Here is a 57,315-nt window from a genome sequence, read left to right on the forward strand (position 1 = left end):
CTGCACGGCGGTCCTGGTGTCCGGGTCGATCTCGGCGAGGTGCGCGGCGACCTGCTCACGGGCGTGGCCTACGACGACGACAAGGTTCTGCGGGTCCAACTCACGAGCAGCGGCCAGCACATGGCCCACGAGGGAACGGCCGCAGATCTGGTGCAGGACCTTCGGTGTGGCCGACTTCATACGGGTGCCCTCACCCGCTGCGAGAACGACGACGGCGGCCGGGCGGATGGCGCTCACGGGGGTTGCCCTTCGGCTGGGGGTGAGTGGGATACAGCCGCAGGATACCGGGGGGACTTCTGGCGGACATGAGAGCGGGCCCTGACGGGGAGGTCAGGGCCCGAACCTAGGTTTTGTGTGCTGTGGCTCCCCCGCAAGGATTCGAACCTTGTCCTACTAGATCCAAAATCTAGTGTGCTGCCAGTTACACCACGGGGGACAGCGCTTCAGACCTTACCCGAGACGTGCCTCGGCTTGGGCCACGATTCCGGCCCACCAGCCTTCGATGCGGTTGTACAAGTGGGCGCTCCTGGCTACACCGATGACCAGGCACCCGTGGTAGTCGTCTCCGGCGTTCTTGCGGACTGTCTTCGGGTTGTGCTTCTTCAGCGTCGGCTTGGCGAAGACCGACGTGTCGATGTCGGCGACGGCGGCCCAGAAGCGATGCGCCGCCTCGACGTCTGCCGACTCGTGGATGAGCAACCGGAAAGTCAGGCGTTCGCGGTCTACCTCGAGCAGGTCCAGCCAAGCCAGGTAGGTCTTGATCACACCAGGGTCGCTGTTGACGAAGATCGCGCGCTCGCGGCGGTCGTAGGGCTTGCTCTTCGATCCTTCTGCCCAGTAGAGCGCGACGCCCACCATGAAGAGATCGCGATCGGTGAGTTCGCTGTTCTCTCGCTGCGCAGCGACCTTGGTCTGCTCGCGTTTCTCCCGCTCTGTGGCGCGGCGCTTTGCCAGGCCCTCCTGCATGAGCGTGCGTTGCTCCTCCGGTGTGTATCGAGGCTCGGGCCGCGGCAGATCTCGTACCCACAGCGACACCGAACTCCGCGAGCACCCCAGCTCCGCCTCGATCTGGTCGTACGTCCACCCCTGGAGCCGTAGCTCCCGGGCCTTCGCGCGGAGGTCGTCCTTCGCGTTCGGGCGCTTGGTCCACTCCGGCGGCGGCTCCCCCTTCACCAGCTGGTTGAGGATGTCGTTGTTGAAGATCTTCAGCTCGTCGCGGATCTGCCGGAGGCTGAGCCCCGCCCGCCGTAAGGCCACCGCCCGATCCCGCAGCCCCTCGAAGTCGGCGTATTTGCCAGGTGCATGTGTCATACGCATACCGTCCGGGCGGAATGGTGTGTTCCGGGGCCGAAGGGGAGCGGTTCACCAGCTCGAGGGATACCGGGTGGTTTCGAGGTCGTTCGATCACGGAGTGTGGTGTGTCGTGGGTGGGGAAAGTCGCCGGAAATGGCGGACCGGTCGCCCGTAGGCTGGATGCATGACCGTGACGGGGGAAGAGGCCACCAGGGGCATGACCGGCCCGTGGTGGTGGGCCAGGTGGCGTAGTGCGGTGCTGGACGGGGGGCTCGCGCTGGTGTCGGCCCTGGAGTGCGGTGCGGAGGGGATTCCGTTCGCGCGGGACGCGGGGATACCGGTGTCCCTGGGGATCGTGTTCGGGCTGATCGCCGGTTCGGTGCTGCTGGTGCGGCGCAAGTGGCCGATCGCCGTCGTGCTGGTCGCGATCGCGATCACGCCGGCCGAGATGGGTTTCCTGATGGGGATCGTCGGCCTGTACACGCTGGCGTCGTGCGAGCTGCCCCGGCGGATCATCGGCGCGCTGTCGGGGATGTCGTTACTGGCCACGATGATCGTGACGTTCGTGCGGGTGCGGCAGAGCATGGCGCGTGGCGATCTGACGATGGGTGACTGGTTCGTGCCGTTCGCGGCGGTGACGACGTCGTTGGGGCTGACGGCTCCGCCGTTGCTGTTCGGGCTGTATGTGGGTGCGCGGCGGCGGTTGATGGAGAGCTTGCGGGAGCGGGCGGACAGTCTGGAGCGGGAGCTTCAGTTGCTGGCGGAGCGGGCCGAGGAGCGGGCGGAGTGGGCGCGTAACGAGGAGCGGACGCGGATCGCGCGGGAGATGCATGACGTGGTGGCGCACCGGGTGTCGTTGATGGTGGTGCATGCGGCGGCGTTGCAGGCGGTGGCGCGGAAGGATCCGGAGAAGGCGGTGCGGAACGCCGCGCTGGTGGGGGATATGGGGCGGCAGGCGCTGACCGAGTTGCGGGAGATGCTCGGGGTGTTGCGGGCCGGTGAGGATGTGGGTGGCCGGCGGGGTGCGGGGGTGCCGTTGGCGGCGGTGGGGGAGGCGGCCGCGGCGGCTGCGTCGCGGGCGGTGGACGAGGCGGTGTCCGGGGAGGGGCCGTGTCTGTCGGAGTTGGACGAGTTGGTGGGGCAGTCGGCGGCGGCGGGGATGGTCGTGGAGCTGTCGGTGATGGGGGAGGTGCGGTCGTATGCGGCGGAGGTCGAGCAGACGGCGTACCGGGTGGTGCAGGAGGCGTTGACGAACGTGCACAAGCATGCGGCGGGTGCGAAGACGCATGTGCGGCTGGCGCATCGGGTGTCGGAGATCGCGATGCAGGTGGAGAACGAGGCGCCGCCGGAGCCGGGTTCGGTGGGGGCGGTGCGGTTGCCGTCGGGGGGTAACGGTCTGGTGGGGATGCGGGAGCGGGTCGCGGCGCTGGGTGGGGTGTTTGTGTCGGGGCCGACGGATGCGGGGGGTTTTCGGGTGTCGGCGGTGATTCCGGCGGCTTGATCCGGTGTCTCAGCCGGCGGTGAGGCGTACGGGTTCGATGCCGGTGATGAGGGTGGCGAGGGCGTGGTCGATGTCGGGGCCGACGTACCAGTCGCCGGTGTGGTCGAGGGTGTAGACGCGGCCTTCGGCGTCGATGGCGAGGGCGGCGGCGGTGTCGGTCTCCTCGCCGAGGGGGCACAGTTCGGTGCCGAGGGCGCGGCCGAGGTCGCCGAGGGTGCGGGCGAGGTGGCGGCCGTGCAGGGGGTCGAGGTGGAGGGTGGCGGGGGCGATCTGGCGGCCGGGTCCGCCGGGGGTGATGTGGAGGCCGCCGAATTCGGCCCAGGCTTCGACGGCGGCGGGGAAGACGGTGTGCCGGTGTCCGGCGGGTGAGGTGTGTTCGCGCAGGGCGTCGGCCCAGATCTCGGCCTGTTTTATGTCCCAGCGTCCGGGTTGCCAGCCGGCGGCGCGCAGGGCGGCGTCGACGGGGACGGGGAAGCGGGTGGTGGTGGCGCGGTCGGGGTGCATCTGCCCTTCGATCGTCGTGCTGGCGTGGTCGTACTGGGGTTGACGGTGGTGGTCAGCCGTCGGTTGCCGTGGGGTCGACGATGTGGACGCCGAAGTGGGCGCTGAGGGCGGTGCAGGCGCGGCAGGGGGTGGCGAAGCTGCCGTGGAGGGGGTCGCCGTCCTCGCGTATGCGGCGGGCGGTGAGTTTGGCGTTCTTGAGGGTTTTGCGGGCTTCGCCGTTGGTCATGGGTTTGCGGGCGGCGCGTTTGCTGCGGGTGGCGTCGGCGGCGGTGATGTGCCGGGAGATGAGGATGGTTTCGGCGCAGCGGCCGGTGAAGCGGTCGCGTTGGGCGCTGGTGAGGGTGTCGAGGAAGTCCTGGACGAGGGGGTGCAGGGCGGGGGGTTGGTCGCTGCGGGCGGCGGTGCCGGTGAGGGTGGCGCCGCGGACGGAGAGGGCGGCGGCGACGGTGGGCAGGATGCCGTCGCGGCGGTGGCGGAGGGTCGGGGTGGGGGGTGTGTCGGTGCCGCTCCAGCCGATGCGGGGGTCGCCGGAGCGCACGTCGGTACCTCCGTGGTGCAAGGTATTCATGATCGTTCTCCCCTCCCCGGGCGTCCCCCGAAGGACACAGGGTGCCAAATGCCGTGGCTGGTGCGGAAGCTGGGGCGGTGCGACACGCCAGGGCCGGGGTCGGTCGTCACGGTGGGGTGACGGCTGGTCACGGAGGTGGAGGTGTGGTCGCGGAGGGGGTTTTTCCGGGGATGCGGTGGAAGCGGAGGGGTGGTTTCCCCGGGGATGAGGTGGGCCGGTGACCGGGGTGCGTGTACCGCATAGGCTGTCGCCATCCGCGATCGACACCGCCGATTGAGGCCAGAGAGAACGCCGCAGGGGGCTACCGCCATGACGACAGGTCGGCTCGGGCAGCAAGCCGCGCCACCGAACGCGGCCTACGCCGGGCAGGTCGTGCACTTCCCGGATCCGGTCCGGGCGGCACGTCACCCGAGAGGGGTACGGGTCGACGAGCGCGGTTACCCGGATTTCTCGCCGTACGCGCGCGTGGCGGTGGAGATCGCCGAGCCGCCGGACGGGTTCGGGGTCGACGAGTTGCGGCTGACGGACTTCGTGTCGGCGAACGCGGCGCTGGCTGCGGCGGAGCACGAGTTGTGGGACACGGTGCCGGATGTGGCGACGCCGCACGGCTGGACGTGGCATCACGTGGCGGGTACGCGGCGGCTGGAGCTGGTTCCGGTCGAGGTGAAGGCGTTGCTGCGGCATCACGGCGGGATCGCGACGGCGCCGGTGGACCACGGCAAGCGTGGGACGCGGCCGTTGCAGGAGACGCGGCCGGCGCATTTCGGGTTGCCGAAGTCGGGTGTGGCGGTGACGGAGTCGCAGGTGCAGGGGGTCGAGGAGGATCTCGGTTACCGGCTTCCGGGTGCGTACCGCTCGTTCCTGAAGGCTGCGGGTGGGTGTGCGCCGGTGGGTACGGCGCTGGATGCCGACCTGGGTCTGCTGGTGGACCAGCCGTTCTTCACGGTGCGGGACGAGGCGGCGGTCAATGACCTGGTGTACGTGAACAAGTGTCTGCGTGACCATCTGACTAAGGATTACCTGGGTGTCGTGTTCGTCCAGGGCGGTCTGCTCGCGGTGAAGGTGAGGGGTGAGCGGCCGGGTTCGGTGTGGTTCTGCGCGTACGACGATGTGCGGGACGTGGATCCGTCGTGGTCGCCGGCTGAGCGGGTGGAGCGGTTGCTGCTGCCTGCGGGTGACGATTTCGACGCGTTCCTGTCCCGGCTGGCGGGTAGTCCGCCGGAGTTGGAGACGGTGGCGAATCTGATGGTCGACGGTGGTTTCGCCCGTGTCGTCCCGGTGTCTTCCGGTTCGGCGTCGTCCGGTCCGGTGGGGGAGTGAGCTTCAGGCGATGGTGACCTACGCGCAGGCGCAGGAGCGCGCCGAGGAGTGGATCAACGGTGACGTGCCCGCGTACCAGCATCGTGAGGTGCGGGTGCGGGAGTTCGAGCTGGGTTTCGTGGTGTGGGGCGAGGACCGTGCGGAGGGTCCGCGTTCGGACGCGGGTGCGCAGCGGCTCGTCATCGCGCGGGACAGCGGGGAGGCGACGCTGTGGCCGGCGTTGCCGGTGGGTGAGGTGATCCGCCGGTTCGAGGAGGAGTACGGCGGTCCCGACGGCCCGCAGGACGCGGCTCCGGCTCCGGCGCCGGCCCGGGTCGACCTGAATCAGACGTCGTTCCTGCTGACTCCTCCGGAGTGGTTGCAGGAGGCGGCGGACAAGCTGGGCATCGGGGAGCGGCGTCCGGAGGGGGCGTCCGCCGCGGTGGCTTCTTCCGGGACGGGTGCCGGGGTTTCGGGGGCCGGTGGCGGAGGGCTCGCGGAGACGCAGGCCGGGGTGCCGGCGGGGGCGCCCGGCGCGTCCGGTGTGCCCGCTTCCGGGGATGTGCGTCCGGGGGGTGTTCCGGCCGCGGATGTGCCGGTGGGTGCCACGCCGTGGGCCGGTACCGACACGAACGCGGGCTCCGGTGACGACGACCGTTCCGTGCCGTTGCCGGCGACGGTGTTCGCGCCGCCGCTGAGCGAGCCCGACGAGGGTCCCCGGCCGCCGGTGTCCACGCCGGAGGCGAAGACGGCGCTGATGTCGGGGGGCAGCCAGCTGCCGCCGACGGCGGTCGCGCCGGCGCTCGATGCGTCCCAGCTGCCGGGCGCGCAGGGCGGTCCGTCCGTCCCGGGTGGTGCGCCGGGCGTGCCTGGGGCGCCTGCCGCGCCGGGTGTGCCGCAGGGCAGCACGCCCCCGCCTCCGCCGCCCGGCACGCCGCCGTACGGCTACCCGCAGGCGCCGGGTGTGCCTGGTGCGCCCGGGGCGCCTGCCGCTCCTGCCGCGCCGGGCATGCCGGGTGTGCCGCAGGGCAGCATGTCTCCGCCTCCGCCGCCCGGCTACCCGCAGGCGCCGGGCGCGACGGGCACGCCTCCGCCGGGCGTACCCGTCCAGCCGCCGACGCCCGGGGCCCCGTTCCCGCCTCCCGCCGCGCCGGGTGTGCCGCAGGGCAGCACGCCCCCGCCTCCGCGGGGCGCCCCTTCGTACGGCTATCCGCAGGGGGCTCCGGGCTACGGCTATCCGCAGGCGCCGGGTGACGCACCGCAGGCTCCGGCGGATCCGGGTACGTCCGGGCGGCGGCTCGCGCCGAACGCCGGGGACATCGCGGACGCCGCGACCAGCAAGGCGGCGCCGCCGCCGAGGAAGGCGCGTGGTGGAGCGGGTGCGCCACCTCCGCCGCCGGGGGCCCCCGGCGCGCCGGGCGCGCGCCCGGGTGCGGTGACTCCGCCCGCGCCGGGTGCGTCTGCGGGCGCGTACGTGCCGACGCAGCTTGCGCCGGCGCTCGGGCCGGAGGGGCTCGAGGCGCCGGGCATGCCGGGCGCTCCGGGCGCCCCCAACCCGCCTGCCGCGCCTCCGGGCAACGTGCACCACGCGGCCACGATGCTGGCCGACCCCAGCCAGCTGGGCGGGGGCGCACCGCAGCCCCCGGGCGCCCCGGGCATGCCTCCGGTACCCGGCGCCCCTGCGGCTCCGGGCGCCCCGGGCATGCCTCCCGCGCCCGGCGCTCCGCAGCCGCCGGGCGTTCCCGCGGGGCCTGGTGCGCCGGGTGGTGGCCGGGGTGCCGTGCACCAGGCGGAGACCATGCTGGCCGCGCCGCCGGTGGCGGGCCCGGGTGTGCCTCCGCCACCTTCCGCCCCGGGCGTTCCCGGCATGCCGCCGCCCGCCCCGGGGGCTCCCGGCATGCCGCCGGGCCCTGCGGGGGCTCCGCAGCCGATGCCGCCGGGCGCGCCTGCGCCGGGGCAGCCGGCGTACGGGTATCCGCAGCAGGGGCAGCCCACGGTCGGCCCCGGCTATCAGGCCGTGCTGCGCTACCGCGCGCAGGACGGTTCGGAGCAGCAGCTGATCCGGCGGTCGGCGCCGGGTACGCCGCACCCGGAGTGGCAGATCTTCCATGAGCTGCGGGCGATGAACGTGCCGTCGGACCAGGTGCTGGAGCTGCACACGGAGCTGGAGTCGTGTGCGCTGCCGGGCGCCTACTGCGCGCGGATGATCCGGGAGCAGTGGCCGCAGGCGCGGATCGCGAGCATCGCGCCGTACGGCACGGATCACGCGAGCCGGCAGCAGGGGATGCAGCAGTTGCTGGCGCACCAGGGCGAGTTGCACCAGGTGGCGGACGGGCCCGCGCGGCCCGCGCCGGTGCGGGCGCCGCTGCCGCCGGTGCAGGCGGTGCCGCCGGTCCCGCCGGAGGGGATCGCGCAGGAGCTGGCGGCGGCGTTCGGGCCGGGGGTCTTCCGGTTCGAGCAGCAGGCGGTGTCGCGGCAGGGCGTGCCGCCGGTCGTGGCGCACACGCTGGTCGTGGCCGGCCTGCCGCTGGACATCGGCCCGTTCTTCTGGGCGCAGGCCCAGCCGGGCCGTCCGGTGCCGACGCTGGCGGAGCTGGCGGCCGAGCGCGGGGTGCAGCCGGCGGCGGACGCGGGCTCGTACCTGGTGATGGGCACCGACTTCGGCAAGGCGATCTGTGTGCAGTACGGCACGGCGAACATCGTGGCCGTCCCTGTGGAGGCGGGGCCGGGCGGTGCTCCGGTGGCGCCGCAGTTCGTGAACAGCGGGCTGCCCGAGTTCGCGCGCTGCCTGGCGTTGCTGGGCCGGATGTGGCGGCTGAGGTACGGGCTGAACCAGGAGCAGGCGGGCCGTTGGACCGTCGACTTCCAGGCGCAGCTGGCCGCGCTGGACCCGGCGGCGCTCGGTTCGCCGGAGAGCTGGTGGGCGGTGCTGCTGGAGCAGATGTGGGACGGGTTGCTGTAGCGCACGCCGTCCGGGTGTGAGAGCGCGTCATGCCCTTCACGCACGCGTGTGAAGGGCATGACTGCCTGGCGTACCGCATCGCGGCCAACGCCTGTCTGAACGCCCTGGAGAGCCGCGCGCGGTGGTGCGGCGTTACCTGCGCGCCTTCGAGGCGGCCCGATGTGCCGGCGCGTGGAGCGTACGGCCGTGAACGGACAACCGGCGCTCGCGGCGTACGCGCCGAGCGGCGGGACGTGGTCCTCACCGGCAGCCTCGCCGTCGTGGACGCGTTGCGGCAGGAGGACCTGGTCGACGAGTACCGGCTCATGACCTTCCTGGTGGTGCTGGGGCAGGGCCGGCGGCTGTTCCCGGACGGGACTTCGCCGGCCGGGCTGGAGTGTCTGTCGGCGGCGCACGTCCCGCTCGGCCGCCGGCTGCCCGGGCTGCGCCGGTTCGCAGCGTGATCATCACCCTTGAGGAGGAGGTGCTGTAGCCGGCCGTACGCACCACGCCGGTCGTGAAGTGCGGGAATTGATGCGTGACGTGACTGCGGAGTGTCGCGTTATGAACACTTGCGCCCGATCCATCAAGATGTGCGCGAAATCATCCTGTCGTGTATGTCGTGGATGTCCGGTGGAGAGGGGTTCCCAGGGTGAGCAGTGCATCGATGCCGCCGCACGGCTTCGTGACCGTCCGGGGGCGCGGCTACCGCCCCGATCAGGTGGACGCCCATATGCGGGCGCTGTCGCACGACCGGGACGCCGCGTGGGAACGCGCCGCGCGGCTGACCGTGCTCGCCCGGGACATGGAGGCGGAGGCCACGCGGATGCGCGAGGCCGTCGCCCAGCTCGCACCGCAGACGTACGAGGCGCTCGGGGAGCGCGCGCAGCGCCTGTTCCAGTTCGTGCGGGAAGAGGCGGCGGACCTCCGTGAGCGCACGCGGCGTGAAGCGCGCGAACAGGTCGCGCAGGCCGAAGCGCGCGCCGAGGGCGTACGCCAGGAGGCGCAGGAAGCCGCGGACGCGCTCGGCGCGGAAGCCGACGAGCGCGCACGCCAGCGCCTCCTCGCCGCGCGTGCCGAAGCCGACGACCTCCGCATCGGCGCCCGGCGCGAGGTGAAGGAAGGGCGCGGGGAGGCGCTCGCGGCGTTGCGTGAGGTACGGCAGCGCACCACCGGCCTGCTCTCCGAGCAGGCCCGGGAGCATGCCGAGCGGTGGGCCGCGTTCGAGCGCGAGGAGGCCGAGCGGGCCGCCGCGCTGGACGCCCGGCTCGCCGAGCGGGTGAGCCGCGCCGAGGTCGCGCTGTCCGAGGCCAAGCGGGCCTTCGGGGAGGCCGAGGAGGCGGCGTGCCGTATGCAGGAGGAGGCACACGCGCGTGCCGTCGAGATCATCGCCGACGCGCGCGTGCGCGAGGAGCGCATCGTCCGCGAGACGGAGCAGGTGCTGCGCGAGCACGGCGAGACCTGGGACGACGTACGGGAGCAGATGGACCACGTCCGCAGCAGCCTGATCTCGCTGACGGGCAGGGCGGCCCTGGAGTAGCGTCAGGCGTCAACCGGACGCATCCGCTCACTCGTTGAGCACCGGAAACCGTCGCGGAGCCAGGAACAGCAGGACCAGGAAGGCCAGGGCCGCCGCGCAGGCCGCGCCGAGGTACACCGCGTGCACCGCGTCGGCGATCGCGTGCCGGGTCGCCTCGGGGGCCGTACCGGCGTCCAACGCGCGCGTGACGGAGTCCAGGTCGCCCGCGCCACCCAGGCGCGCGGCCAGCACCCCGTTGGCGACGGCGCCGAACAGCGAGGCGCCCAGGGTCTGTCCGGTCTGCCGGCAGAACAGCACGGACGCGGTCGTGGTGCCCCGCTCCGACCAGCCCACCGTCGACTGCACGCCGACGATCAGCGGCAGCTGGAACAGGCCCAGCGCGCCGCCCAGCAGCAGCATCAGCAGCGTCGGCTGCCACCACGACCCGGGATACGGCAGGAACGGGAACGCGAACAGGATCAGCGCCGCCAGGCCGATGCCGAGCAGCGCGGTGTCGCGGAAGCCGATGCGCCGGTAGACGTGCTGGCTGAACGCCGCCGACACCGGCCAGCTCAGCGTCCACACCGACAGCACGAAACCGGCGGCCACGGGCGCGAGTCCGAGCACCGACTGCGCGTACGTCGGCAGGAACACGCTCGGCGCCACCATCAGCAGCCCGAGCGCGCCGAGCGCCAGATTGACGGCGGCGATCGTCCGGCGCCGCCACACCCACCCCGGGATGATCGGCTGCGCCGCCCGCCGCTCCACCACGACCACCACACCGGCGAGCGCCAGGCCCGCGCCGAACAGCGTGAGCGACGGCACCGACAGCCACGGCCAGGCGACCCCGCCCTGCACCAGCGCGGTCAGCAGCACCCCGCCGGCCGCGAACACCGCGAGCGCGCCGGCCCAGTCCACGCGCGCGCGTACCGCGCCCCCGGGGCCCTCCGGCATCTCCCGGGCCGGCTCGTGCAGATGGCGGACGACCAGCCACAGCGCGGCCGCGCCGATCGGCAGGTTGACCAGGAAGATCCAGCGCCAGTCGGCGTACGCGGCGAGCACCCCGCCGAGCCCCGGCCCGGCGACCGCCGACACCGCCCACACCGTGGACAGCTTCGACTGGATCTTGGGGCGTTCCTCGAGCGGATACAGATCGGCGGCGAGCGTCTGCACGGTGCCCTGCAACGCCCCGCCGCCCAGGCCCTGCACGATCCGGAACGCGATCAGCGCCGCCATGTTCCAGGCAGCCGCGCACAGCAGCGAGCCCAGCAGGAACACGGCCGCGCCCACCACCAGTACCGGCTTGCGGCCGAAGGTGTCGGACAGCTTGCCGTAGACGGGGAGCGAGACGGTCACGGCGAGCAGATAGCCGGAGAACAGCCAGGAGAAGACGGAGAACCCGCCGAGGTCGCCGACGATCTGCGGTACGGCCGTGGAGACGATGGTGGAGTCGAGCGCCGCCAGCGCCATCGCCAGCATCAGCGCGGCGACGACCGCCCCTCGCCGCCGGGTGTCCTGCCGCCGGTCGGCACCGCCGCGTATCGCGGGTGTCGTACTCCCCACCGCAAACCCCTCCCCCTGTTTCCCGGACTTCCGGAATCCTCGGCTCCCCGCCGGAACCTACCCCGTGCCCCGTGCAGCTATCTGCGCCACGAAAGCTTGCCACGGCACGCTCGAGTTGACCCTGACGCGACGGGAGGGTGGAGGCTCGGGGCGTCGAAGGGTGGAGGCAACCCCGAGACGGGCTCCGCCCCGAGGCGGAGTACCCCTAGGGGTGTCTCCGTATCAGGGCTGGGGGAGGGTTCGTCCCGGCGGAGGAGGAGACGGGCCGGGGGCGGTCCTTAACCTGGCTTTACGCCGCCGGGGGGCGGCTGACCGTACCGGAGGGGTGGGGTTTTCCCCACGGAAAGACGGGGCTTCGCACCAGCGCGCGGCACCCCCGCCGGCCGCGAGACTCATCGACGTCAGACCAGGGCGCCGACGCGGCGCACCGGGCACCACCCATCGACCTGTCAACCGACATAGGAGACATACCGTGACATCGGCTGTGACCATTCCCAGGCACGGGGGTACTGGAGGGACTACGGCCGTTGCCGCGCGGGCGCGGCAGGTCGTGAAGGCGTACGGATCCGGCGAGACCCGTGTCGTCGCCCTGGACCACGTCGACGTGGACATCGCCCGCGGCCAGTTCACCGCGATCATGGGCCCCTCGGGGTCCGGCAAGTCCACCCTGATGCACTGCCTCGCCGGCCTGGACACGGTGACCAGCGGTCAGATCTACCTGGACGAGACCGAGATCACCGGTCTGAAGGACAAGAAGCTCACCCAGCTGCGCCGGGACCGGATCGGCTTCATCTTCCAGGCGTTCAACCTGCTGCCGACGCTGAACGCGCTCGAGAACATCACGCTGCCCATGGACATAGCCGGCCGTAAGCCGGACCGCGCCTGGCTGGACCGGGTCGTGGAGACCGTCGGCCTCGCCGGGCGGCTCAAGCACCGGCCGACCCAGCTCTCCGGCGGACAGCAGCAGCGCGTCGCCGTGGCCCGCGCGCTCGCCGCCCGCCCGGAGATCATCTTCGGGGACGAGCCGACCGGAAACCTCGACTCGCGCGCGGGGGCGGAGGTTCTGGGCTTCCTGCGCCGCTCGGTGGACGAACTCGGCCAGACCATCGTGATGGTCACGCACGACCCGGTGGCCGCCTCCTACGCGGACCGCGTGCTGTACCTCGCCGACGGCCGGATCGTCGACGAGATGTACCAGCCGACGGCCGATCAGGTCCTGGACCGGATGAAGGACTTCGACGCCCGGGGGCGTACGTCATGACCGTCCTGAAGACCTCGATGCGCAACTTCTTCGCGCACAAGGGCCGGATGGCGCTGTCGGCGGTCGCGGTCCTGCTGTCGGTGGCGTTCGTGTGCGGGACGCTGGTGTTCACCGACACGATGAACACCACCTTCGACAAGCTGTTCCAGGCCACGTCCTCGGACGTGACGGTCAGCGCGAAGGGCTCTTCCGACACCGGCGAGACGACCTCCCGCACCGGCAAGCCGCCGGTCATGCCGGCGTCCGTGGTCGGTGAGATCGGCAAGGCCGAGGGCGTGCGGAAGGCCGAGGGCACGGTGTTCTCCACCTCGGTCACCGTGATCGACGCCAAGAAGGACAAGCTCTCGCCGAGCAGCGGCGCCCCGACCATCGTGGGCAGCTGGAACGGCAACGACGCCCGCACCATGAAGATCACCAAGGGTGCGGCGCCCAAGGGCCCGGACCAGGTCATGGTCGACGAGGACACCGCCGACAAGCACCACCTCAGGCTCGGTGACGACATCGGCATGATCTCGGTCGTCGGCACGCACCACGCGCGCGTGTCCGGCATCGCCGCCTTCAAGGTCACCAACCCCGGCGCGGCCATCTTCTACCTGGACACGAAGACCGCCCAGCAGACCCTGGTCGGCCGGACCGGCGTGTACACCAACGTCAACGTCACCGCCGCGCACGGCGTGAGTGACGACCAGCTGAAGAAGAACGTCACGGCCGCCCTCGGCCACGGCTACAAGGTGCAGACCGCCAAGGAGGTCGCCGACGCCAACCAGAAGAGCGTCAAGAGCTTCCTGAACGTCATGAAGTACGCGATGCTCGGCTTCGCCGGGATCGCCTTCCTCGTCGGCATCTTCCTGATCATCAACACCTTCTCCATGCTGGTCGCCCAGCGCACCCGCGAGATCGGCCTGATGCGCGCCATCGGCTCCTCCCGCAAGCAGGTCAACCGGTCCGTGCTCATCGAGGCCCTGCTGCTCGGCGTGCTCGGCTCCGTCCTCGGCGTCGGCGCGGGCGTCGGCATCGCGGTCGGCCTGATGAAGCTCATGGGCAGCATGGGCATGCACCTGTCCACCGACGACCTGACCGTCGTCTGGACGACGCCCGCCGTCGGCCTGCTCCTCGGTGTCGTGGTCACCGTCCTCGCCGCCTACCTGCCCGCCCGGCGCGCCGGCAAGATCTCCCCGATGGCCGCCCTGCGCGACGCCGGCACCCCGGCCGACGCCAAGGCCGGCGTGGTCCGGGCCGTGATCGGCCTGCTCCTCACCGGCGCCGGCGGCTACAGCCTGTACCTCGCCGGCACCGCCGACCAGGCCAAGTCCGGCTCCGGCTGGCTGGGCCTCGGCGTGGTCGCCACCCTGATCGGCTTCGTCGTCATCGGGCCGCTGCTGGCCGCCGGCCTGGTCCGGATCCTCGGCGCGATCATCCTGCGCGTCTTCGGCCCCGTGGGCCGCATGGCCGAGCGCAACGCGCTGCGCAACCCGCGCCGCACCGGCGCCACCGGCGCGGCCCTGATGATCGGCCTGGCCCTGGTGGCGTGCCTGTCGGTGGTCGGCTCCTCCATGGTCGCCTCCGCCACCGACCAGCTCGACAAGACCGTCGGCACGGACTTCATCGTCCAGCCGGACAACGCGCAGCTGATCACCCCCCAGGCGGTCAAGCTCATCAAGGACACCCCGGGACTCGCCCGGGTCACCGAGTACCGGCCGACCCAGGCCGACTTCACCACCCCGGACGGCCAGACGCTCAAGGACACGGACATCACGGCGGCCGACCCGACGTACGCGACCGACCTGCGCAAGAAGACCGTCGCCGGGAACCTCAAGGACGCCTACCTGCCCGACTCGATGTCCGTGCCCGAGAAGTTCGCCAAGGCCCACGGCATCCACCTCGGCTCGAAGAACACCGTCGCCTTCAAGGACGGCTCCACCGCCCACCTGACGGTCCGCGCGATCACCAGCAGCGACGACGTGATCGACCAGGGCGCCAAGTACACGTCGATCGCCACCCTCGCCAGGTACGTGCCCGCCGACAGGATGCCGCTCGACCAGATGGTCTTCGCCACCGCCAGGGACGGACAGCAGGCGGCCGCCTACAAGGCGCTGAAGACGGCCCTGCACGACGACGACCCGCAGCTGACCGTGCGCGACCAGACCGACTACAAGAAGGCACTGAAGGACCAGATCGGCCAGCTGCTCAACATGATCTACGGCCTCCTCGCCCTCGCGATCATCGTCGCGGTCCTCGGCGTGGTGAACACCCTGGCCCTGTCGGTGGTCGAGCGGACCCGGGAGATCGGCCTCATGCGGGCCATCGGACTCTCCCGCCGCCAGCTGCGCCGCATGATCCGCCTGGAGTCCGTGGTGATCGCCGTCTTCGGCGCCCTGCTCGGCCTCGGCCTCGGCATGGGCTGGGGCGCGACCGCCCAGAAGCTCCTGGCGCTCCAGGGCCTGAAGATCCTGGAGATCCCCTGGCCGACGATCATCACCGTCTTCGTCGCCTCGGCCTTCGTGGGCCTGTTCGCCGCCCTGATCCCGGCGTTCCGCGCGGGCCGCATGAACGTCCTGAACGCCATCGCGACGGACTAGCGCCCACAGGGGCGACCAGCTGCGCCGCAGCTGGTCCTACGACCACCGCATACGGGGGTTGCGGGGGAAAGACCCGGTGCCGGGGAGTTCTGCGGGACTCCCCGGCACCGGGTTGTCCACAGGCCCGACGGCGACGTCGGCAGCGTCGTACGCTGGGGGACGTTGCCCACCCCTCGGACGGAAAGCCCACATGAGCCTGCACGGTCTGCTCGACGCCCTCGTCAAGGACCCCGCCCTCGCGGAAGCGATCACGGCGGCCGCGGACGGCAACCGCATGCACGTCGACCTCGTCGGCCCCCCGGCGGCCCGCCCCTTCGCGGTCGCCGCCCTCGCCCGCGAGGCGGGCCGTCCGGTGCTGGCCGTCACGGCGACGGGCCGCGAGGCCGAGGACCTGGCCGCAGCCCTGCGCTCCCTGCTGCCCGAAGAGGGCGTCGTGGAGTACCCCTCCTGGGAGACCCTCCCGCACGAGCGCCTCAGCCCGCGCAGCGACACCGTCGGCCGCCGCCTCGCCGTCCTGCGGCGCCTGGCCCACCCCCGCCCCGACGACCCCGAGACCGGCCCGGTCTCCGTCGTCGTCGCGCCCGTGCGCTCCGTGCTCCAGCCGCAGGTCAAGGGCCTCGGCGAGCTGGAGCCCGTGTCCCTGCGGACCGGGCAGAGTGCCGACCTGAACGACGTCGTGGCAGCCCTCGCCGCGGCCGCCTACGCGCGCGTGGAACTGGTCGAGAAGCGCGGGGAGTTCGCCGTGCGCGGCGGCATCCTGGACGTCTTCCCGCCCACCGAGGAACACCCCCTGCGGGTGGAGTTCTGGGGCGACGACATCGAGGAGATCCGCTACTTCAAGGTCGCCGACCAGCGCTCCCTCGAAGTCGCCGAGCACGGCCTGTGGGCCCCGCCGTGCCGCGAGCTGCTGCTCACCGACGACGTCCGCGCCCGCGCGCGTGCCCTCGCCGAGGAGCACCCGGAGCTGGGCGAGCTGCTGAACAAGATCGCCGAGGGCATCGCGGTCGAGGGCATGGAGTCCCTCGCGCCGGTCCTCGTGGACGACATGGAGCTGCTGCTCGACGTCCTCCCCAAGGGCTCTTTGGCCGTGGTCTGCGACCCGGAGCGGGTCCGCACGCGCGCCGCCGACCTCGTGGCCACCAGCCAGGAGTTCCTGCAGGCCTCCTGGGCGGCCACGGCCGGCGGCGGTGAGGCCCCGATCGACGTCGGCGCGGCCTCCCTGTGGTCCATCGCCGACGTCCGCGACCGCGCGCGCGAGCTGGACATGATGTGGTGGTCGGTCTCGCCGTTCGCCGCCGACGAAGAGCTCGACGCGGACACCCTCAAGCTCGGCATGCACGCGCCCGAGACCTACCGCGGCGACACCGCGCGGGCCCTCGCCGACACCAAGGGCTGGCTGGCCGACGGCTGGCGAGCGGTGTTCGTCACCGAGGGCCACGGCCCCGCCTCCCGCACGGTGGAGGTCCTCGGCGGCGAGGGCATCGCCGCCCGCCTGGACGCCGACCTCACCGAACCGACCCCGTCGATCGTGCACGTCTCCTGCGGCTCGATCGAGTACGGCTTCGTGGACCCGGGCCTCAAGCTCGCCGTGCTCACCGAGACCGACCTGTCCGGCCAGCGCACCGCCGGCCGCGAGGGCGCGCGGATGCCGGCCCGCCGCCGCAAGACGATCGACCCGCTGACCCTGGAGTCCGGCGACTACATCGTCCACGAACAGCACGGCGTCGGCCGCTACATCGAGATGGTGCAGCGCACCGTGCAGGGCGCCACCCGCGAGTACCTGGTCGTGGAGTACGCGCCCGCCAAGCGCGGCCAGCCCGGCGACCGGCTGTACATCCCGACCGACCAGCTGGAGCAGATCACCAAGTACGTCGGTGGCGAGGCACCCACCCTGCACCGCCTCGGCGGCGCCGACTGGACGAAGACCAAGGCACGCGCGAAGAAGGCCGTCAAGGAGATCGCCGCCGACCTGATCAAGCTCTACAGCGCGCGCATGGCCGCCCCCGGCCACTCCTTCGGCTCCGACACGCCCTGGCAGCGCGAGCTGGAGGACGCCTTCCCCTACGCCGAGACCCCCGACCAGCTCACCACCATCGCCGAGGTCAAGGAGGACATGGAGAAGACGGTCCCCATGGACCGCCTGATCTGCGGCGACGTCGGCTACGGCAAGACCGAGATCGCGGTGCGGGCCGCCTTCAAGGCCGTACAGGACGGCAAGCAGGTCGCCGTCCTCGTGCCGACGACCCTGCTGGTGCAGCAGCACTTCGGGACGTTCTCCGAGCGGTACGGCCAGTTCCCGGTCAACGTCAGAGCCCTGTCCCGCTTCCAGACCGACACCGAGGCCAAGGCCGTGCTGGAGGGGCTGAAGGACGGCGCGGTGGACGTCGTCATCGGCACCCACCGCCTGTTCTCCTCCGAGACCCGGTTCAAGGACCTCGGCCTGGTCATCGTCGACGAGGAGCAGCGCTTCGGCGTCGAGCACAAGGAGCAGCTGAAGAAGCTCCGCGCCAACGTCGACGTGCTGACCATGTCGGCCACGCCCATCCCCCGCACCCTGGAGATGGCGGTCACCGGCATCCGCGAGATGTCCACGATCACCACGCCCCCGGAGGAGCGCCACCCGGTGCTCACCTTCGTCGGGCCGTACGAGGAGAAGCAGATCGGCGCCGCCATCCGGCGTGAACTGCTGCGCGAGGGCCAGGTCTTCTACATCCACAACCGGGTCGAGTCCATCGACCGCGCGGCCGCCCGCCTGCGCGAGATCGTCCCCGAGGCACGCATCGCCACCGCGCACGGCCAGATGTCGGAGTCGGCGCTGGAGCAGGTCGTCGTCGACTTCTGGGAGAAGAAGTTCGACGTGCTCGTGTCGACCACGATCGTCGAGTCCGGCATCGACATCTCCAACGCCAACACCCTCATCGTGGAGCGCGGCGACACCTTCGGCCTGTCCCAGCTGCACCAGTTGCGCGGCCGCGTCGGCCGAGGCCGTGAGCGCGGGTACGCGTACTTCCTGTACCCGCCGGAGAAGCCGCTGACCGAGACCGCGCACGAGCGGCTCGCCACCATCGCCCAGCACACCGAGATGGGCGCCGGCATGTACGTGGCGATGAAGGACCTGGAGATCCGCGGCGCGGGCAACCTGCTCGGCGGCGAGCAGTCCGGCCACATCGCGGGCGTCGGCTTCGACCTGTACGTCCGCATGGTCGGCGAGGCGGTCGCCGACTACCGGCGGCAGCTGGAGACCGGCGAGATCGAGGAGGAGGCGCCGCTCGAGGTCAAGATCGAGCTGCCCGTCGACGCGCACGTCCCGCACGACTACGCCCCCGGCGAGCGCCTGCGCCTGCAGGCCTACCGTGCCATCGCCTCCGCCAACTCCGAGGAGGACATCAAGGCCGTCCGCGAGGAACTCACCGACCGCTACGGCAAGTTGCCCGAGCCGGTGGAGAACCTGCTGCTGGTGGCCGGGCTGCGGATGCTCGCGCGCGCGTGCGGCGTCGGCGAGATCGTGCTCCAGGGCACCAACATCCGCTTCGCACCGGTGGAGTTGCGCGAGTCTCAGGAACTGCGGCTCAAGCGCCTGTACCCGGGCACGGTCATCAAGCCGGCCGTGCACCAGGTGCTGGTCCCGCGCCCCAAGACCGCCAAGGTCGGCGGCAAGCCGCTGGTCGGCCGCGAACTGCTGGGCTGGGTCGGCGAGTTCCTCGCCTCGGTCCTCGGGTCGTAGCAGGCCGTAGCAAGCGAAGGGGGTGCCGGGCGTGCGGATCGGTGAGCTGGCGGCGGCGACCGGGGCGTCGCCGCGCGCCCTGCGCCACTACGAACAGGCGGGCCTGATCGCCTCCGCGCGTGCCGCCAACGGCTATCGCGTGTACGACGCCGGTACGGCCGTCCGCGTCCGCAACATCCGCCGGCTGCTGGAGGCGGGGCTGACCCTGGACGACGTCCAGGTGTTCCTGCCCTGCCTGGACGGTGACGTCACCGCCGGTCCCGTCTCCGCCGGGGGCGTACGGGTCGCCCGGGACCGGCTGGCGGTCCTCGACGCCCGGATAGCGGCCCAGACGGCGATACGGGACCGGTTGGCGACCGCCCTGCGGGAGGCGGACGCCGGGACACCCTGAGGGCCGGCGGCCCGGTGTTCAGGCGACGACCGCCCCGCCGTCCACGGGCAGCACGACCCCCGTGACGAACGACGCGCCGGGTGCGGCCAGCCCGGTGACGGCCCAGGCGACCTCCTCCGGGCGGCCGATCCGGCCGAGCGGGGTGTGCTGGAGCTGCCAGGCGCGGATCGCCTGCCGCTGCTCCGGGGTGTAGCCGGAGTGGTCGGCGATCGGGGTGTCGATCGCGCCCGGCGCCACGGCGACGACCCGGATGCCGAGCGGCGCCAGCTCGACCGCCCAGCTGCGGGTCAGCGTCTCCAGGGCCGCCTTCCCCGCGGCGTACAGCGAGTTGCCGGGCCAGGCGCGCTGCCCCACGGAGGTCGTCACGTTCACCACCACACCCCGGGCGGCCTCCAGCGCCGGCAGCGCGGCCTGGGTGAGCAGGACCGGGGCCAGGAGATTGGTCTCCAGCAGCGGTCGTACCGACGTACGGGTGTAGGTGCGCAGGGACTCGGCGGTGACGACCGCCGCGTTGTTGACCAGTACGTCGATCCGGCCGTACCGCTCCAGTACGGCCCGTACGACGGTCTCGGGGCCGTCCTCGGCGGTCAGGTCGGCGGGCAGCGGGGTGATCCCGGGGTGCCCTTCGGCGGTCTCGGCCAAGGGCTCCGCCCGGCGGCCGACGGCGACGACCCGGGCGCCCTCGGCGGCGAACGCGCGCGCGGTGGCCCGGCCGATGCCGGTGCCGGCGCCGGTGACGAGGACGGTACGGGGCTGCTGGGCGCTCTCGTTGTTCATGCCGGGGATCGTCGGACCCTGACACCGGCGTCAAGGTCAAGCCCGCGGGAGCGCGGAGTGACCGGGCGCACGGCTGCGGCGGCCGTGCTCCCCTCGACGGGCTCCGCATGCCCCAACTCGGCCACGGATTGCCCCGAAACACCCCTTCAGTCCCCATGAGTGGTCGGGCACCGGGCCGTTAACGTAAGGGAAGGAACGATTCCGCCTGGGGTCGAGCGCGGACCAGGCCGAGTGAGGGGGGACGTACCGTGACGCGTCTGAGGGGCGGGGCGATCGCCGCGGTGGCGGTGCTGGTGGCCGTGAGCGGCTGCGGCAAGGACAAGACCAAGGGGGCCTCCGGGCCCGAGCGGTCCGGCGGCGGGGGCGCGATCATGGCCGCCGTCGACTCACTGACCGTCAAGGGGCGTGCCCCGCAGACCGGTTACTCCCGTGCCCGGTTCGGCACGGCGTGGGCGGACACCGACTCCAACTCCTGCGACACCCGCGACGACATACTCAAGCGCGACCTGAAGGACGTGAAGACCACCGGCGGCACCTGCAAGGTCACGTACGGCCTGCTCGAACCCGACCCCTACTCCGGCAAGGAGATCACCTACCGGCGCGGCGCCAGCCAGGTCGACATCGACCACGTCGTCCCGCTCTCCGACGCCTGGCAGAAGGGCGCCAAGTACTGGGACGCCGGCAAGCGCATAGCGCTGGCCAACGACCCCCTCAACCTCATCGCGGTCGACGCGAGCACCAACCGCGGCAAGGGGGACGGCGACGCGGCCACCTGGCTTCCGCCGAACGGGACGTACCGCTGCACCTATGTGGCCACCCAGGTCGCCGTGAAGAAGAAGTACGGCCTGTGGGTCACCGATGCCGAGAAGGCCGCCATGAAGAAGGTCCTCGTCGGCTGCCCGAACCAGAAACTCCCCTCGGGCGGCAACCCGACCAAGGCTCCGGAGCGCTTCACGGCACGGTGAGCCGCCGTACGCAGTCCGGTACCGGGCCGAGCCCGCGGCACATACCGTGGCCGTCATGGACGTCCAGGTGAGCAGCATCGCCGAGCGGCCCGACCGGCTGCCCGCGGTGTTCGAGATGGCCGACACATGGCCCGAGTTCGTGACCAACGACCCGGTGGGCAACGCGCACTACGGCCGTATCCCCGCCGAACTGCCCGAGTGCGCGCTGTTCGCGGAGGACGAGCGCGGCGAGATCGTCGCCCACGCCTTCAGCGTGCCCTTCGCCCTCGACGCCGAGGGCCGGGGCGCGCTGCCCGTGCGCGGCTGGGACCAGGTCCTGCTCTGAGCCGTCGCCGACCTGCGCCGCGGCACCCGCCCGGACACGGTCAGCGCCGTCTCCGTCGTCATCGCCCCGCATGCCGATCACCGAGTACGCCCACCGGGTACGTCCCGACGGGCTCCCGGAGGACCCGTGGCTGCGCGTCCACGCGCGCGCGGGACCGGGCTGCCGTTCGACACCACGGGGGACGTCGAGGTGCCCGGCGCGCTGGTCCCGGTGCGCTGCGAGGCGGAGCGCGGGTACGGCGTGTACGTCGAGCCCAATGTGTGGATCCCAATGTGTGGATGCGGCACGTTGCTGTGAGGGCGCGGGTGAGCCGCGGCCCGGGGGCCGCGGCTCACTCTCCTGCCGTACGCGGGCCGGGGCCCGGCTCCTGGATCAGGCGGTCTTGATGTCCTTCAGGGAGCCGAGGACCTGGGTCGTCACCTTCCGCGCGGACGCGGCGCCGTTGTCGCTGCCCGCCGTGGACAGCACGGTGACCACGGCGGTGCCGGACCGGACCGCGAGGAGCGTGGTGCCGTTCTGCCAGGCGCCGCTCGTCAGGGTCATCGTGTAGGCCTCGTCACCGAGTCCGGGCGTGGACCGGCCCGTGACCTTCACCGTGGCGTGGGCCTCGGTGTCCGTGAACGTGGCGCACGCGGCGGCGACGGACCGCAGGTCCTTCATCATCGCGGCCGCCGCGCCGCCCTTGAACTCGTCGATCTCCTGGGCCACTTCCTGGGTCTTGTCCGTGGTCGCGTAGTCGTTCTGCGCGAACGACACGCCTCCCTCGAGACCGGTCGCCTGGATCCAGGACGTGCCCCCCAGCCGGGTGCAGTCCGGCTTGCCGGTGTTCTTGCCGGACGGCGAGACGAACTGGGCGCCGCTGTCCGCGGAGCCGTCGGCCTCGAGGGCGAGCCCGGCCGGGAAGGTCGACGCGGGCGCCAGCGCCTGCTTCAGCTGCGTACCAGTGGCCAGACCGGCGTTCACGTCCTTCACCTTGGCCGGCTTGGCGCTCGCGGAGGCGCCGGTGGACGCGCCGGTGGACGCGTCGGAGGAACCGGAGGAGCAGGCGGTGAGGGCCAGCGGCAGTGCCGCGACGGCGAGGAGCGTGGCGACGCGGGACGAGTGGCGCATATCAGTCCTTCAGAGGATGGGTGGAACAGGGTGAACGGAGAACGGAGCGTGTGAGCGGCCGGTGGTGTTACTGGAGGACCTGGTCAGGAGGCCTTCTTCCAGTCGCCGCAGCCGGTGGTCTTGAAGTAGGCGTCGCCGGGGCTGATGGTCACGACGGCGGTGCCGGTCACGTTGTTGTTGGCGATGATCGAGTCCACGCCGTGGTCGGCGTCCTTGGTGCGCTCCCAGTAGCAGGAGTCGTCCTTGTTGCCGGTCGACCTGTAGGTGCCCGGCGCGATGTCCGTGCCGACCTTGAACATCCCCCCGTTGCCGGCCATCGCGGAGGCGGGCGTGGCGGACGTGCCCTTCGCCTTCGGGTCGACGGCCTCCCAGTCCTTGCAGCCGCTGGACTTGAAGATCTTGTCGGTGGCCTTGATCGTCACGTAACTCGTGCCGCTGACGTTGTCGTTGGCCAGCAACGAGTCCGTCTCGCCCGAGGCGTCCTTGGCGCGCTCCCAGTAGCACATGTCGTCGGTGTTGCCGCTGGTGCGGTACGTGCCCGGCTTCACGTCGGAGCCGACCCGGAAGTCGCCGTCGCCGGCGATCGCGGCCTTCTTCACGGTCGCCTTGCCGTCCCCCGAGCCCTTCGTGTCCTTCTTGCCGCCGGGCTGGTGCTCGGTGGAGGCGGACGCCTCCTTGCCGCTGTGGCCGGAGCCGGCGCCGCTCTTGCCGTTGCTTCCGGCGTTCGCGGACACGGCACCGATGACGACGACCCCCACGACGGCGCTCAGCGCGATCTTGGCCTTCATACCCATGGCGAATCCCCTCCCCAGCGTGGCGGCCTCCCCCCTTCTGGTGGCCGCTCGTTCGCTGCGTCAATAAGAGCAGAGCATGTGAACCGAGTCAACACGGTTCACATGATGGGCTGCGTACACGGCCGTGAATGCAACACTCCCGTGTACATCGGTATGCTCGGCGCACACACGGGACGAGGGGAGCGGGGCCGTGCAGGACAATGCGACAGAGGTGACCGCGGCCGGTATCGCCCGGCTCGCCGGAGTGGGCCGGGCCGCCGTCAGCAACTGGCGCCGCCGGCATGCCGACTTCCCCAAGCCGGTCGGCGGCACCGAGACCAGCCCGTCCTTCGCACTCGCCGAGATCGAGGCCTGGCTGCGCAAACAGGGCAAACTCGCCGAGGTCCCCCTCCGGGAACGCGTCTGGCAGCAACTCGTCGGCCACCCGGAGGGCCCGCTGACCGCCCTGGTGCACACCGGCTGCGTCCTGCTGCTGATCCATGAGCGCCCCACGGTCTGGCTCGACGCGAGCTCGGGCTCCGACGCACGCCTGGCCGCGGTGCTGTCCGGCGCGCTGGAGCCGGTGCTGGGCCCGCGTTTCGGTGGGGGGCCTGTGAATGAGCCGGGCGAGGGGCGGGGTGTGAACTCGGCACTCACACAGCCCGCTGTGAACACCTCAGCGACGGGCCAGCCTGTGAACACCCCGCCAACTGTTCACAGCACCTCAGCCCTGCACACCACCGCCGCCCCGTCAGCCACTTCCGCCCCACAAGCGACTCCCGCCCCGCAAGCCACCACCACTCCTCAAGTCACCCCCACGCTGCGTACCCCCACCAGCCCGCAGCTCCTCCCCTCCGTCCCCCTCCTCCGGGGCGCCGCCGAGCTGGCCGCCGAGGTCGGGGCGCGGCAGGCCTTCGAGTTCCTGCTGGGGCGGCATCTGGACGCCAACCCCCGCCAGTACACGCTCACCCCGGCCGACCTCGCGGGACTCATGGCCGACCTGGCCGGCCCGGCCCGTACCGTCCTGGATCCGGCCTGTGGCACCGGTGCCCTGCTGCGGGCCGTGGACGCCCGTCCCGACCAGGAGCTGTACGCCCAGGACAGCGCCCCCGAGCTGGCCGCGCTCACCGCGCTGCGGCTTGCGCTGCACTCCCGGGCCGGGGTGCGCGGCGCGGCCGGGGACACCCTGCGCGCCGATGCCTACCCGGAGCTGCGCGCCGACGCGGTGCTGTGCCATCCGCCGTTCAACGAGCGCAACTGGGGCCATGACGAACTCGCCTACGACCCGCGCTGGGAGTACGGCTTCCCGGCCCGTACCGAGTCCGAACTGGCCTGGGTGCAGCACGCGCTGGCCCGGCTGGCCGACGGCGGCGCGGCCGTGCTGCTGATGCCGCCGGCCGCCGCCTCCCGCCGCTCCGGGCGCCGGATCCGCGCCGACCTGCTGCGCCGGGGGGCGCTCCGGGCCGTGGTCGCGCTGCCGGTCGGGGCGGCGCCGCCGTACAACATCCCGCTGCACGTATGGGTGCTGCGCCGGCCCGACCGGACGTCCGCGGCGCCCGAGGTGCTGCTCGTGGACACGGGCAGGTTCGCGGGCGAGGGGCGCGGCGGTCCGGACTGGGCCGCGGTGCGCGAGGCCGTCCTGGACGCCTGGCGGGCCTTCGAACGCGCCGGCCGGCTGGAGGAGCGGCCGGGGCTCGCGCGGTCCGTTCCGGTCATCGAACTCCTCGACGACGACGTCGACCTCGCGCCCGCCCGTCACCTGCCGCCGGCCGCGGTGGCCGACGGCGCGGAGCAGCTCACGGCGGTGCGCGAGCGCCTCGGCGCGACCCTGCGCCTGACCGCCGACCTCACGCCGCCCCCGGCCGCCCCCGCGCCGGACGCGCGCTGGCCGCTCACCACCGTCGGTGAACTCGCGCGCGGGGGCGCGCTGGTGATGCGCACGGGCGGGAACGGTGGCCACGCGCGCGTGCCCGTGCTCACCGACCATGACGTCCTCGCCGGAACGGCACCCTCCGGAACGCTCCCGGAGAGCGAGGAGGAGGCCGTGCTGACCGAGCCGGGCGATGTCGTCGTACCGGTGCTCGGCGGGGGCTCGGTGGCGCGCGTCATCGACGAGGCGACGGGGGGCGCGGCCCTGGGGCGCAGCCTTGTGCTTCTGCGCCCCGATCGCACGGCGCTGGACCCGTGGTTCCTCGCCGGCTTCCTGCGCGGTACCGCGAACAACCGGCAGGCCAGCAGCTACGCCTCCACCGCGACCCGGCTGGACGTGCGCCGACTGCAGCTGCCCCGACTCCCACTGGACGAGCAACGGCGCTACGGCGCGCGCTTCCGCGCACTCGACGAGTTCGAGCGGGCGCTGCGCCACGCGAGCCGGCTCGGGGACCAGCTCGTGCGCGGGATGTACGACGGGCTGACGGACGGGACCGTGGCACCGGACTGATGTCCCGGAGCGCGGCAACGGTTCGGTACACCCGGGACCGGCTGTCCTTGTCGGCCTATACGCTCGGACTCAGCACAGACGTCCGCCCGCACCAGGCCTCCAGGAGCAGCCATGCACGGCCACGGCTACGCGCCGCCTCCGCCGCAGCCACCCTCGACCTGGGTGCTGGTCCTGTTGCGCGTGATCTTCGTGGCGGTGGCGCTTCTCAGCATCGGGTTCCTGGCGTGGGTGGCGCCGCTGCGCGCGGCGATCGTGTCCCGCAGGCCCGCCGAGTGGTGGTTCTTCGGTGGCTCCGTGGTGGTCCTCGGCATCTGCTTCGCTCTCTTCAGCACCGACCACACCGACGACTTCAGCTCGCCGAACGGCACCCTGGGCATGAGCATGCTGCTGCTGAACGCCATCGCCTGCGCCGGCTACTACCTCTACGCGGACATACGCCACTTCCATCGGCTCCGTCAGGCCTACGCCGGGCAGGCGCCGTTGGTGCCGGGCTACGGATACCCGCGGCCCGCGTCGCCGTTCACCGCGACGACCGCGCCGAGCAGGCCGAGCACGCCGCAACCCCCGTACGCCCCCGCCCCGATGCCGCACACCCCCGCGCCCCAGCCGCACGTCCCCGCACCGCCGCAGCGCCCGGCGCCCAGCCACATCGACCAGGTGCGTGCCGAACTGGACGAGTTGAGCGACTACCTGCGCAAGCACGACGTCCGGCCTGACGGCGGGCACGGCGGCCACGAGGGCGGAAGGTGAGCGTGGCGACAGGACGTGTCGTCGCCGGCCGGTACGAACTGTCCACGCTCATCGGGCAGGGCGGCATGGGCCAGGTGTGGACGGCGTACGACCGGCGGCTGGACCGGCGGGTGGCGGTGAAGCTGCTGCGCCCCGACAAGGTGGCGGGCCACGAGGCGGACGAGCTGCGCCGCCGGTTCCTGCGCGAGTGCCGGGTGACCGCGCAGGTCGATCACCCCGGTCTGGTGACCGTGCACGACGCGGGCAGCGAGGGCGAGGAGCTGTTCCTCGTCATGCAGTACGTCGACGGCGCCGACCTGTCCGACCATCTCGCCGAGCACGACCCGTACCCGTGGCAGTGGGCGGTCGCGGTGGCCGCGCAACTGTGCGCCGTGCTGAGCGCCGTGCACGCCGTGCCGATCGTCCACCGCGACCTCAAGCCGCGCAACGTGATGGTGAAGCAGGACGGCACGGTCACCGTGCTCGACCTGGGCGTGGCCTCGGTCATGGACACCGACACCACTCGTCTGACCCACACCGGCTCACCCATCGGCTCGCCCGCCTACATGGCGCCGGAGCAGGCGATGGGCGGCGCGGTCGGCCCGTACACGGACCTGTACGCGCTCGGTGTGCTGCTGCACGAACTGCTCAGCGGGGACGTGCCGTTCGCGGGCTCCACGGCGCTCGGCGTGCTGCACCGGCACCTGTACGAGCCCCCCGTGCCCGTGCGCCGGATCCGCCCCGAGGTCCCCGAGGCGCTGGAGACGCTCGTCCTGCGACTGCTCGCCAAGGACCCGCAGCACCGGCCGGCGTCCGCGCAGGAGGTGTACGAGGACCTGGCGGCTCTCCTGCCCGCGCGTGGGACGCCCACCGGGGCACCTCTGGACCCCACGCGCCCCTTCCTGCGCCCGCACGCCCCCTGGCCGGACCGCGCGCGGACGCCCGCGCCCCAGCCCGCCCCCGTCGCGGCCCCGCCTGTGGCCGGGAAACCCGACGTCGCCGCGGCCGTGGACGAGGTCAAGCGGCTGCTGGGGGAGGGGCGCATCACCCAGGCCGTGGACATCCTGGGCGCGATCCTGCCCGCCGCCGCCGAACAGCACGGCGAGCACTCCCCGGTCGTACGCACCCTGCGCAAGCAGTACGCCGCCACGCTCATGGACGACGGCCAGTACCGGCGCGCGCTGCCCGAACTGCGCCGCCTCGCCGCCGAACGCGCCGCCGAGGCAGGCCAGGCCGACCCGCAGTCCCTGCGCTACCGCTACGAGGCCGCGCAGTGCCTGGAGCAGCTCGGCGATCCGGCGGCGGCGCTCGCCGAGTACCGGACGCTGCTGCCGTACTACGAGAACCAGTACGTCTCCGGCGACCCGCAGCTCGCCCACGAGGTGCGCCGGCGCATCGGCCATCTGCTGCTCGCCCTCGGCGACCGGCCGTCCGCCCACGACACGCTCGCGCGGCTGCTGATGGACGTCGAGCGGCTGCACGGCCCCGGTCATCCGATGGCCCTGGAGATCCGGCGCACCCTCCAGTGGCTGGGCCAGGTGCGCGGCTAGCGACGCCGGTTGATACCTTGCGCTTCGCTTCGCCAGGCGATGTCCGCCGGGCGGGGGCAGTGGCGAACGTACGCAAAGGGTGGGGTTCATGGCTGGCCATCGGCAGTCGAAGAAGCGCAGATACGTCACGTGGGCGGTGGCCGGTGCCGCCGTGGTCGCCGGGGCGGGGATCGCCGCGCAGACCTCCATGGCCGCGACCACCTGGCCGGCGCAGAAGACGTTCACGGGGCGCGCGTTCGACACGTGCACCGCGCCCTCGCTGTCCGCGATGAAGGCCTGGCACACCGGCTTCTACGGCGCCGCCGCCGTCTACGTGGGCGGCAAGAACCGCGGCTGCGCCCAGCCCAACCTCACGGCCTCCTGGGTGAAGTCGGTCAGCACGCTCGGCTGGAAGCTCATCCCGATCTACGTCGGCGCGCAGCCGCCCTGCCAGTCCGGCGCCAACCCGGAGAAGCTGACCGCGTCCACGGCCGCCTCCCTGGGCACGCAGGACGCCGCCGACGCCGTGGCCAAGTCCGCCGCGCTCGGCATGAAGGCGGGCAGCCCGGTCTACCTCGACATGGAGCCGTACGACATCACGAACAAGGCGTGCAACGACGCCGTGCTCACGTACGTGCGTGCCTTCGACAAGGGGCTGCGCGCGAAGACGTACCGCAGTGGCTACTACGGCTTCTCCAGCTCCAGCGCCAAGGCCATCGCCACGGCCACGGACAAGACGGACCTGCCGGGCAACCTCTGGTACGCGCTGTGGGACAAGCAGAACACGACGGCCACGGACTGGCCGTGGGGCGCGACCCAGTTCACCAACCACAGCCGCGGCCACCAGTACATGGTCAACAGCAAGGAGACGTACGGCGGCGTCACCCTCACTGTCGACCGCGACACCTGGGACGCGCCGGTGGCCATCACCGGCTGAGCCCGCAACGGTCCGAGCCCGGTGCGGCGGCGGACGCGACGGTGCCCGAAGCGCGCGTGAATCGTTGGTCCGATGGGTTGGCCCCGGCCTTCCCACTGCCTACCATCGATCACTGCAAGACCTTGTGCACCGTCGCACAATCTCCTCGGGAGGTTTCCTTGCACCGCCGCCGTCGCACCGCGCTCGTCCTCACCGCCGCGATCGCCGCCGCGGCCCCCCTCCTGACCGCCTGCGGAAACGATGCGCACCCGGGCGCGGCGGCCGTCGTCGGCGGCCGGCGGATCACCGTCGCCCAGCTGGAGAGCCGGGTCAACGAGGTCCGCAAGGCACAGCGGGCCGCGGTGCCGGACGAGGCCCAGTACCGGCAGGTCCTCGCCTCCACCAGCAGCCTCACCCGCGACACCCTGCACAACATGGTCCTCGACCAGGTGCTGCACCGCGCCGCACAGGACGAGGGCGTCTCGGTGAGCCGCAACGAGGTCGAGCAGATGCGCGCGGGCCTGGAACAGCAGGCCGGCGGCGCCAAGGGGCTGGAGACGGCCTGGCTGCAGAAGTACGGCATCGCCCCGGCCCGCCTCGACGACAACCTCCAGCTCCAGCTGGAGGCGCAGAAGCTGGCGGCGAGGCTCGGCACCGATACCAGCCAGCCCGCCTTCTGGAAGGCACTGTCCAAGGCCTCCCAGGAACTCCACATCGACCTCAACCCGCGCTACGGCACCTGGGACGTGCAGAAGAGCAGCCGGGTGGACGCCAAGACGCCGTGGGTGCGGGAGGTCACGACGAGCGCCGCGGGCGGAACGCCGGTGACGACGTAGCACGCCGCCGGGCTGGGCGCCGGAACGGTACGGCACCGGAGGGTGTCAGGCATACGATCACATGATCCCTCGGCCCTGTGGATAACTTCGGCCGCGGTTTCCCGCCGTGCGTTACGTTCGGATCGTGAACGCATCCAGCTCCGACCTCGCTCCCGCGGCCGACCCCGGCCGCATCGTCCTGCTCACCACCAGCCACCGCGTCGCCCCCGGTCTGCTGTCCTGGCCCGCCTGGCAGGCGCTGCGCGCGGCCGACGCCGTGCTGTGCGCGGACGGCGCGCATCCGCAGCTGCCGTATCTGCGCGAGGCGGGGATAGCGGTGGCCGAGGCGGCTCCCACCGCGCAGGAGCTGGTCGACGCGTGTGCCGGCGGACGGACGGTGGTGGTCGTGGCTACCGGAGAGGGCGAGCCCGCGCTCACCGACGGCCTGGCCCGGCTGGCCGGCTCCGGCCGGCTCGCCATGCCGGATCTGGAGCTGCTGCCCGCCTCCTACGACCTGCCCGGCGCCCGTCTGCTGGACCTCGTGCAGGTCATGGACCGGATCCGCGCCGAGTGCCCCTGGTCCTCCCGGCAGACCCACGAGGGCCTCGCCAAGTACGGCATCGAGGAGGCCTACGAGCTGGTCGAGGCGATCGAGGCCGGTGACCGGGAGGAGCTGCGCGAGGAGCTGGGGGACGTCCTCCTCCAGGTCGTCTTCCACTCCCGGATCGCCGAGGAGCACCCGGACGCGCCGTTCTCGGTCGACGACGTGGCGGGCGGCATCGTCGCCAAGCTCATCCACCGGCATCCGCACGTCTTCGGCGACGAGAAGGCCGAGACCCCGGAGGACGTCAAGGAGCACTGGCTGCGCACCAAGGCCGAGGAGAAGCGGCGCACCTCGGTCACGGAGGGCGTCCCGCTCGGCCAGCCCGGCCTGGCCCTCGCCGCCAAGCTCGCCTCCCGCGCCCGCACGGCCGGACTGGAGGTCCCGCTGCCCCGGGGAGAGGGCATCGGCTACGACCTCCTCGCCCTGGCCGCCCGCGCCGAGTCGGAGGGCGTGGACCCGGAGACGGCCCTGCGGGCGGCGGCGCGGGCGTACCGGGACGCGATACGGCAGGCGGAAGGGGTCGCGCCCGAGGCGATACGCGCGGCCGACGGCGAGCACCAGGACGCGGAGGCCCACCCGGATCCGGATACGGTCGAGGGGTGACCGACCAGCACCATCCCTCACCCGCCCCCGGCCCCACCTCTGACTCCGCCGCAGCTTTCGCCGAGGGCTCGGCTGCCGCCCCTGCCACAGCCTCCGCCGAGGGTGCGGCCGCGACCTCAGTCGCAGCCTCCGCCGAGGCATCGGCCGACGGTCCTGCCGCGTCCCCTGCCGAGGGTTCCACCGGGGACTCTGTCGGGGTGTCGGCCGGTGGTTTCGCGGCGGTTCGCGCCGGGGGTTCCACCGGGGACTCTGTCGGGGTGTCAGCCGACGGTCTCGTCGCGTCCCCCGCCGAGGCCCCCACCGGGGACTCTGCCGGGGTGTCGGCCGACGGTCCCGCCGCGTCTCCCGCCAAGGGCCCCACCGCCGACTCTGCCGCAGCCTCCGCCGAGGGCTCCATCTCTGACTCCGCCGCAGCCTCCGCCGAGAACTCGGCGGTCGGCTCCGTCGAGGGCGCCGCCGACCCCGTCGTCCGCGCCCCCATCGAGGGCACCGCCGCGGCCTCCGCCGGAGGTGGCGGCTCCGCTCCCGAGCTGTTCACCTGGGAGTTCGCCACCGATCCGTACCCCGCGTACGCCTGGCTGCGGGAGCACGCGCCGGTGCATCGGACGCGGTTGCCGAGTGGGGTCGAGGCCTGGCTGGTCACCCGGTACGGAGACGCCAAGCAGGCCCTCGCCGACCAGCGGCTGAGCAAGAACCCGGCGCATCACGACGAGCCCGCGCACGCCAAGGGGAAGACCGGCATCCCCGGCGAGCGCAAGGCCGAGCTGATGACGCATCTGCTGAACATCGACCCGCCGGACCACACCCGGCTGCGCCGGCTGGTCAGCAAGGCGTTCACGCCCCGGCGTGTGGCCGAGTTCGCGCCCCGGGTGCAGGAGCTGACCGACCGGCTCATCGACCAGTTCGCGGAAAGGGGGTCGGCCGACCTCATCCACGAGTTCGCCTTCCCGCTGCCCATCTACGCCATCTGCGACATGCTCGGCGTCCCGCGCGAGGACCAGGACGACTTCCGGGACTGGGCGGGGATGATGATCAGGCACGGGGGAGGGCCCAGGGGAGGTGTCGCGCGGTCCGTCAAGAAGATGCGCGGCTACCTCGCCGAGCTGATCCACAAGAAGCGCGAGGCGCTGCCCGCCGAGCCCGCGCCCGGCGAGGACCTGATCTCCGGCCTCATCCGGGCCTCGGACCACGGCGAGCACCTCACCGAGAACGAGGCCGCCGCGATGGCCTTCATCCTCCTGTTCGCCGGTTTCGAGACGACCGTGAACCTGATCGGCAACGGCACCTACGCGCTGCTCACCCACCCCGAGGAGCGCCGGCGGCTCCAGGACTCCCTGGTGCGCGGTGAGCGGGGCCTGCTGGAGACCGGCATCGAGGAACTCCTGCGCTACGACGGCCCGGTGGAGCTGGCCACCTGGCGGTTCGCCACCGAGCCGCTCACCGTCGGCGGGCAGGACATCGCGCCCGGCGACCCGGTGCTCGTGGTGCTCGCCGCGGCCGACCGGGACCCGGAGCGGTTCGCCGACCCGGACGTGCTGGACCTCGCCCGCCGTGACAACCAGCATCTCGGTTACGGCCACGGCATCCACTACTGCCTCGGCGCGCCGCTCGCCCGCCTGGAGGGGCAGAGCGCGCTCGCCACGCTGCTCACCCGCCTGCCCGACCTGCGCCTCGCCGCCGATCCGGCCGACCTGCGCTGGCGCGGCGGGCTCATCATGCGGGGACTGCGCACCCTGCCGGTGGAGTTCACCCCGACGGCCTGAACACACTCCTCAACACACCGCGTCCAGGGAAAGATGACAGACGTTCAACTCTGTGATCTTCACGTGATCTGCGCGGCATTAACTTGTGACAAGTGATCGTCTGCCGATACGTTCACCCATCAGCGTGGCGACAGGCACCACTCGCCGCGCCGGTCCTGCTGTCGCACGAAAGGCTTCCGCATGCTCACCGGGAACGGTCGTCACCGTCGCCCCCGCCAGGCTCCGGCTCTCCTCGTCGCGGCCGGAGTGACCGGCTCCGCCATCGCCATCCCGCTGCTCGGGGCCGCGAGCGCGAGCGCCGCCGACGGCACCACGTGGGACAAGGTCGCCGAGTGCGAGAGCGGCGGTTCCTGGAGCGCGGACACCGGCAACGGGTACTACGGCGGCCTGCAGATATCGCAGGACGACTGGGACAAGTACGGCGGCGCGCAGTACGCCGTGAGCGCCGACCAGGCCAGCCGCTCGCAGCAGATCGCCGTCGCCGAGAAGATCCTCGCCGACCAGGGCACCAAGCCGTGGACGATGTGCGCGCTGACCGCCGGGCTGACCCCTCACTCGGGTTCGGTCGACGTCGACACGGGTGTCGGGGGTTCCGGGAGCGGCAAGGGTTCGGGGAGTGACTCCGGATCGGCCGGCAGCTCCGACTCGTCCGGTCTGTCGGACTCGTCCTCTTCTGGTACCGGCGCGGGGTCCCACTCCGGCTCGAAGTCCGGCTCGGGCGCGGACTCTTCCTCCGGTTCCAGCGCCTCACCCGCCCCGGAGCAGGGCAAGGGTGCCGGCGAGACGCCGGGCGCGGCCGACGGCTCCACCGCGAGCGGTTCCCCCAAGTCCGACAAGTCCGACAAGGCGGGTGCGTCCGGCGCCTCGGGCTCCACCGGGTCGGCCGGGTCCACCGGCTCCTCCGGCAACGGGAACTCGCGGGGGGGCGACAGCTCTCCCACGATCACCCCCGGGATCGACGAATCGGACAATTCCCAGCAGGGCGTCGGTTCTTGGAGCCTCGTCGACACCGGAGCCCTCAGTAGTGGCGGACGTCACCGCGGTGGCAGTGCGGACGAAAGCGTGACAAACGGTCAGAGCGTCGCGTCCGTCGGCCGGCATGCGGACCGACAGCCGGACACCTACACCGTCCGTGAGGGTGACACGCTCGCCTCCATCGCCGACTCCCTTGGCGTCCATGGCGGATGGCACGCGCTGTACGACGACAACAAGGGGCTCGTCGGCGCCGACCCGAACCACATCGCCGCCGGTCAGACCCTGAAAGTCGGTGACGAAAAGGGCGGCGAATAGGCGGAGTTGACGCCCCACTTCATGCCGAATGTCCGGTTTGGTGAAAGTGTGGGATGAGTCTCAGAAGCCCTGATCGTCTTTGAAATTCCGCCGATCGCGTGTCTACGGTCAGGACCGCTCGTCACCACGAGCCCCGGCAGTCGCAACGCCGAATCCTGCCAGCGGTTGCCCGGGAACAGTCGTCGCGTCATGCGCCGCAGGCAGGAGCGGGGGACCCAAGGTAAGCGCCGCGCCGGGAAGTTGAGCCGGAGCGGCTTGGGGTGAAGCCACGCCTCCCAGTGGAGGGGTGGCCGGGCAACTCAACCGGCCCGAACCCGACAGCTCACCTCGCAGGCGTCGGTGAGGGGATCGATCCATGCTGTTCTCCGGCAAGGGCAAGCACCGTCGCCCGTCCAAGGCCATCCGCGCCATCACGCTCGCCGGTGTCACCGGCGCCGCCGTCGCCGCCCCGCTGATGGCGGCCGGCAACGCCTCCGCCGCCACCGCCTCCGAGTGGGACACGGTCGCCCAGTGCGAGTCGGGCGGCAACTGGTCCATCAACACCGGCAACGGCTTCTACGGCGGCCTGCAGTTCACCAACTCCACCTGGGCCGCGTACGGCGGCACCGCCTACGCCGCGCGCGCCGACCTCGCCACCAAGACGCAGCAGATCACCATCGCCGAGAAGGTCCTCGCGGGCCAGGGCAAGGGTGCCTGGCCGGTCTGCGGCACGGGCCTCTCCGGCGCCGCCTACAACGGCTCGGCCCCGGCCACCTCGCCGAAGGCCACCACGCCGAGCACGAGCACCCGCTCCACCGACCAGCAGGCCGCCACCCGCTCCACCACGCGTACGGCCCCGTCGGCGAGCAAGACCGTCACCACGCCGACCGGCAAGAAGGTCAAGAAGGGCGACGGCGAGTACAAGGTCGTCAAGGGTGACTCCCTCAGCTCCATCGCCGAGAAGCACCACGTCGCCGGCGGCTGGCAGAAGCTGTTCCAGCTGAACAAGGACATCGTCGAGGACGCGAACCTCATCTACCCGGGTCAGCAGCTGCACCTGAAGTGACCTCCGGCTCCGGCCGGACGCACAGCGCCCTCACACCCCCTCCCCCCACACCGAAGCCCCCGTGAGGGAATCCCCCGTCCCCACGGGCTCCCCGCCCCGGCGCGTTCTTCCCCCGTACGCGCCGGGGCGGGGTCTTTCGTTTCCCGCGCCGTTTCCCCACTCTTCAGCCGGGCCTCACCGGCAGCCCCCTTTGTTCCGGGGGTGAACAATGGGTACCGTCTGCGTGTCCTCGTCGTCCACGGGACGGTCGGTCGGTGGCCGACGCCCCTGGGACGGTTAGGCTCTAGTCGCAAGGCACCGCCGCAAGGCACACGCCCCGCACTTCCAGCGTCACATCCCAAGAAGGAGATGCTCGTGCCGTCCATCGACGTCGTCGTAGCCCGGGAAATCCTGGACTCCCGAGGCAACCCCACGGTCGAGGTCGAGGTCGGCCTCGACGACGGCAGCACGGGTCGTGCCGCCGTTCCGTCCGGCGCCTCGACGGGCGCCTTCGAGGCCATCGAGCTCCGCGACGGTGACCCGAACCGCTACCAGGGCAAGGGTGTCGAGAAGGCCGTCCTCGCCGTCATCGAGCAGATCGGCCCGGAGCTGGTCGGCTACGACGCCACCGAGCAGCGCCTGATCGACCAGGCCATGTTCGACCTGGACGCCACCGACAACAAGGGCTCCCTCGGCGCCAACGCCATCCTCGGCGTCTCCCTCGCCGTCGCCCACGCCGCCTCCGAGGCCAGCGACCTCCCCCTCTTCCGCTACCTGGGCGGCCCGAACGCGCACCTGCTGCCGGTGCCGATGATGAACATCCTGAACGGCGGCTCGCACGCCGACTCCAACGTGGACATCCAGGAGTTCATGATCGCCCCGATCGGCGCGGAGTCCTTCTCCGAGGCCCTGCGCTGGGGCGCCGAGGTCTACCACACGCTGAAGAAGGTCCTGAAGAGCAAGGGCCTGTCCACCGGCCTCGGCGACGAGGGCGGCTTCGCCCCCAACCTCGAGTCCAACCGCGCCGCCCTCGACCTCATCCTCGAGGCCATCAAGGAGGCCGGCTACGTCCCCGGCCAGCAGATCGCCCTCGCGCTCGACGTCGCCGCCTCCGAGTTCTACAAGGACGGCAAGTACCAGTTCGAGGGCAAGGAGCGCTCCGCCGCCGAGATGACCGAGTACTACGAGGAGCTCGTCTCCGCGTACCCGCTCGTCTCCATCGAGGACCCGCTGTTCGAGGACGACTGGGCCGGCTGGAAGGTCATCACCGACAAGCTCGGCGACAAGGTCCAGCTGGTCGGCGACGACCTGTTCGTCACCAACCCCGAGCGCCTCGCCCGCGGTATCGAGGAGGGCACCGCCAACGCCCTGCTCGTGAAGGTGAACCAGATCGGCTCGCTCACCGAGACCCTGGACGCCGTCGAGCTGGCCCAGCGCAGCGGCTTCAAGTGCATGATGTCGCACCGCTCCGGCGAGACCGAGGACGTCACCATCGCCGACCTGGCCGTCGCCACCAACTGCGGCCAGATCAAGACCGGCGCCCCGGCCCGCTCCGAGCGCGTCGCCAAGTACAACCAGCTGCTGCGCATCGAGGAGATCCTCGACGACGCCGCGGTGTACGCGGGCCGCTCGGCCTTCCCCCGCTTCAAGGGCTGAGCCCGTAGAGGCTACGTCTTAGCCAGTCGTACGTACGTCCCCGTACCCGGTCCCGTACCGTGTCCGGGGACGTACGCACGTGTGAAAGGGGAGGCGGAGAGCCGATGGCCGTCAGGGACCGGGACCGTTTCTCCACCGCGACCAGGCTGCGGCTGCTCGGCGAGCAGACGGCGGCCCGCGTCTACCGCTCCCAGACCAAGCGGCAGGCCCGCCGCTCCCGGCTCACCGGCCGCGCGGCGCTGCTCGCGCTGGTGCTGTGCTCGATGATCGTCGCGCTCGCCTACCCGATGCGCCAGTACGTCTCCCAGCGCGCGGCGATCTCCGACCTCCAGCGGCAGCAGGAGCAGGCCCGCGAGCGGGTCGAGCAGTTGCGCGACCTCAAGGCGCGCTGGCAGGACGACGCCTACGCCGAGCAGCAGATCCGGCGCCGGCTGCACTATGTGATGCCGGGTGAGACCGGGTACGTGGTCGTCGACCCCGGCGCCGTCAAGCAGTCCCGCGCCGATCTGCGGGCCGCCCAGCGCCCCTGGTACGCCAACGTCTGGGACGGGGTCGACAAGTCCGACGCCTCCGACCAGTGAACCAACAGAAAGCCGTCGAAAAGCAGTCATGGAAACGCCCCCGCCCTCCACTCCGCGTACCGAGCCGACCGACGCGGACGTCGAGGCCTTCAAGCAGCAGCTCGGCCGCCCGCCGCGGGGTCTGCGGGCCATCGCGCACCGCTGCCCGTGCGGCCGGCCGGACGTCGTGGAGACCGCGCCGCGGCTGCCCGACGGCACGCCCTTCCCGACGACGTACTACCTGACGTGCCCGCGCGCCGCCTCGGCGATCGGGACGCTGGAGGCGAACGGCGTCATGAAGGAGATGACGGAACGCCTCCAGAGCGACCCCGAGCTGGCCGCGGCCTACCGTGCCGCCCACGAGGACTACATCGCGCGCCGGGACGCCATCGAGGTCCTGGAGGGCTTCCCCAGCGCCGGCGGCATGCCGGACCGCGTGAAGTGCCTGCACGTGCTGGTCGCGCACTCCCTGGCCGCCGGTCCGGGCGTGAACCCGCTCGGCGACGAGGCGATCGCGATGCTGCCGGAGTGGTGGGCGAAGGGGCCGTGTGTGCAGCCGCTCGAGGCGCCCGACCCGGCGGACGAGCACCCGGGCGAGGAGGGTGCCGTCTTCGACCCCGCCGAGGTCCGCAGCGGCTTCTTCGCCCAGAAGCCGCTGGTCCCGGAGGGCTACTCCCGGGTCGCCGCCGTCGACTGCGGTACGAACTCCATCCGGCTGCTGGTCGCCGACGTCAACCCGGCCACCGGTGAACTGCTGGAGCTGGACCGGCGCATGACGATCGTGCGCCTCGGACAGGACGTGGACCGCACCGGCCGGCTGGCGCCCGAGGCGCTGGAGCGGACCTTCGCCGCGTGCCGGGAGTACGCCGACGTCATCCGTGAACTCGGCGCCGCCGAGGTCCGCTTCGTCGCCACCTCCGCCTCCCGCGACGCCGAGAACCGCGACGAGTTCGTGCGGGGCGTGCTGGACATCCTCGGGGTCGAGCCGGAGGTGATCACGGGCGACCAGGAGGCCGAGTTCTCCTTCACCGGCGCCACGAAGGAGCTGACCGGCCGTGCGGACCTCACGACGCCGTACCTCGTCGTGGACATCGGCGGCGGTTCCACCGAGTTCGTCGTCGGCGACGAACACGTCCGGGCCGCGCGGTCCGTGGACGTCGGCTGCGTGCGGATGACCGAGCGGCACCTGGTGCACGAGGGCAAGGTCTCCGACCCGCCCACCGAGGAGCAGATCGCCGCCATAAGGGCCGACATCGAGGCCGCCCTGGACCTCGCGGAGCGGACCGTGCCGCTGCGCGAGGCGCACACCCTGGTGGGCCTCGCCGGGTCCGTCACCACCGTCTCGGCCATCGCCCAGGAGCTGCCGGAGTACGACTCCGCGCGCATCCACCACTCCCGCGTCCCGCGCGACCGCGTCCGCGAGATCACCGAGTGGCTGCTGCGCTCCACGCACGCCGAGCGCGCCGCGGTGCCGTCCCTGCACCCGGGTCGGGTCGACGTCATCGCCGCGGGCGCCCTCGTGCTGCTCGCGATCATGGAGCGGACCGGCGCCGAGGAGGTCGTGGTGAGCGAACACGACATTCTGGACGGGATCGCGTGGTCCCTCGCATGAGGGCGACTGGGGCCGTGAGGGTCTCTTTCCGGCCCCTTTGCTACTGGCCGGTAGCCTCCGTTGAGCAGGTTGGATAACGTGTGAGCGGGCCAACCGGGGGTTCCGGTGACACGCCGTCGGAAAAGTTCGTGAAGTTCTTCACAAGGAATTCGGTCCTGGCGGGGGATCAGAAGGCTCCACTTGGCCCGTTCGGGGGTTCAACAGCCCCTGAGCGTGCTCGGGCGTGTGATGCGCGCGTGTGTCGGGAGGGTGTCCGCAGGGCCCCTCCCAGGCACCTCGCGCGAGGCCCGACGCGACGGAGAGGCAGCTCACGCGGCCTTGACAACGGGTCAGACCGCCCCGGGGTTCCCTTTCCGTGACATGACCTGCGTCACGCGAGCCGCGGAGTTTAGCACAGGGGCTGTAGGACCTTGTGAAGGGGCGCACGAGCACCGCTCGAGGGGCGGGTGGATACTCGATGCCATGAGCACCACGGAGCGTCCCAGGATCCTCGTAGTAGGCGGTGGGTACGTAGGCCTGTACGCAGCTCGGCGCATCCTCAAGAAGATGCGCTTCGGAGAGGCGACCGTCACGGTCGTCGACCCCCGGTCGTACATGACCTACCAGCCCTTCCTCCCCGAAACCGCCGCCGGCAACATCTCCCCGCGCCACGTCGTCGTCCCACTGCGACGCGTGGTCCCCAAGGCGGAGGTCCTCACCGGCCGGGTCACCACCATCGACCAGGACCGCAAGGTCGCCACGATCGCCCCCCTCGTGGGCGAGGCGTACGAGCTGCCGTTCGACTACCTGGTCGTCGCGCTCGGCGCCGTCTCCCGCACCTTCCCGATCCCCGGCCTCGCCGAGCAGGGCATTGGCATGAAGGGCGTCGAGGAGGCCATCGGCCTGCGCAACCACGTGCTGGAGCAGCTCGACAAGGCCGAGTCCACCACCGACGAGGAGATCCGCCGCAAGGCGCTCACCTTCGTCTTCATCGGCGGTGGCTTCGCGGGTGCGGAGACCATCGGCGAGGTCGAGGACATGGCCCGGGACGCGGCCAAGTACTACAAGAACGTGTCCCGTGAGGACATGCGCTTCGTCCTGGTCGACGCCGCCGACAAGATCCTGCCCGAGGTCGGCCCCAAGCTCGGCCAGTACGGCAAGGAGCACCTGGAGAGCCGGGGCGTGGAGATCTACCTCTCCACCTCGATGGACTCCTGCGTCGACGGCCACGTCGTGCTGAAGAACGGCCTCGAGGTCGACTCCAACACCGTCGTGTGGACCGCCGGCGTCAAGCCGAACCCGGCCCTCGCCCGCTTCGGTCTGCCCCTCGGCCCGCGCGGCCACGTCGACTGCGAGCCGACCCTCCAGGTCAAGGGCACGGACTACATCTGGGCCGCCGGTGACAACGCACAGGTCCCGGACCTCGTCGGCCGCAAGGCGGGCAACGAGAACGCCTGGTGCCCGCCGAACGCCCAGCACGCGCTGCGCCAGGCCCGGGTCCTCGGCGACAACGTGGTCTCCGGTATGCGGGGCTTCCCGCAGAAGGAGTACGAGCACGCCAACAAGGGTGCGGTCGCCGGTCTCGGCCTGCACAAGGGCGTGGCGATGATCGTCCTGGGCAAGATGAAGATCAAGCTCAAGGGCCGCCTCGCCTGGTACATGCACCGTGGCTACCACGGTCTGGCGATGCCGACCTGGAACCGCAAGATCCGCGTCTTCGCCGACTGGACCCTGGGCATGTTCCTCAAGCGCGAGGTCGTCTCCCTGGGCGCCATGGAGAACCCCCGCGAGGAGTTCTACGAGGCCGCGAAGCCCGCGCCGGTCGCCGCCGCGAGTACGGCCGACAAGACCGGGGCGAAGGCCAAGGCCTCCTGACCCTCCGACGGTCGCCGAACCACCCGAAGGACCTCCCGCCATCCGTGGTGCGGGAGGTCCTTCGGCGTTCCGGAAGGGTGTTTTCCCAGCTGTAACTCCTTCGCGGGACTGTGCGGAGGGCCACTTGGTGTTTACGTGGTGTCGGACATCCGGGATCTGTCGTCACGGAGGTGTGCGCCATGGCCGATGCCGCGCTGCGGCTGAAGAACCTTCTCGAACAGTTGCTGGGGGAACCGCTCCCGGTGCGCATCCGCGCCTGGGACGGTTCGCAGGCGGGGCCGCCGGGCGGTCCGACCCTGGTGGTGCGCAACCGCAGGGCCCTGCGCCGGCTGCTGTGGAAGCCGGGGGAACTGGGGCTCGCGAGGGCCTGGGTCGCCGGGGACCTGGACGTGGACGGCGACCTCTACACCGTCCTCGACCTGCTCTCCGGGCAGATCTGGGAGCGCGGCGAGGACGCCAGGACCCTCGTCCAGGCACTGCGCGACCCGCAGGTGCGGGCCGCCGTACGCGGCCTGGTGACGCTCGGCGGGCCCCCGCTGCCGCCCGCTCCGCCGCGTGAGGAGGTCCGCAGGCGCGGCCACCTCCACACCCGGCGCAGCGACAAACGCGCCATCAGCCACCACTACGACGTCGGCAACGACTTCTACGAACTCGTCCTCGGGCCGACGATGGTCTACTCGTGCGCATACTGGGGGGCCTCCGACAACGCAGACACCCTCGAAACCGCCCAGCGCGACAAGCTCGAACTCATCTGCCGCAAGCTCGATCTGAAGCCCGGTCAGCGCCTGCTGGACGTCGGCTGCGGCTGGGGCTCCATGGCGGTCCACGCGGCCCGTGAGCACGGCGTGAGCGTCGTCGGCATCACACTGTCGCAGGAGCAAGCGGCGTACGCCCGCAAGCGCGTCGCCGACGAGGGGCTGACGGACAAGGTCGAGATCCGGGTGCAGGACTACCGGGACGTCGCCGACGGGCCGTTCGACGCCGTCTCCTCCATCGGCATGGCCGAGCACGTGGGCGCCGAGCGGTACCTGGAGTACGCCGAGACCCTCTACCGGCTCCTCAAGCCCGGCGGACGGCTGCTCAACCACCAGATCGCCCGCCGCCCGCAGCGCGACGAGTCGGCGTACGAGGTGGACGACTTCATCGACGCCTACGTCTTCCCCGACGGCGAACTCGCCCCCATCGGCACCACCGTCACCCAGCTGGAGCGCGCCGGGTTCGAGGTGCGGGACGTGGAGTCGATCCGCGAGCACTACGCCCGCACCCTGCGCCGGTGGGTCGCCAACCTGGAGGCGGACTGGGACCGCGCGGTCCGGCTCACCAGCCCCGGCCGCGCCCGCGTCTGGCTGCTGTACATGGCCGCCTGCGCGCTCTCCTTCGAACGCAACCGCATCGGCGTCAACCAGGTCCTGGCCGTCCGCACCCCCGAGTCCGGCGCCTCCGGACTCCCGCTGCGGTCTCGTACCTGGCACGGCTGACACGACGAGGGGCCCCGCTCCGGTGCCGGAACGGGGCCCCTCGTGTGCCGTACGACTACTCGGCCTTGATCGCCGCCAGCATGTTCAGCCGGGCCGCGCGCCGGGCCGGCCACAGGGCGGCCAGGACGCCGACCGTGCCCGCCAGCAGCAGGAAGACCGCCATCCGGCCCCAGGGCAGGACCAGTTCGTACGTCGGCAGCTTCGTGCCCAGCAGCTGACCCGCCGCCCAGCCGAAGAACACGCCCAGGCCGATGCCGAGCACACCGCCGAACAGGGAGATCACCAGGGACTCCAGGCGGACCATCCGCTTGACCGCCCTGCGGTCCAGGCCGATCGCGCGGAGCATGCCGATCTCCTGGGAGCGCTCGAAGACCGACATGGCCAGGGTGTTGATGACCCCGAGGACCGCGACGATCACCGCCATGCCGAGCAGGCCGTAGAGCATGTTCAGCATCGTCGAGAACATCTTCGCGATGTCGTTGGAGATGTCCTTCTTGTCCTGGATCTTGATCGCCGGGTTGGTGCCGAGGACCTTCGCCAGCCTGCTCTTCGTCGCGTCGGAGGTGCCGTCCGCCGTCTTGACCATGACCTGCATGTCGGCCGGGTCCTTCAGGTGCGGGGTGAGGACCTTGTTGTCGAGCATGATCCCGTTGATCATGTCGTTGCCCTCGTAGACCCCGGCGACGGTCAGCTGCCGGGCCTTGCCGTCCTCGAAGTGCGCGGTGAAGTGCGAACCGGGCGTCCAGCCGTACTCCTTGGCCCGGTCCTTGTCGACGACGACCTGGGTGCCGCTCACCGTGAAGGAGCCGTCGTCCACCTTCAGGTCGGTCAGCTTCCCGATGGACGCGCCGTCGACCCCGGTCAGGAACTCGGTCTTGCCGTCGATGCGGGACGGGGCGTTGCGCAGCGGGCTGCTGGCGGTGACGCCGTCGGTCGCGGCGAGCCTGGTCGCCACGTCCGGGGAGAGCGGGGAGCGGTTGGCCATCGAGACGACGTAGTCCGCGCGGATCGCCGAGGACGCCATCTTGTCGATCGCCGTCTGCAGGCTGCCCGCCATCACCGTCATGCCGGTGATCAGGGTCAGGCCGATCATCAGCGCCGAGGCGGTGGCCGCCGTACGGCGCGGGTTGCGCACCGAGTTCTGCCGGGCCAGCTTGCCCGAGACACCGAACACGCGCAGCACCGGGGCGGCGGCCGCGATCAGCGGGCGGGACAGCAGCGGGGTCAGGATGAACACGCCGATGATCAGGAGTACGGCGCCGATGCCCATCGGGGCCTGGGCGGAGTCGGTGTCCATCGTCGTGGCCGCGAGGACCACCGCGATGCCGGCCGCCGCGAACAGCGCGCCGAGCGTGTTGCGCAGCACCAGCGACTTGGCGGTGGCCTTGGCGTGCACGCTGCTCATCGCCGCCACCGGCGGGATCTTCGCGGCCCGGCGGCCGGGCAGCCAGGCGGCCAGCATGGTGATGAGGATGCCGACCGCGAGGGCGGCCACCACCGTGCCGGGGGTGATCACCAGCGGCCCGTCGGGCACGCTCGCGCCGAAGGAGCCCAGCAGCGAGCGCAGACCCGCGCCGATGCCGACACCGGCGGCCAGACCGGACACACCGGCGACCGTGCCGACCGCGAACGCCTCGATCAGCACCGAGCGGGTGACCTGGCGGCGGGAGGCGCCGACCGCGCGCATCAGGGCCAGCTCCCGGGTGCGCTGGGCGACCAGCATGGTGAAGGTGTTGGCGATGATGAACGTGCCGACGAACAGCGCGATACCGGCGAACACCAGCAGGGCCTGCTTCAGGCCGCTCATCGAGTCGGCGATCTGCTTGGCCTGGTCGTCGGCGAGCTGCTTGCCGGTGGTGGTCTCCACCAGATGGGTGGGCAGGGCCTTGTCCAGCGCGGCCTTCAGCGCGGACTGGCTGGTGCCGGGCGCCGCCTTGACGTCGATCTCGTCGTATGCGCCCTTCTTGCCGAACAGCGCCTGTGCGGTCGGGGTGTCGAAGAGGGTGAGGCTGCCGCCCGCGGCGACGTTGCCGTCGTCGGTGGTGAAGACGCCCGCGACGGTCGGGGTGAGGACCGGGCCGTCGACGGAGAGCCGCACGGTGTCGCCGACCTTGTAGCCGGTGCGCTCGGCGGTCTTGGAGTCGATCAGCACCTCGCCCCTGCCGCGCGGGGCGTGGCCGCTGACCAGCGGGTAACGGGCGTCCCTGGTGCCCCAGTAGTTGCCGCCGTTGGACTGCCAGTCGCCGCCGGCCAGCTTGCCGTCCTTGCCGGCGAGCGCGGTGAAGCCGCTGACGACACCGGTCGCGGAGGCGGCGCCCGGGACCTTGGCCGCCTTCTCCAGCGTGGCCTGGGTCAGGTCGGGCAGCTTGCCGACCTGGTTGCCGCTGGAGTCCTGGTACCTGGGCTGTACAGCGACGTCGACCTGGTCGAAGCCCTTGGCGGAGCTCTTCTGGAAGGCGTCGGAGATGGTGTTGGTGAAGACCAGCGTCCCGGACACGAACGCCACGCCGAGCATGACGGCGAGCACGGTCATCAGGAGCCGGGCCTTGTGCGCGAGGACGTTGCGCAGGGCGGTGCGGAACATCAGCTGGTACGGCCCTTCGCGTCGAACTGCTTCATGAGGTCGAGGACGGCGTCGGCGGTGGGGCCGTAGATCTCGTCGACGATCCGGCCGTCGGCGAGGAAGACGACGCGGTCGGCGTAGGCGGCGGCGACCGGGTCGTGGGTCACCATGACGACGGTCTGGCCCAGTTCGCGCACGGAGTTGCGCAGGAAGCCGAGCACCTCGGCGCCGGAGCGCGAGTCGAGGTTTCCGGTCGGCTCGTCGCCGAAGATGATGTCGGGCTTGGAGGCGAGGGCGCGGGCGACCGCGACGCGCTGCTGCTGGCCGCCGGAGAGCTGGGCGGGCCGGTGGCTGAGCCGCCCGGACAGGCCCACCATCTGGATGACCCGGTCCAGCCACTGCTTGTCGGCCCTGCGCCCCGCGATGTCCATCGGGAGGGTGATGTTCTCCAGCGCGGTCAGCGTCGGCAGCAGGTTGAAGGCCTGGAAGATGAAGCCGATCTTGTCCCGGCGGAGCTTGGTGAGCTGCTTGTCCTTCAGGGAGCCCAGCTCGGTGTCACCGATCCTGACGGACCCCGAGGAGAAGGTGTCCAGTCCGGCCACGCAGTGCATCAGCGTGGACTTGCCGGAACCGGAGGGGCCCATGATCGCGGTGAACTCGGCCTGCCGGAAGTCGACCGAGACCCGGTCCAGGGCGACCACCCGGGTCTCCCCCTGTCCGTAGATCTTCGACAGCTCCGTGGCGCGTGCGGCCACGGCGGTGGTCCGGTCGGCGGTGGGTGTGGTCGTCACGGGAGGGTGCTCCTGTCGGGGGTGGCGTGTGTTCCTGGGGACCGCTCCATCGTCTCGGCGCGAAGGGCGCGTGGCGTCAGTCGCTGTTCCGGTTCCGGAGGGCGACTCGGGGCGGACGGGAGGCCGCCGCGTCATACCTGGGGAGGACGGCCGACCCTGAGAGGCGAAAGGTTCGGGCGCGGTCGAGGCGCGGTCGAGTTCTGCGCGAGATGTGCTCGACGTGTACTCGAGGCACGGTCGAAACAATGTCGAACGATGTCAAGAACAGGTGGAACGCCCTCGTTCGGACGGTGAAATTCCGTCATTTCACGTACGTGCGCGCCCGCCTCACGTCACGCTGTCTGGCAAGTGCGTATGGCGCGTTCCGCGGGCTGATGCACCCTCAGACGTCAATAAAATAAGACAACATCGGTCCGCCCTTCCGCTGTTCGGGGGATGGGTCCCGATAGGCTCGGAACCTCGACGCGGAGCCCATGGCCTGCCCGGATGGTGGAATGCAGACACGGCGAGCTTAAACCTCGCTGCCCCTTCGCGGGCGTGCCGGTTCAAGTCCGGCTCCGGGCACCACCGCGCCCCTCTCGCACCCATTGACATCGAATACAGCCCCGGCGGAGACTCGACGTTCGTAAGTTGGTGAAGAAAATTTCACCAGACGAACAGCATGGCGGACCGTAGGACAGGAAGGGGCGGAGCCGATGCGCACCACCGTCGGGATCATCGGAGCGGGGCCGGCCGGGCTGCTGCTCGCGCGGCTGCTGCACCGCGCCGGCATCGACTCGGTCGTCCTGGAGAGCCGCGACCGCGCCTACGTCGAGCACCGCCAGCGCGCCGGGATCCTCGAGCAGGGGACCGTGGACGTGCTGCGCGCGGCGGGCGCCGCGGAGCGGCTGGACCGCGAGGGCCTGCGCCACGACGGCATCGAACTGCGCTTCGACCGCACCCGCCACCGCGTCGACTTCCCCGGCCTCACCGGCGGGCGGTCCGTGACGGTGTACGCCCAGACCGAGGTCTGCAAGGACCTGATCGCCCTTCAGCTGAAGGAGGGCGGGCCGCTGCTGTTCGAGGCGGAGGCGCTCACCGTCGAGGGGGCCGAGAGCGACAGTCCGCGGGTGCGGTTCCGGCACGAGGGGCGCGAGGACGTGCTGGAGTGCGACTACGTCGTCGGCTGCGACGGCTTCTGGGGCGTGGCCCGGGCCGCCGTACCGGCCGCCGTCTCGCGCGTGTTCGAGCGGACGTACCCCTATGCCTGGCTCGGCATCCTCGCCGACGTCGCGCCCTCGCACGACGAACTCGTCTACGCCCGCCACGACCGCGGCTTCGCCCTGCTGTCGATGCGCTCCCCGTCCGTCTCGCGGCTCTACCTCCAGGTCCCCGCCGACACGGACGCCGACGCCTGGACGGACGACGCGATCTGGGCGGAACTGGAGCACCGCTTCGCGACGGACGACGGCTGGCGGCTGGAGCGCGGGCCGATCACCCAGAAGTCGGTCACGCCCATGCGCTCCTTCGTCCACGAACCGATGCGCCACGGCCGGCTCTTCCTCGCCGGCGACGCCGCCCACATCGTCCCGCCGACCGGCGCCAAGGGCCTGAACCTCGCCGTCGGAGACGTCGTCACCTTCGCCCGCGCACTCGTCCACGAGCGGGAGACCGGCTCCCCGGACCTCCTCGACGCCTACTCCGCGACCTGTCTGCGCCGCGTCTGGCAGGCCGAGCGGTTCTCCTACGACATGACGACCATGCTCCATCCGGCCCCGGACGCCACCCCCTTCGACGCCCGCCTCCAACTGGCCCGGCTGGAACGGCTGGCCTCCTCCCGTGCGGCCGAGACCGACCTGGCCGAGGCGTACACGGGGTTCCCGCTCGGGTAGAAACGCCGTCGGTACGTCTCGGTCGGGTAGCAGGTTCGTCATGGAACGCGATCACCCGTGGCCGGGAATCGCCCGCACGCGTAGCGTGTTGGGGAGCACGGCAGGGGAAAGATCCTCCTCAGGTATCATGGTCGATCCTTTGCCAATCCATTACGCTTTGAGCCAAGGCTGCGCATGGCAGCCGTGGAGGAGTGAAATGAGGAGCAGTAACCCGGTCTTCTCGCGACGGGGGTTCAGCCGCGACAACGGCTACGCCGGCTTCAACACCGCACCGCAGGCCGGGTACGCACAGGGCAACCCGTACGCGCAGAACCCCTACGCCCAGAACCCGTACGCGCAAGCGGACCTTCAGTACGGCGCACCCCCGCAGGCCCCGGTCACCACCGACCGGATGACGATGGACGACGTCGTCGTCCGTTCGGCCATGACGCTCGGCACGGTCGCCCTCGGCGCCGTCCTCGCCTGGGCGCTGCTGCCGGTCTCGACGACGAGCTACGGCCTGGCCGTCGGCTCCGCGATCGTCGCGTTCGTCCTGGCGATGATCCAGAGCTTCAAGCGCACCCCGTCGCCCGCCCTGATCCTGGGGTACGCCGCGTTCGAGGGCGTCTTCCTCGGCGTCATCAGCGAGATGTACAACAGCCGCTGGAGCGGCGCCCCGTTCCAGGCGGTGCTCGGCACGATGGCGGTCGCCGGCGCGACCCTGCTCGTCTACAAGGCGGGCTGGATCCGCGTCACCGCGCGCTACGCCCGGATGGGCCTCGCCATCGCGATGGCCTTCATGGTCGTCATGGCGGTCAACCTGCTGCTGGTCGCGTTCGGCGTCGCCGAGAACGGCGGCCTGCGCAGCTTCGGCCCGCTCGGCGCGCTGGTCGGCATCGTCGCCATCCTGATCGGCGCGTTCTTCCTCACGCTGGACTTCAAGCAGATCGAGGACGGCATCGCCTACGGCGCCCCGCGCAACGAGTCCTGGCTCGCCGCGTTCGGTCTCACCATGACCCTGGTGTGGATCTACGTCGAGATGCTGCGGCTGGTGGCGATCTTCACCAACAACGACTAGTCGGCCGACGTCGGCTGAGAAGGCCCCGGGCTTCGCAGCCCGGGGCCTTCTCGCGGTCTAGAGCAGCTTGCGGGCCGCCCTCCGCAGGTCGTACTCGTGCACGATCGCCTTCGCGTGGCCGTACGCGAGGTCGTACTCGTGCCGGAGCCAGCTGACCTTCTCCTCGAAGCGGAACAGCGCGGGGCCTTCTTCTACGGTGCGCAGCCAGTCGGAGACTTCACGACCGGTGCAGTGGGGGATGCGGGCGAGCAGATTGCGGTGGGTCTCCTCGGAGAAGAGCTGGGACATCGGCGCCTCCGAACGCAAAGGGGATGTAAGCCGGTCCTTCACGTCACCGTGCCTGAGCGTTCGCGTATTGGCAACAGTCCGGCACGTTACGCTCGGCGCGTGGTTGATACGACGCCCTTGACCCAAGCAGTGGAGTTTTTCGCCGACCGGTTGCGCGCGGCGCCGCAGAGCCGACTTCAGCGGGGTGCCGCGGCCGAGGCGCTGGCGCTGGCCCGGGAGTTGGCCCGGTGGGCGCAGCGTGTCGAGGAGCCCGGGAGTGAGCCCCGGGAGATGCCGGACGCCGGGATGTTCGCAGCGGCCGACCAAATCCTCGTGGCCGCACATGACGTGGAGCTGGTGCTGCGCAGTGAGGACCAGGTCGCCGAAGCGGTGAGGCTGGTGGAGGAGGCGCGGCAGCGGGCGGGGGTCTGAGCAGCCCTTACAGGGACGCGATGACCCGGTCGGCCAGGATGTAGACCATCTCCTCGCCGCAGGCGAAGGTGAGGGTGTAGGCGCCGGAGATGCCCGAGCCGCCGAGGAGGTAGGGGGTGTCGCCCGATTCCACGGCCGCTGCCAGGCGTTCGGCGGTCTCGCGGTGGCCCGGGGTCATGCACAGGGTGGTGCCGTCGGCGAAGACGTAGACGTCGAGGGTGCCGAGCGGGCCCGGGCGGACGTCGGCCAGTTCGACGCGGTCGGCGGCGAGCTGCTCCAGCGTGGTCACGGTGCGCTCGTGGTCGTTCACCGCCGGGGACTGCACCGGGACGAAGTCGGGGTGCGAGGGGTGCCGGCGGCGGGCCGCGGCCAGCTCCGGGGACTCCCCGGCGAACTCGTCGGTCTCGGTGGTCGGCTCGGACACCGGCTCCAGGCCGGCGAAGTCGCTCTGCCGGGGCAGGAACAGCTCGGTGTCGGGCAGGCCGAGCAGCGAGGGCGCGTCGGAGGCGTCACGGGCCTCCTGGGCGGCCCAGAAGGCGCGTGCCTCGGCCAGCTCCCGCTCCCGCTCCTCGGCGAGCGCCTCGGCCACGGCCGCGCGTATCTGGTCGGCCTCGGCGTGGGTGCGGGCGCTCGGCAGCAGGGCGCGGGTGGTGGCCGCCTGGTTCTCGGCGAGCTGTTGCTGCAGCGCCGTGAGCTGACGGCGCAGCTTCATCACGGTGCGCAGGACGGCGACGCCCACGGCGCCGGTGGCGGCCGTGGTGAGCAGCAGGGCGATCGGCATGGCGCTCACTGACGTACTCCCGGTTCAAAGTCGACCCCCGACTTCCTACATCAGCTTGAAGGGTGGACTATCCAGCTGTCAGTGCGTAACGTCACGAAACGGACAGGCCTTTGGTCTCGTCGATTCTTCGAGTGGCGCGCTGACCTGCGTTGACCTGCACTCTTGTGGTCCGCGAGCGAGATAGGTCACATCCTGGGGGAGATTGGATCACGAAAAGGCCCAGAACCGTGGAGATTTCTGGGTTCTGGGCCGATTCACGACGTAACGTGCCTGTCCCGCTACGGACGGTGGGTCAGCTGAGGCGCTCGATGACCATCGCCATGCCCTGGCCGCCGCCGACGCACATCGTCTCCAGGCCGAACTGCTTGTCGTGGAACTGCAGGGAGTTGATGAGCGTGCCGGTGATGCGGGCGCCGGTCATGCCGAAGGGGTGGCCCACGGCGATGGCGCCGCCGTTGACGTTCAGCTTGTCCAGGTCGATGCCGAGGTCACGGTAGGAGGGGATCACCTGGGCGGCGAAGGCCTCGTTGATCTCGACCAGGTCGATGTCGTCGATGGTCAGGCCGGCGCGGCGCAGGGCCTGCTGGCTGGCCTCGACCGGGCCGAGGCCCATGATCTCGGGGGACAGGCCGGAGACGCCGGTGGACACGATGCGGGCGAGCGGGGTCAGGCCCAGCTCGCGGGCCTTGGTGTCGGACATGATGACGACGGCGGCGGCGCCGTCGTTGAGCGGGCAGCAGTTGCCGGCGGTGACCAGGCCGTCCGGGCGGAAGACCGGCTTGAGGCCCGCCACACCCTCCAGGGTGACGCCGGCGCGGGGGCCGTCGTCCTTGCTGACGACGGTGCCGTCGGGGAGGGTGACCGGGGTGATCTCGCGCTCCCAGAAGCCGTTCTTGATGGCTTCCTCGGCGAGGTTCTGCGAGCGGACGCCGAACTCGTCCATGTCCTGGCGGGTGATGCCCTTGGCACGGGCCAGGTTCTCGGCGGTCTGCCCCATCGCGATGTACGGGTCGGGCAGCAGGCCGTCCTCGCGCGGGTCGTGCCAGGTCGTGCCCTCCTGCTGGGCGACAGCCTCGGTGCGGGCCTGTGCCTCGGCGAAGAGCGGGTTGTAGGTGCCCGGCATGTCGGAGCTGCCGTGGGCGTAGCGGGAGACCATCTCGACACCGGCCGAGATGAAGACGTCGCCCTCGCCGGCCTTGATGGCGTGCAGGGCCATGCGGGAGGTCTGGAGGGAGGAGGAGCAGTAGCGGGTGATCGTGCAGCCGGGCAGGTGGTCCATGCCCATCTGTACGGCGACGATACGACCGAGGTTGTGCCCCTGCTCACCGCCGGGCAGGCCGCAGCCGAGCATCAGGTCGTCGATGTCCCGGGGGTCCAGCTCGGGGATCTTGGCGAGTGCGGCCTGGATGATCGTGGCGGTCAGGTCGTCGGGGCGCAGGTCCTTCAGGGAGCCCTTGACGGCGCGGCCGATGGGGGAGCGGGCGGTCGAGACGATGACGGCTTCGGGCATCACGGCTCCAGTGGACGGGGTTTGTTGTGTAGGCAGGGCCGGTTGGGAAGTTACCGGTACGTATGGCCTGGGTCACCGGTGTCGGGGTGTGACACTGACCGCAGTTTCCAAGCGCTTGCTTGGCCCGCGGCCCAGAACCCCCACCGCCCACCCTCCCACCCGTCTCGCTCGGCCGAGAAGTTGCTGTGGGGGCTGGGGGTGGGCGGGCAGGAGAAGGGTGGCGCGGCTGACGGCCACCCGGCAATCCCCGCCGCTGGACCGTCGGCCCGGCCTCGCTGGTGGGCCCGTCGGTTCCAGGCGGCCCTCGCCGGTCGGCCTGGCGGTTTTGGGGTGGCCTTCGCTGGTCGGCCTGTCGTGTACGCCGCCGAGTCGCGGCCGCCCGCGCGGCCGCCCGGCCCCGCTGGTCGACCCGTCGGCGCCCGGCACCTGCCGGTCGACGCGTCGCCCCGTACTTGCCGGTCGACCCAGTGGCTCCAGGCGACCTTCGCCGGCCGGCCCGGCCCCGCCGGGTCGTCCCGCCGGCCCGGCACCCGCCGGTCGACCCGGCGGCTCCATGCGACCCCCGGGTCGACCCGGCGCCTGTCGGCTGGCATACCCGGCCCCCGCGGCACCTCTCAGCCGACCGAGACGGGTGGGCGCGTGCGGGCGAGGAAGGTTATGTCGACGGAGTTGCCGGTTCGGCTTCTGGGACTCTGCGGCGGCGTCTGCGTTTCAGCAGGGCCCAGGGGCCGCGTGGACCGGTTGGCATCGCCGCGGTGACTTCCGTGCCGGCCTCCGAGGCGGCCTCCGCTGCGGCTCGGGCCACCGGGAGGAAGCCCTCGCGGCGCATCACGTCGGGGCGTTCCTCTTCCGCCGGCCACAGGCCGAGGGCCGCGCAGACCGTCGGCAGGACCGCCATCGCGGCTGTGGCGTAGCCCTCGGCCGAGGGGTGGTAGTTGTCCGGGCCGAAGAGTTCCCGGGGATTGGCCTCGAACTCCGGGCCCAGCAGGTCGCCCAGGGACACCGTGCGGCCCCCCTGTTCCACCACCCCGATCGTCTGGGCCGCCGCCAGCTGCCGCGAGGCACGCCGGGCCAGCCAGCGCAGTGGCTGCTGCACCGGCTCGATCGTGCCGAGATCGGGGCAGGTGCCGACCACCACCTCCGCCCCGGCCGTGCGCAGCCGTCGTACCGCCGCGGACAGGTGCCGTACCGAACGGGTCGGCGGCATCCGGTGCGTCACATCGTTCGCGCCGATCATGATCACGCAGATGTCGGGGAGGGGAAACGGTGATGACAGTACCGAGGCCACCTGGCGGTCCAGGTCGTCCGACTGCGCCCCCGGCGACGCCACATTACGGAGTTCCACCGGGCGTTCCGCCACCGCCGCCAGTCCCGAGGCCAGCAGCGCCCCCGGTGTCTGGCCCGCCCGGTGCACGCCCTGCCCGGCCGCCGTCGAGTCGCCGAGCATGGTCAGCCTGAGGGGAGGTTCGCCGGGGACGTCGTAGGTGAGGCCGTAGATGCCGTCGGCCGCCGGGACCCGGCCGCCGCTGCCGTTGCCCACATGGCGCCGGGCCAGCCGTACCTCGGCCAGCAGCAGACCGACGGCGGCCGCGCCGACCAGACCGGCCCCGCCACCGCCGTACGCCGCTCCGGCCGCGATGCGCCGGGCCACTCGTGCCCTCGACAGGTTCGTCATGCGTCGCCGCCACCTCCCTCGTAGCCGTACATCCACTCCTTGCCCCGTACAGCCCGTGTGCCAATCTCAACGGGGAGTGAACGACCACCACGTCTCACCCGTGGGCCGTAGGCTGGCGTGACCACTACGACCACTGTTTTTGTGCACAGCAACCGGAGACAACGGTGCAATTCCACGACTCGATGATCAGCCTCGTCGGCAACACCCCGCTGGTGCGGCTCAACAACGTGACCAAGGGCATCCAGGCGACCGTCCTTGCCAAGGTCGAGTACTTCAACCCCGGCGGCTCCGTGAAGGACCGCATCGCCCTGCGCATGATCGAGGCCGCCGAGCAGAGCGGAGAGCTGAAGCCGGGCGGCACCATCGTCGAGCCGACCAGCGGGAACACCGGCGTGGGGCTCGCGATCGTCGCTCAGCAGAAGGGGTACAAGTGCATCTTCGTGTGCCCTGACAAGGTGAGCACCGACAAGATCAACGTGCTGCGCGCGTACGGCGCGGAGGTCGTCGTGTGCCCGACCGCCGTGGACCCCGAGCACCCCGACTCGTACTACAACGTCTCCGACCGGCTCGTGCGCGAGACCCCGGGCGCCTGGAAGCCGGACCAGTACTCCAACCCCAACAACCCGCTCTCGCACTATCACTCGACCGGCCCCGAGCTGTGGGAGCAGACCGAGGGGAAGATCACCCACTTCGTGGCGGGCGTGGGTACCGGCGGCACCATCTCCGGCACCGGCCGCTATCTGAAGGACGCCAGCGACGGCAGGGTCAAGGTCGTCGGCGCCGACCCGGAGGGCTCCGTCTACTCCGGCGGCTCCGGGCGGCCGTATCTCGTCGAGGGCGTGGGTGAGGACTTCTGGCCGACCGCCTATGACCGCACCATCGCCGACGAGATCGTCCCGGTCTCCGACAAGGACTCCTTCCAGATGACCCGCCGCCTGGCCAAGGAGGAGGGCCTGCTGGTGGGCGGCTCCTGCGGCATGGCCGTCGTGGCCGCGCTCCGGGTCGCCGAGCGGCTCGGCCCGGACGACGTGGTGGTCGTGCTGCTGCCGGACAGCGGGCGCGGGTACCTCAGCAAGATCTTCAACGACGAGTGGATGGCCGACTACGGCTTCCTCGAGGACGAGGGCCCCAGCGCCCGCGTCGCCGACGTCCTGAACCACAAGGCGGGCGGCACCATCCCCTCCCTGGTGCACATGCACCCGGAGGAGACCGTCGGCCAGGCCATCGAGGTGCTGCGCGAGTACGGCGTCTCGCAGATGCCGGTCGTCAAGCCGGGCGCCGGTCACCCGGACGTGATGGCCGCCGAGGTCGTCGGCTCGGTCGTGGAACGGGAGCTGCTGGACGCCCTGTTCTCCCAGCGGGCGTCCCTGGAGGACCCGCTGGAGAAGCACATGTCCGCCCCGCTGCCGCAGGTCGGCTCCGGTGAGCCCGTCGGCGACCTGATGTCCGTGCTCGGTACGGCGGACGCGGCGATCGTCCTCGTCGAGGGCAAGCCCACCGGTGTGGTCAGCCGGCAGGACCTGCTGGCGTTCCTCGCCAAGGGCGGCAAGCAGTAGCCGAACGCACGGTGAACTGCCGGTTTCCGTGCGGCGCTTGCCGGTGGTCTGCCGGTGGGGCGGACTTCGCGGAAGTGGTACGAGCGTGTCACGTCCGCGCAGCACACGCTTAACACGGGTCCGGCACATTGGTGGGTGTCGGCAGGGCGGGAGCGGCTCCCCGCCCCGGCCGACACCGAACGGCGCCAAGGACCTCCGGAGCGGCTCCCGGACCTCCATGGACGCCACGGACGCGCAAGCCCGGCCCTGACCCGGCACGCGTCCCTCGCGGGGACCGCCGTCGTCCCGCCCCCCGGCAACGGGGGTGCGGCGGTCCCCGCGAAAGCTTTCTGGACAGTGGCCTTCTAGACGGTCGTCCAGCTCCCCAGCAGCGCCAGCCGCTCCGCCGTCTCCGAGCCCGGCTCCGGCGTGTACACCACGATCGTCTGTTCCGGGTCGTGCCCGACCGTCAGGGTCTCGTACGGCAGGGTCAGCAGGCCCGCCACCGGGTGCCGGACCTTCTTCACGCCGTACGCGCACTCCCTGACCTCGTGGTCCGCCCAGAGCCGGCGGAAGTCCTCGCTCTTCAGGGAGAGTTCGCCGACCAGCGCGCACAGCTCGGGGTCGTCGGCGTACTTCCCGGCGGCCAGCCGCAGGTTGGCCACCGTCGTCGCGGCCACCGCGGACCACTCGGGGTACAGGTCACGGGCGGCCGGGTTCAGGAAGACCTGCCGGGGCATGTTGCGCTCCGCCGGAGACATGCGGCTGAAGCCGTTCACCGCGTCGCCGAGCGCGTTCCACGCGAGCACGTCCATCCGGCGGCCCAGCACGAACGCCGGGCTGCGCTCCATGCCGTCGAGCAGGGTCTGCACGCCGGGGCGCACGCGGGGGGCGGGCTGCCGGCGGCAGCGTTCGCCCTTCCGCCGGTTCCGCGAGCGGGCCACCGTCCGCAGATAGGCGTGCTCGGTCGCGTCCAGCCGCAGCACCCGGGCGACCGCGTCCAGCACCGCGTCACTGACGCTCGGCCCCCGGCCCTGCTCCAGCCGGATGTAGTAGTCGACGCTCACGCCCGCGAGCTGGGCCACCTCCTCGCGGCGCAGGCCCGGTACGCGGCGCCGCCCGTGTCCGGGCAGCCCCACCTCCTCGGGCTGGATACGTGCACGGCGCGAGCGCAGGAAGTCGCCGACTTCCCCTTCCAGCCAGTCCCCGTCCATGGGATCGATCGTAGGGGAGCGGCCGCGCCCGAACCTGGTACTGGCAGACCCAGGAAAAGCGCATCCCTGGGTACGGCCGCCGGGTCCGGCGAGGGTGGTGTCAGCCGCCGGGGAGCAGCCCCGGTGCCCACACCCAGGGGGAACACCCATGTCGTACCCGAACCTGTCCGGCCGCACCGCCGTCGTCACCGGAGCCGCCAGCGGCATCGGCGAGGCGCTCGCGGTGCGGCTCGCCGCCGAGGGCGCCCGGGTGGCGCTGCTGGCCCGGCGTGCCGACCGGCTTCAGGCGCTGGTGGAGAAGATCCGGGCCGACGGGGGCGAGGCGCTCGCCGTCGCCGCCGACGTCACCGACGACTCGTCCGTTGCAGCCGCCCGCGACCTGGTGCACGAGACGTTCGGCGCCGTCGACCTGGTCGTGAACAACGCCGGCGTCATGCTCCCGAACCCGGTCGCCGACGGCCGCATCGACGAGTGGCAGCGGATGCTCGACACCAACGTCACCGGAGTGCTGCGGGTCATCCGTGCCTTCGGCGCCGACCTGGTGGGCGCGGCCGGCGAGGGGCGCACCGCCGACCTGGTGAACATCTCCTCCATCGGCGCCCACATCCCGTTCCCCAACTACGCGGTGTACGGCGCCACGAAGGCCGCCGTCACCTATCTCTCGCAGTCCCTGCGCACCGAGTTCGGGCCGCGGGACGTGCGGGTGACCAACGTCGAGCCGGGGCTGACGGAGACCGAGCTGAAGGACCACGTCGGCAGCGCCGAGCTGGCCGGGCAGCTGGACGGCATGTTCGAGGCGATCGGCGGCCTGTCGGCCGCGGAGGTCGCGGACGTCGTCGCCTACGCCACCAGCCGGCCCCGGCACGTCAACCTGCGCCAGATCATGGTCCTGCCGACCCGGCAGGCGTGACGGGTCAGGCGTCCTCGTCAGTCGTCCTCGCGGGAGCGGGCGCGGCGGCCGGAGAACAGCTCGGGGTTGTACCGGACCGCCTGGGCGAAGTTGACGCCGACGATCCCGAGCCAGGCGGCCACCGTCCCGGCCGTCCCCGCGACGCCGCCGGCGACGGCGGTCAGCGGGATCGCCAGGACCAGCGAGATGATCGCGAGCCCGAAGCGCTCCGGCCAGGTGTCGGCGCTCTTCGGGCGCCGGGCGCCGCGCGCGCTCGCCATCTGCTGCTCGGCCAGGTGCCGCCGCACCCGGCGGTCCACCGCGTCGTCGATGCGCTGCTCGACCTTCTCCAGGAAGGAGTCCAGCAGCGCGGCGTCGTAGTCCTCGCCCAGGTCATGGCGTGCCCGCACCGTGGCGTCGAGGTCCTTGCGCAGGTCCACGTCCCGCGGGTCCAGAGTGTTCATGCCGTTCAGGTTAGGAAAGCGGCCGCCCCGGGCGCACTGGGGATAGCCCCCCTGTCCCGGCTCAGGGCAGCAGTCCGACCGCCCCGGTGCCGAGGTCCAGCCGGCCCGCCTCCACCGCGGCGGAGCCGAACGCCGGGTCGGAGCGGATCACGTCCCGCACCCATGCGGTATGCGCCCGCATCGTGTGCTCGGCCCAGTCCCCGCCCAGCCCCCGGGTGCGCCGGGCGGCGGGGGCGATCTCCTGCACCAGCAGCTCCAGATGCCCCGGTACGGCCGCCCCGGTGTGCAGATGCTCCAGCG

At 71.6% G+C, this 57,315-nt stretch carries 46 protein-coding genes, 2 tRNA genes, 2 pseudogenes and 1 riboswitch (2 of these 51 only partly in view); of the genes and pseudogenes, 32 read left to right on the plus strand and 18 right to left on the minus strand.

The annotated features are described in order from the left end of the window. The 3 genes from glmU to ACH47Z_RS27460 all read right to left on the minus strand — a co-directional run. Positions 1-237: the 5' portion of a bifunctional UDP-N-acetylglucosamine diphosphorylase/glucosamine-1-phosphate N-acetyltransferase GlmU gene (gene glmU, locus ACH47Z_RS27450; RefSeq protein WP_399078150.1), read on the minus strand. The gene continues 1,212 nt to the left of window position 1, outside the view; 237 of the gene's 1,449 nt are visible here — the first part of the coding sequence; the start codon lies at positions 235-237; the stop codon falls past the left edge of the window. A gap of 123 nt (positions 238-360) precedes the next feature. Next, positions 361-436 (minus strand) — tRNA-Gln (locus ACH47Z_RS27455). Between the two features lie 14 nt (positions 437-450). After that, a complete protein-coding gene (locus ACH47Z_RS27460; protein WP_399078152.1) occupies positions 451-1,311 on the minus strand; it encodes a helix-turn-helix domain-containing protein in 861 nt (286 codons plus the stop codon). 166 nt (positions 1,312-1,477) lie between these two features. Here ACH47Z_RS27460 and ACH47Z_RS27465 point away from each other — a divergent pair, with 166 nt between their 5' ends. Beyond that, on the plus strand, positions 1,478-2,794 hold the full coding sequence (locus ACH47Z_RS27465; RefSeq protein ID WP_399078154.1) for a sensor histidine kinase: 1,317 nt from the start codon (positions 1,478-1,480) through the stop codon (positions 2,792-2,794). A gap of 9 nt (positions 2,795-2,803) precedes the next feature. Here ACH47Z_RS27465 and ACH47Z_RS27470 read toward each other — a convergent pair whose 3' ends face one another. Together ACH47Z_RS27470 and ACH47Z_RS27475 are read right to left on the minus strand one after the other, a co-directional pair. Continuing rightward, positions 2,804-3,298, minus strand: coding sequence for an SUKH-3 domain-containing protein (locus ACH47Z_RS27470; RefSeq protein ID WP_399078155.1), 495 nt, complete (start codon positions 3,296-3,298; stop codon positions 2,804-2,806). A 52-nt stretch (positions 3,299-3,350) separates the two neighbouring features. Continuing rightward, the gene (locus tag ACH47Z_RS27475; protein ID WP_399078157.1) at positions 3,351-3,866 is read right to left on the minus strand and encodes a YwqJ-related putative deaminase; all 516 of its coding nucleotides are present in this window, start codon (positions 3,864-3,866) and stop codon (positions 3,351-3,353) included. Positions 3,867-4,175: 309 nt separating this feature from the next. On the opposite strand from ACH47Z_RS27475, the gene ACH47Z_RS27480 reads away from it, so the two are divergent. The 4 genes from ACH47Z_RS27480 (at position 4,176) to ACH47Z_RS27495 (ending at position 9,646) form a co-directional block, all read left to right on the plus strand. Further along, complete coding sequence (locus tag ACH47Z_RS27480; protein WP_399078159.1) at positions 4,176-5,186, plus strand: SMI1/KNR4 family protein; 1,011 nt, start codon at positions 4,176-4,178, stop codon at positions 5,184-5,186. A 10-nt stretch (positions 5,187-5,196) separates the two neighbouring features. After that, positions 5,197-8,127 carry an SUKH-4 family immunity protein gene (locus ACH47Z_RS27485; protein WP_399078161.1) on the plus strand — a complete coding sequence of 977 codons (2,931 nt, stop codon included), beginning with the start codon at positions 5,197-5,199 and terminating at the stop codon, positions 8,125-8,127. Between the two features lie 161 nt (positions 8,128-8,288). Beyond that, complete coding sequence (locus tag ACH47Z_RS27490) at positions 8,289-8,570, plus strand: dihydrofolate reductase family protein (protein ID WP_399078163.1); 282 nt, start codon at positions 8,289-8,291, stop codon at positions 8,568-8,570. Positions 8,571-8,773: 203 nt separating this feature from the next. Beyond that, positions 8,774-9,646: a cellulose-binding protein gene (locus ACH47Z_RS27495; RefSeq protein ID WP_399078374.1), complete on the plus strand. Its 873-nt coding sequence runs from the start codon at positions 8,774-8,776 to the stop codon at positions 9,644-9,646. Positions 9,647-9,673: 27 nt separating this feature from the next. Here the strand turns inward: ACH47Z_RS27495 and ACH47Z_RS27500 are convergent, their stop codons facing one another. Beyond that, positions 9,674-11,188: an MFS transporter gene (locus ACH47Z_RS27500; protein WP_399078165.1), complete on the minus strand. Its 1,515-nt coding sequence runs from the start codon at positions 11,186-11,188 to the stop codon at positions 9,674-9,676. Positions 11,189-11,660: 472 nt separating this feature from the next. On the opposite strand from ACH47Z_RS27500, the gene ACH47Z_RS27505 reads away from it, so the two are divergent. The 4 genes from ACH47Z_RS27505 to ACH47Z_RS27520 all read left to right on the plus strand — a co-directional run bounded on the left by ACH47Z_RS27505 (position 11,661) and on the right by ACH47Z_RS27520 (position 19,143). Then, positions 11,661-12,449: an ABC transporter ATP-binding protein gene (locus ACH47Z_RS27505; RefSeq protein WP_399078167.1), complete on the plus strand. Its 789-nt coding sequence runs from the start codon at positions 11,661-11,663 to the stop codon at positions 12,447-12,449. Beyond that, complete coding sequence (locus ACH47Z_RS27510; RefSeq protein WP_399078169.1) at positions 12,446-15,028, plus strand: ABC transporter permease; 2,583 nt, start codon at positions 12,446-12,448, stop codon at positions 15,026-15,028. The genes ACH47Z_RS27505 and ACH47Z_RS27510 overlap by 4 nt, the downstream gene beginning before the upstream one ends. Before the next feature lie 190 nt (positions 15,029-15,218). Then, positions 15,219-18,752, plus strand: a complete 3,534-nt coding sequence (mfd, locus tag ACH47Z_RS27515; RefSeq protein WP_399078171.1) for a transcription-repair coupling factor — start codon at positions 15,219-15,221, stop codon at positions 18,750-18,752. A gap of 31 nt (positions 18,753-18,783) precedes the next feature. Further along, positions 18,784-19,143, plus strand: a complete 360-nt coding sequence (locus ACH47Z_RS27520; RefSeq protein ID WP_399078173.1) for a MerR family transcriptional regulator — start codon at positions 18,784-18,786, stop codon at positions 19,141-19,143. Between the two features lie 18 nt (positions 19,144-19,161). Here the strand turns inward: ACH47Z_RS27520 and ACH47Z_RS27525 are convergent, their stop codons facing one another. Continuing rightward, positions 19,162-19,920 carry an SDR family NAD(P)-dependent oxidoreductase gene (locus tag ACH47Z_RS27525; RefSeq protein WP_399078175.1) on the minus strand — a complete coding sequence of 253 codons (759 nt, stop codon included), beginning with the start codon at positions 19,918-19,920 and terminating at the stop codon, positions 19,162-19,164. Positions 19,921-20,168: 248 nt separating this feature from the next. Here ACH47Z_RS27525 and ACH47Z_RS27530 point away from each other — a divergent pair, with 248 nt between their 5' ends. Both ACH47Z_RS27530 and ACH47Z_RS27535 read left to right on the plus strand, forming a co-directional pair. After that, on the plus strand, positions 20,169-20,885 hold the full coding sequence (locus ACH47Z_RS27530) for an HNH endonuclease family protein (RefSeq protein ID WP_399078177.1): 717 nt from the start codon (positions 20,169-20,171) through the stop codon (positions 20,883-20,885). Between the two features lie 55 nt (positions 20,886-20,940). Then, positions 20,941-21,507, plus strand: a pseudogene (locus tag ACH47Z_RS27535) (N-acetyltransferase). A 75-nt stretch (positions 21,508-21,582) separates the two neighbouring features. Here the strand turns inward: ACH47Z_RS27535 and ACH47Z_RS27540 are convergent. Both ACH47Z_RS27540 and ACH47Z_RS27545 read right to left on the minus strand, forming a co-directional pair. Continuing rightward, positions 21,583-22,320 (minus strand): hypothetical protein, encoded by a 738-nt coding sequence (locus ACH47Z_RS27540; RefSeq protein WP_399078179.1) that lies wholly within the window; start codon positions 22,318-22,320, stop codon positions 21,583-21,585. A gap of 83 nt (positions 22,321-22,403) precedes the next feature. Next, complete coding sequence (locus ACH47Z_RS27545) at positions 22,404-23,114, minus strand: hypothetical protein (protein ID WP_399078181.1); 711 nt, start codon at positions 23,112-23,114, stop codon at positions 22,404-22,406. 190 nt (positions 23,115-23,304) lie between these two features. Between ACH47Z_RS27545 and ACH47Z_RS27550 the strand changes: the two genes are divergently transcribed. The 15 genes and pseudogenes from ACH47Z_RS27550 to ACH47Z_RS27620 all read left to right on the plus strand — a co-directional run bounded on the left by ACH47Z_RS27550 (position 23,305) and on the right by ACH47Z_RS27620 (position 41,966). Then, positions 23,305-25,533 carry an N-6 DNA methylase gene (locus tag ACH47Z_RS27550; protein ID WP_399078183.1) on the plus strand — a complete coding sequence of 743 codons (2,229 nt, stop codon included), beginning with the start codon at positions 23,305-23,307 and terminating at the stop codon, positions 25,531-25,533. A 111-nt stretch (positions 25,534-25,644) separates the two neighbouring features. After that, on the plus strand, positions 25,645-26,283 hold the full coding sequence (locus tag ACH47Z_RS27555; protein WP_399078186.1) for a hypothetical protein: 639 nt from the start codon (positions 25,645-25,647) through the stop codon (positions 26,281-26,283). Positions 26,284-26,321: 38 nt separating this feature from the next. After that, entirely contained in the window at positions 26,322-27,812 is a 1,491-nt protein-coding gene (locus ACH47Z_RS27560) for a protein kinase (protein ID WP_399078376.1), read from the plus strand. 88 nt (positions 27,813-27,900) lie between these two features. Beyond that, complete coding sequence (locus ACH47Z_RS27565) at positions 27,901-28,728, plus strand: glycoside hydrolase domain-containing protein (protein ID WP_399078188.1); 828 nt, start codon at positions 27,901-27,903, stop codon at positions 28,726-28,728. Positions 28,729-28,886: 158 nt separating this feature from the next. Next, positions 28,887-29,543: a SurA N-terminal domain-containing protein gene (locus ACH47Z_RS27570; protein ID WP_399078190.1), complete on the plus strand. Its 657-nt coding sequence runs from the start codon at positions 28,887-28,889 to the stop codon at positions 29,541-29,543. A gap of 124 nt (positions 29,544-29,667) precedes the next feature. Next, on the plus strand, positions 29,668-30,729 hold the full coding sequence (locus tag ACH47Z_RS27575; RefSeq protein WP_399078192.1) for a nucleoside triphosphate pyrophosphohydrolase: 1,062 nt from the start codon (positions 29,668-29,670) through the stop codon (positions 30,727-30,729). Between the two features lie 479 nt (positions 30,730-31,208). Continuing rightward, on the plus strand, positions 31,209-32,492 hold the full coding sequence (locus ACH47Z_RS27580; protein ID WP_399078378.1) for a cytochrome P450: 1,284 nt from the start codon (positions 31,209-31,211) through the stop codon (positions 32,490-32,492). A gap of 180 nt (positions 32,493-32,672) precedes the next feature. Continuing rightward, positions 32,673-33,782, plus strand: coding sequence for a transglycosylase family protein (locus tag ACH47Z_RS27585; protein ID WP_399078194.1), 1,110 nt, complete (start codon positions 32,673-32,675; stop codon positions 33,780-33,782). A 182-nt stretch (positions 33,783-33,964) separates the two neighbouring features. Next, a riboswitch (cyclic di-AMP (ydaO/yuaA leader) is annotated at positions 33,965-34,133 on the plus strand. Between the two features lie 4 nt (positions 34,134-34,137). After that, a complete protein-coding gene (locus ACH47Z_RS27590) occupies positions 34,138-34,827 on the plus strand; it encodes a transglycosylase family protein (protein ID WP_399078196.1) in 690 nt (229 codons plus the stop codon). A 348-nt stretch (positions 34,828-35,175) separates the two neighbouring features. Further along, positions 35,176-36,462: a phosphopyruvate hydratase gene (gene eno, locus ACH47Z_RS27595; RefSeq protein WP_399078198.1), complete on the plus strand. Its 1,287-nt coding sequence runs from the start codon at positions 35,176-35,178 to the stop codon at positions 36,460-36,462. A gap of 104 nt (positions 36,463-36,566) precedes the next feature. Next, positions 36,567-37,043 carry a septum formation initiator family protein gene (locus ACH47Z_RS27600; RefSeq protein WP_399078200.1) on the plus strand — a complete coding sequence of 159 codons (477 nt, stop codon included), beginning with the start codon at positions 36,567-36,569 and terminating at the stop codon, positions 37,041-37,043. 28 nt (positions 37,044-37,071) lie between these two features. After that, a pseudogene (locus tag ACH47Z_RS27605) lies at positions 37,072-37,473 on the plus strand (DUF501 domain-containing protein); the annotation flags it as partial. 204 nt (positions 37,474-37,677) lie between these two features. Then, positions 37,678-38,634 (plus strand): exopolyphosphatase, encoded by a 957-nt coding sequence (locus ACH47Z_RS27610; RefSeq protein ID WP_399078380.1) that lies wholly within the window; start codon positions 37,678-37,680, stop codon positions 38,632-38,634. Positions 38,635-39,096: 462 nt separating this feature from the next. Further along, on the plus strand, positions 39,097-40,488 hold the full coding sequence (locus ACH47Z_RS27615) for an NAD(P)/FAD-dependent oxidoreductase (RefSeq protein ID WP_399078202.1): 1,392 nt from the start codon (positions 39,097-39,099) through the stop codon (positions 40,486-40,488). 179 nt (positions 40,489-40,667) lie between these two features. Further along, a complete protein-coding gene (locus ACH47Z_RS27620; RefSeq protein ID WP_399078204.1) occupies positions 40,668-41,966 on the plus strand; it encodes a class I SAM-dependent methyltransferase in 1,299 nt (432 codons plus the stop codon). A 55-nt stretch (positions 41,967-42,021) separates the two neighbouring features. On the opposite strand, the gene ACH47Z_RS27625 is transcribed toward ACH47Z_RS27620, so the two are convergent. Both ACH47Z_RS27625 and ACH47Z_RS27630 read right to left on the minus strand, forming a co-directional pair. Then, positions 42,022-44,550, minus strand: a complete 2,529-nt coding sequence (locus tag ACH47Z_RS27625) for an ABC transporter permease (RefSeq protein ID WP_399078206.1) — start codon at positions 44,548-44,550, stop codon at positions 42,022-42,024. After that, the gene (locus tag ACH47Z_RS27630) at positions 44,550-45,320 is read right to left on the minus strand and encodes an ABC transporter ATP-binding protein (protein ID WP_399078207.1); all 771 of its coding nucleotides are present in this window, start codon (positions 45,318-45,320) and stop codon (positions 44,550-44,552) included. Before ACH47Z_RS27630 ends, ACH47Z_RS27625 begins: the two co-directional genes overlap by 1 nt. 480 nt (positions 45,321-45,800) lie before the next feature. Here ACH47Z_RS27630 and ACH47Z_RS27635 point away from each other — a divergent pair. The 3 genes from ACH47Z_RS27635 (at position 45,801) to ACH47Z_RS27645 (ending at position 48,248) form a co-directional block, all read left to right on the plus strand. Further along, positions 45,801-45,887: transfer RNA gene (locus tag ACH47Z_RS27635), tRNA-Leu, on the plus strand. Positions 45,888-46,015: 128 nt separating this feature from the next. Beyond that, positions 46,016-47,191 (plus strand): 4-hydroxybenzoate 3-monooxygenase, encoded by a 1,176-nt coding sequence (locus ACH47Z_RS27640; RefSeq protein ID WP_399078209.1) that lies wholly within the window; start codon positions 46,016-46,018, stop codon positions 47,189-47,191. A gap of 196 nt (positions 47,192-47,387) precedes the next feature. Beyond that, positions 47,388-48,248 carry a Bax inhibitor-1/YccA family protein gene (locus ACH47Z_RS27645; protein ID WP_399078211.1) on the plus strand — a complete coding sequence of 287 codons (861 nt, stop codon included), beginning with the start codon at positions 47,388-47,390 and terminating at the stop codon, positions 48,246-48,248. A gap of 57 nt (positions 48,249-48,305) precedes the next feature. On the opposite strand, the gene ACH47Z_RS27650 is transcribed toward ACH47Z_RS27645, so the two are convergent. Next, the gene (locus ACH47Z_RS27650) at positions 48,306-48,536 is read right to left on the minus strand and encodes a DUF4287 domain-containing protein (RefSeq protein ID WP_020940491.1); all 231 of its coding nucleotides are present in this window, start codon (positions 48,534-48,536) and stop codon (positions 48,306-48,308) included. Between the two features lie 99 nt (positions 48,537-48,635). Between ACH47Z_RS27650 and ACH47Z_RS27655 the strand changes: the two genes are divergently transcribed. Further along, positions 48,636-48,947: a hypothetical protein gene (locus ACH47Z_RS27655; RefSeq protein WP_399078213.1), complete on the plus strand. Its 312-nt coding sequence runs from the start codon at positions 48,636-48,638 to the stop codon at positions 48,945-48,947. A 7-nt stretch (positions 48,948-48,954) separates the two neighbouring features. Here the strand turns inward: ACH47Z_RS27655 and ACH47Z_RS27660 are convergent, their stop codons facing one another. The 3 genes from ACH47Z_RS27660 to ACH47Z_RS27670 all read right to left on the minus strand — a co-directional run bounded on the left by ACH47Z_RS27660 (position 48,955) and on the right by ACH47Z_RS27670 (position 52,913). Further along, positions 48,955-49,737 carry a hypothetical protein gene (locus ACH47Z_RS27660; RefSeq protein WP_399078215.1) on the minus strand — a complete coding sequence of 261 codons (783 nt, stop codon included), beginning with the start codon at positions 49,735-49,737 and terminating at the stop codon, positions 48,955-48,957. A gap of 283 nt (positions 49,738-50,020) precedes the next feature. Further along, positions 50,021-51,238, minus strand: a complete 1,218-nt coding sequence (locus ACH47Z_RS27665) for an acetyl-CoA C-acetyltransferase (protein ID WP_399078217.1) — start codon at positions 51,236-51,238, stop codon at positions 50,021-50,023. A 655-nt stretch (positions 51,239-51,893) separates the two neighbouring features. Beyond that, on the minus strand, positions 51,894-52,913 hold the full coding sequence (locus ACH47Z_RS27670) for an SGNH/GDSL hydrolase family protein (protein ID WP_399078219.1): 1,020 nt from the start codon (positions 52,911-52,913) through the stop codon (positions 51,894-51,896). Between the two features lie 164 nt (positions 52,914-53,077). Between ACH47Z_RS27670 and ACH47Z_RS27675 the strand changes: the two genes are divergently transcribed. After that, the gene (locus ACH47Z_RS27675; RefSeq protein ID WP_399078221.1) at positions 53,078-54,469 is read left to right on the plus strand and encodes a cystathionine beta-synthase; all 1,392 of its coding nucleotides are present in this window, start codon (positions 53,078-53,080) and stop codon (positions 54,467-54,469) included. A gap of 344 nt (positions 54,470-54,813) precedes the next feature. Here the strand turns inward: ACH47Z_RS27675 and ACH47Z_RS27680 are convergent, their stop codons facing one another. Then, positions 54,814-55,647, minus strand: a complete 834-nt coding sequence (locus ACH47Z_RS27680) for a helix-turn-helix transcriptional regulator (protein ID WP_399078382.1) — start codon at positions 55,645-55,647, stop codon at positions 54,814-54,816. Between the two features lie 163 nt (positions 55,648-55,810). Here ACH47Z_RS27680 and ACH47Z_RS27685 point away from each other — a divergent pair, with 163 nt between their 5' ends. Beyond that, positions 55,811-56,572, plus strand: coding sequence for an SDR family oxidoreductase (locus ACH47Z_RS27685; RefSeq protein WP_399078223.1), 762 nt, complete (start codon positions 55,811-55,813; stop codon positions 56,570-56,572). Positions 56,573-56,589: 17 nt separating this feature from the next. On the opposite strand, the gene ACH47Z_RS27690 is transcribed toward ACH47Z_RS27685, so the two are convergent. Beyond that, entirely contained in the window at positions 56,590-57,015 is a 426-nt protein-coding gene (locus ACH47Z_RS27690) for a hypothetical protein (protein ID WP_399078225.1), read from the minus strand. Between the two features lie 61 nt (positions 57,016-57,076). After that, positions 57,077-57,315 carry the 3' portion of a hypothetical protein gene (locus tag ACH47Z_RS27695; protein ID WP_399078227.1) on the minus strand. Its footprint extends 46 nt past the window's final position, so the window shows 239 of its 285 coding nt (coding positions 47-285); its start codon lies off the right edge, out of view; it ends in the stop codon at positions 57,077-57,079.

This window comes from Streptomyces sp. NPDC020192, from assembly GCF_044388685.1.
Classification (GTDB): domain Bacteria; phylum Actinomycetota; class Actinomycetes; order Streptomycetales; family Streptomycetaceae; genus Streptomyces.

Excerpts from the sequence above, each read along its gene's own strand:
- ACH47Z_RS27460 (WP_399078152.1), bottom strand. The coding sequence starts at position 1,311 with ATGACACATGCACCTGGCAAATACGCCGACTTCGAGGGGCTGCGGGAT.
- ACH47Z_RS27465 (WP_399078154.1), top strand. The coding sequence starts at position 1,478 with ATGACCGTGACGGGGGAAGAGGCCACCAGGGGCATGACCGGCCCGTGG.
- ACH47Z_RS27470 (WP_399078155.1), bottom strand. The coding sequence starts at position 3,298 with ATGCACCCCGACCGCGCCACCACCACCCGCTTCCCCGTCCCCGTCGAC.
- ACH47Z_RS27475 (WP_399078157.1), bottom strand. The coding sequence starts at position 3,866 with ATGAATACCTTGCACCACGGAGGTACCGACGTGCGCTCCGGCGACCCC.
- ACH47Z_RS27480 (WP_399078159.1), top strand. The coding sequence starts at position 4,176 with ATGACGACAGGTCGGCTCGGGCAGCAAGCCGCGCCACCGAACGCGGCC.
- ACH47Z_RS27485 (WP_399078161.1), top strand. The coding sequence starts at position 5,197 with ATGGTGACCTACGCGCAGGCGCAGGAGCGCGCCGAGGAGTGGATCAAC.
- ACH47Z_RS27495 (WP_399078374.1), top strand. The coding sequence starts at position 8,774 with ATGCCGCCGCACGGCTTCGTGACCGTCCGGGGGCGCGGCTACCGCCCC.
- ACH47Z_RS27510 (WP_399078169.1), top strand. The coding sequence starts at position 12,446 with ATGACCGTCCTGAAGACCTCGATGCGCAACTTCTTCGCGCACAAGGGC.
- mfd (WP_399078171.1), top strand. The coding sequence starts at position 15,219 with ATGAGCCTGCACGGTCTGCTCGACGCCCTCGTCAAGGACCCCGCCCTC.
- ACH47Z_RS27525 (WP_399078175.1), bottom strand. The coding sequence starts at position 19,920 with ATGAACAACGAGAGCGCCCAGCAGCCCCGTACCGTCCTCGTCACCGGC.
- ACH47Z_RS27540 (WP_399078179.1), bottom strand. The coding sequence starts at position 22,320 with ATGCGCCACTCGTCCCGCGTCGCCACGCTCCTCGCCGTCGCGGCACTG.
- ACH47Z_RS27545 (WP_399078181.1), bottom strand. The coding sequence starts at position 23,114 with ATGGGTATGAAGGCCAAGATCGCGCTGAGCGCCGTCGTGGGGGTCGTC.
- ACH47Z_RS27555 (WP_399078186.1), top strand. The coding sequence starts at position 25,645 with ATGCACGGCCACGGCTACGCGCCGCCTCCGCCGCAGCCACCCTCGACC.
- ACH47Z_RS27565 (WP_399078188.1), top strand. The coding sequence starts at position 27,901 with ATGGCTGGCCATCGGCAGTCGAAGAAGCGCAGATACGTCACGTGGGCG.
- ACH47Z_RS27585 (WP_399078194.1), top strand. The coding sequence starts at position 32,673 with ATGCTCACCGGGAACGGTCGTCACCGTCGCCCCCGCCAGGCTCCGGCT.
- ACH47Z_RS27590 (WP_399078196.1), top strand. The coding sequence starts at position 34,138 with ATGCTGTTCTCCGGCAAGGGCAAGCACCGTCGCCCGTCCAAGGCCATC.
- eno (WP_399078198.1), top strand. The coding sequence starts at position 35,176 with ATGCTCGTGCCGTCCATCGACGTCGTCGTAGCCCGGGAAATCCTGGAC.
- ACH47Z_RS27600 (WP_399078200.1), top strand. The coding sequence starts at position 36,567 with ATGGCCGTCAGGGACCGGGACCGTTTCTCCACCGCGACCAGGCTGCGG.
- ACH47Z_RS27615 (WP_399078202.1), top strand. The coding sequence starts at position 39,097 with ATGAGCACCACGGAGCGTCCCAGGATCCTCGTAGTAGGCGGTGGGTAC.
- ACH47Z_RS27620 (WP_399078204.1), top strand. The coding sequence starts at position 40,668 with ATGGCCGATGCCGCGCTGCGGCTGAAGAACCTTCTCGAACAGTTGCTG.
- ACH47Z_RS27625 (WP_399078206.1), bottom strand. The coding sequence starts at position 44,550 with ATGTTCCGCACCGCCCTGCGCAACGTCCTCGCGCACAAGGCCCGGCTC.
- ACH47Z_RS27640 (WP_399078209.1), top strand. The coding sequence starts at position 46,016 with ATGCGCACCACCGTCGGGATCATCGGAGCGGGGCCGGCCGGGCTGCTG.
- ACH47Z_RS27645 (WP_399078211.1), top strand. The coding sequence starts at position 47,388 with ATGAGGAGCAGTAACCCGGTCTTCTCGCGACGGGGGTTCAGCCGCGAC.
- ACH47Z_RS27650 (WP_020940491.1), bottom strand. The coding sequence starts at position 48,536 with ATGTCCCAGCTCTTCTCCGAGGAGACCCACCGCAATCTGCTCGCCCGC.
- ACH47Z_RS27665 (WP_399078217.1), bottom strand. The coding sequence starts at position 51,238 with ATGCCCGAAGCCGTCATCGTCTCGACCGCCCGCTCCCCCATCGGCCGC.
- ACH47Z_RS27670 (WP_399078219.1), bottom strand. The coding sequence starts at position 52,913 with ATGACGAACCTGTCGAGGGCACGAGTGGCCCGGCGCATCGCGGCCGGA.
- ACH47Z_RS27685 (WP_399078223.1), top strand. The coding sequence starts at position 55,811 with ATGTCGTACCCGAACCTGTCCGGCCGCACCGCCGTCGTCACCGGAGCC.
- ACH47Z_RS27690 (WP_399078225.1), bottom strand. The coding sequence starts at position 57,015 with ATGAACACTCTGGACCCGCGGGACGTGGACCTGCGCAAGGACCTCGAC.